Annotated in this window: 51 protein-coding genes and 2 tRNA genes (1 of these 53 running past the window's edge); 24 read left to right on the forward strand and 29 right to left on the reverse strand. The window is 50.1% G+C overall.

Annotated elements, in window-relative coordinates; genetic code table 11:
• Positions 1–100 precede the first annotated feature (100 nt).
• From MMG03_RS13325 to MMG03_RS13340, 4 genes are all read right to left on the reverse strand, one after another.
• The gene (locus MMG03_RS13325) at positions 101–757 is read right to left on the reverse strand and encodes a hypothetical protein (RefSeq protein ID WP_249506493.1); all 657 of its coding nucleotides are present in this window, start codon (positions 755–757) and stop codon (positions 101–103) included.
• 4 nt (positions 758–761) lie between these two features.
• Complete coding sequence (locus MMG03_RS13330) at positions 762–1790, reverse strand: restriction endonuclease subunit S (RefSeq protein ID WP_249506494.1); 1029 nt, start codon at positions 1788–1790, stop codon at positions 762–764.
• Between the two features lie 56 nt (positions 1791–1846).
• Complete coding sequence (locus MMG03_RS13335; RefSeq protein WP_249506495.1) at positions 1847–3415, reverse strand: class I SAM-dependent DNA methyltransferase; 1569 nt, start codon at positions 3413–3415, stop codon at positions 1847–1849.
• Positions 3416–3706: 291 nt separating this feature from the next.
• A complete protein-coding gene (locus MMG03_RS13340) occupies positions 3707–4033 on the reverse strand; it encodes a hypothetical protein (protein WP_249506496.1) in 327 nt (108 codons plus the stop codon).
• A gap of 154 nt (positions 4034–4187) precedes the next feature.
• Between MMG03_RS13340 and MMG03_RS13345 the strand changes: the two genes are divergently transcribed.
• Positions 4188–4448 (forward strand): type II toxin-antitoxin system antitoxin, RelB/DinJ family, encoded by a 261-nt coding sequence (locus MMG03_RS13345; protein WP_249506497.1) that lies wholly within the window; start codon positions 4188–4190, stop codon positions 4446–4448.
• 12 nt (positions 4449–4460) lie between these two features.
• Here the strand turns inward: MMG03_RS13345 and MMG03_RS13350 are convergent, their stop codons facing one another.
• From MMG03_RS13350 to MMG03_RS13355, 3 genes are all read right to left on the reverse strand, one after another.
• Complete coding sequence (locus tag MMG03_RS13350; protein ID WP_249506498.1) at positions 4461–4679, reverse strand: hypothetical protein; 219 nt, start codon at positions 4677–4679, stop codon at positions 4461–4463.
• A complete protein-coding gene (locus MMG03_RS16330; protein ID WP_406600065.1) occupies positions 4676–4774 on the reverse strand; it encodes a hypothetical protein in 99 nt (32 codons plus the stop codon). Before MMG03_RS16330 ends, MMG03_RS13350 begins: the two co-directional genes overlap by 4 nt.
• Positions 4775–4915: 141 nt before the next feature.
• Positions 4916–6052 carry a Fic family protein gene (locus MMG03_RS13355; protein WP_249506499.1) on the reverse strand — a complete coding sequence of 379 codons (1137 nt, stop codon included), beginning with the start codon at positions 6050–6052 and terminating at the stop codon, positions 4916–4918.
• A gap of 306 nt (positions 6053–6358) precedes the next feature.
• Here MMG03_RS13355 and MMG03_RS13360 point away from each other — a divergent pair, with 306 nt between their 5' ends.
• The 7 genes from MMG03_RS13360 to MMG03_RS13390 all read left to right on the forward strand — a co-directional run bounded on the left by MMG03_RS13360 (position 6359) and on the right by MMG03_RS13390 (position 12541).
• Positions 6359–7222: an Rpn family recombination-promoting nuclease/putative transposase gene (locus tag MMG03_RS13360; RefSeq protein WP_249506500.1), complete on the forward strand. Its 864-nt coding sequence runs from the start codon at positions 6359–6361 to the stop codon at positions 7220–7222.
• Between the two features lie 290 nt (positions 7223–7512).
• Complete coding sequence (locus tag MMG03_RS13365; protein WP_101479120.1) at positions 7513–8976, forward strand: amidophosphoribosyltransferase; 1464 nt, start codon at positions 7513–7515, stop codon at positions 8974–8976.
• 110 nt (positions 8977–9086) lie between these two features.
• A complete protein-coding gene (locus MMG03_RS13370) occupies positions 9087–9491 on the forward strand; it encodes a hypothetical protein (RefSeq protein ID WP_146741838.1) in 405 nt (134 codons plus the stop codon).
• 22 nt (positions 9492–9513) lie between these two features.
• Positions 9514–10170 carry a hypothetical protein gene (locus tag MMG03_RS13375; protein WP_073236150.1) on the forward strand — a complete coding sequence of 219 codons (657 nt, stop codon included), beginning with the start codon at positions 9514–9516 and terminating at the stop codon, positions 10168–10170.
• A gap of 52 nt (positions 10171–10222) precedes the next feature.
• Positions 10223–11911 carry a M3 family oligoendopeptidase gene (locus MMG03_RS13380; RefSeq protein ID WP_249506501.1) on the forward strand — a complete coding sequence of 563 codons (1689 nt, stop codon included), beginning with the start codon at positions 10223–10225 and terminating at the stop codon, positions 11909–11911.
• Positions 11912–12057: 146 nt separating this feature from the next.
• A tRNA-Ser gene (locus tag MMG03_RS13385) sits at positions 12058–12142 on the forward strand.
• An 84-nt stretch (positions 12143–12226) separates the two neighbouring features.
• Positions 12227–12541, forward strand: a complete 315-nt coding sequence (locus MMG03_RS13390; RefSeq protein ID WP_073161324.1) for a hypothetical protein — start codon at positions 12227–12229, stop codon at positions 12539–12541.
• 240 nt (positions 12542–12781) lie between these two features.
• On the opposite strand, the gene MMG03_RS13395 is transcribed toward MMG03_RS13390, so the two are convergent.
• The 6 genes from MMG03_RS13395 to MMG03_RS13420 form a co-directional block, all read right to left on the reverse strand.
• On the reverse strand, positions 12782–13285 hold the full coding sequence (locus MMG03_RS13395; RefSeq protein ID WP_249506502.1) for a PAS domain-containing protein: 504 nt from the start codon (positions 13283–13285) through the stop codon (positions 12782–12784).
• Positions 13282–14655 (reverse strand): LamG domain-containing protein, encoded by a 1374-nt coding sequence (locus tag MMG03_RS13400; RefSeq protein ID WP_249506520.1) that lies wholly within the window; start codon positions 14653–14655, stop codon positions 13282–13284. The genes MMG03_RS13395 and MMG03_RS13400 overlap by 4 nt, the downstream gene beginning before the upstream one ends.
• Positions 14656–14674: 19 nt before the next feature.
• Entirely contained in the window at positions 14675–15496 is an 822-nt protein-coding gene (locus MMG03_RS13405) for a TIGR02147 family protein (protein WP_073161321.1), read from the reverse strand.
• Between the two features lie 358 nt (positions 15497–15854).
• Entirely contained in the window at positions 15855–17480 is a 1626-nt protein-coding gene (locus MMG03_RS13410; RefSeq protein WP_249506503.1) for a cellulase family glycosylhydrolase, read from the reverse strand.
• A 110-nt stretch (positions 17481–17590) separates the two neighbouring features.
• Positions 17591–18433 carry a TIGR03915 family putative DNA repair protein gene (locus MMG03_RS13415; RefSeq protein WP_073161318.1) on the reverse strand — a complete coding sequence of 281 codons (843 nt, stop codon included), beginning with the start codon at positions 18431–18433 and terminating at the stop codon, positions 17591–17593.
• Between the two features lie 108 nt (positions 18434–18541).
• Entirely contained in the window at positions 18542–19813 is a 1272-nt protein-coding gene (locus tag MMG03_RS13420; RefSeq protein ID WP_088666609.1) for a putative DNA modification/repair radical SAM protein, read from the reverse strand.
• A gap of 258 nt (positions 19814–20071) precedes the next feature.
• Between MMG03_RS13420 and MMG03_RS13425 the strand changes: the two genes are divergently transcribed.
• From MMG03_RS13425 to MMG03_RS13440, 4 genes are all read left to right on the forward strand, one after another.
• Positions 20072–21631 carry a LamG domain-containing protein gene (locus MMG03_RS13425; protein WP_249506504.1) on the forward strand — a complete coding sequence of 520 codons (1560 nt, stop codon included), beginning with the start codon at positions 20072–20074 and terminating at the stop codon, positions 21629–21631.
• Positions 21632–21815: 184 nt separating this feature from the next.
• Positions 21816–23126, forward strand: a complete 1311-nt coding sequence (locus tag MMG03_RS13430) for a LuxR C-terminal-related transcriptional regulator (protein WP_249506505.1) — start codon at positions 21816–21818, stop codon at positions 23124–23126.
• Between the two features lie 314 nt (positions 23127–23440).
• Positions 23441–24484 (forward strand): family 16 glycosylhydrolase, encoded by a 1044-nt coding sequence (locus tag MMG03_RS13435; protein WP_088666611.1) that lies wholly within the window; start codon positions 23441–23443, stop codon positions 24482–24484.
• A gap of 73 nt (positions 24485–24557) precedes the next feature.
• On the forward strand, positions 24558–25946 hold the full coding sequence (locus tag MMG03_RS13440; RefSeq protein ID WP_073161313.1) for a GntR family transcriptional regulator: 1389 nt from the start codon (positions 24558–24560) through the stop codon (positions 25944–25946).
• A gap of 180 nt (positions 25947–26126) precedes the next feature.
• Here the strand turns inward: MMG03_RS13440 and MMG03_RS13445 are convergent, their stop codons facing one another.
• From MMG03_RS13445 to MMG03_RS13470, 6 genes are all read right to left on the reverse strand, one after another.
• The gene (locus tag MMG03_RS13445) at positions 26127–26861 is read right to left on the reverse strand and encodes an IMP cyclohydrolase (RefSeq protein ID WP_073161312.1); all 735 of its coding nucleotides are present in this window, start codon (positions 26859–26861) and stop codon (positions 26127–26129) included.
• A gap of 124 nt (positions 26862–26985) precedes the next feature.
• Positions 26986–27303, reverse strand: coding sequence for a hypothetical protein (locus MMG03_RS13450; RefSeq protein WP_249506506.1), 318 nt, complete (start codon positions 27301–27303; stop codon positions 26986–26988).
• A gap of 72 nt (positions 27304–27375) precedes the next feature.
• Positions 27376–28830, reverse strand: a complete 1455-nt coding sequence (gatB, locus tag MMG03_RS13455; RefSeq protein ID WP_073161310.1) for an Asp-tRNA(Asn)/Glu-tRNA(Gln) amidotransferase subunit GatB — start codon at positions 28828–28830, stop codon at positions 27376–27378.
• A 72-nt stretch (positions 28831–28902) separates the two neighbouring features.
• On the reverse strand, positions 28903–29460 hold the full coding sequence (locus tag MMG03_RS13460) for a hypothetical protein (RefSeq protein ID WP_073161309.1): 558 nt from the start codon (positions 29458–29460) through the stop codon (positions 28903–28905).
• Positions 29461–29493: 33 nt separating this feature from the next.
• Positions 29494–29946 (reverse strand): PIN domain-containing protein, encoded by a 453-nt coding sequence (locus MMG03_RS13465; RefSeq protein WP_073161308.1) that lies wholly within the window; start codon positions 29944–29946, stop codon positions 29494–29496.
• A gap of 27 nt (positions 29947–29973) precedes the next feature.
• Positions 29974–31050, reverse strand: coding sequence for a hypothetical protein (locus tag MMG03_RS13470; RefSeq protein WP_073161307.1), 1077 nt, complete (start codon positions 31048–31050; stop codon positions 29974–29976).
• Positions 31051–31191: 141 nt separating this feature from the next.
• On the opposite strand from MMG03_RS13470, the gene MMG03_RS13475 reads away from it, so the two are divergent.
• Together MMG03_RS13475 and MMG03_RS13480 are read left to right on the forward strand one after the other, a co-directional pair.
• Entirely contained in the window at positions 31192–32499 is a 1308-nt protein-coding gene (locus tag MMG03_RS13475) for a hypothetical protein (RefSeq protein WP_249506507.1), read from the forward strand.
• Complete coding sequence (locus tag MMG03_RS13480; RefSeq protein WP_249506508.1) at positions 32433–32714, forward strand: hypothetical protein; 282 nt, start codon at positions 32433–32435, stop codon at positions 32712–32714. The genes MMG03_RS13475 and MMG03_RS13480 overlap by 67 nt, the downstream gene beginning before the upstream one ends.
• Positions 32715–32865: 151 nt before the next feature.
• Here MMG03_RS13480 and MMG03_RS13485 read toward each other — a convergent pair whose 3' ends face one another.
• Positions 32866–33063 carry a hypothetical protein gene (locus tag MMG03_RS13485; RefSeq protein ID WP_073161305.1) on the reverse strand — a complete coding sequence of 66 codons (198 nt, stop codon included), beginning with the start codon at positions 33061–33063 and terminating at the stop codon, positions 32866–32868.
• Between the two features lie 138 nt (positions 33064–33201).
• Between MMG03_RS13485 and MMG03_RS13490 the strand changes: the two genes are divergently transcribed.
• A complete protein-coding gene (locus tag MMG03_RS13490) occupies positions 33202–34023 on the forward strand; it encodes a TatD family hydrolase (protein ID WP_073236193.1) in 822 nt (273 codons plus the stop codon).
• Between the two features lie 232 nt (positions 34024–34255).
• Here MMG03_RS13490 and mfd read toward each other — a convergent pair whose 3' ends face one another.
• Positions 34256–37603, reverse strand: a complete 3348-nt coding sequence (gene mfd, locus MMG03_RS13495; protein WP_249506509.1) for a transcription-repair coupling factor — start codon at positions 37601–37603, stop codon at positions 34256–34258.
• A 29-nt stretch (positions 37604–37632) separates the two neighbouring features.
• Positions 37633–38967, reverse strand: coding sequence for an MATE family efflux transporter (locus MMG03_RS13500; protein ID WP_249506510.1), 1335 nt, complete (start codon positions 38965–38967; stop codon positions 37633–37635).
• A gap of 166 nt (positions 38968–39133) precedes the next feature.
• Here MMG03_RS13500 and lexA point away from each other — a divergent pair, with 166 nt between their 5' ends.
• On the forward strand, positions 39134–39808 hold the full coding sequence (gene lexA / locus MMG03_RS13505) for a transcriptional repressor LexA (protein ID WP_199173986.1): 675 nt from the start codon (positions 39134–39136) through the stop codon (positions 39806–39808).
• A gap of 126 nt (positions 39809–39934) precedes the next feature.
• Here lexA and MMG03_RS13510 read toward each other — a convergent pair whose 3' ends face one another.
• Positions 39935–40951 (reverse strand): hypothetical protein, encoded by a 1017-nt coding sequence (locus MMG03_RS13510; protein WP_073161303.1) that lies wholly within the window; start codon positions 40949–40951, stop codon positions 39935–39937.
• A 3-nt stretch (positions 40952–40954) separates the two neighbouring features.
• Positions 40955–41443 (reverse strand): peptidylprolyl isomerase, encoded by a 489-nt coding sequence (locus MMG03_RS13515; RefSeq protein ID WP_263859330.1) that lies wholly within the window; start codon positions 41441–41443, stop codon positions 40955–40957.
• Positions 41444–41674: 231 nt separating this feature from the next.
• Here MMG03_RS13515 and lepA point away from each other — a divergent pair, with 231 nt between their 5' ends.
• Together lepA and lepB are read left to right on the forward strand one after the other, a co-directional pair.
• Entirely contained in the window at positions 41675–43498 is a 1824-nt protein-coding gene (gene lepA, locus MMG03_RS13520) for a translation elongation factor 4 (protein ID WP_073161302.1), read from the forward strand.
• Positions 43499–43546: 48 nt separating this feature from the next.
• A complete protein-coding gene (lepB, locus tag MMG03_RS13525; protein ID WP_158535504.1) occupies positions 43547–44770 on the forward strand; it encodes a signal peptidase I in 1224 nt (407 codons plus the stop codon).
• 143 nt (positions 44771–44913) lie between these two features.
• On the opposite strand, the gene MMG03_RS13530 is transcribed toward lepB, so the two are convergent.
• Positions 44914–46767, reverse strand: a complete 1854-nt coding sequence (locus MMG03_RS13530) for a DUF1015 family protein (RefSeq protein ID WP_249506511.1) — start codon at positions 46765–46767, stop codon at positions 44914–44916.
• Positions 46768–46806: 39 nt separating this feature from the next.
• On the opposite strand from MMG03_RS13530, the gene greA reads away from it, so the two are divergent.
• Both greA and MMG03_RS13540 read left to right on the forward strand, forming a co-directional pair.
• The gene (gene greA, locus MMG03_RS13535) at positions 46807–47274 is read left to right on the forward strand and encodes a transcription elongation factor GreA (RefSeq protein ID WP_073161331.1); all 468 of its coding nucleotides are present in this window, start codon (positions 46807–46809) and stop codon (positions 47272–47274) included.
• 121 nt (positions 47275–47395) lie between these two features.
• Positions 47396–48286, forward strand: a complete 891-nt coding sequence (locus tag MMG03_RS13540; RefSeq protein ID WP_073161299.1) for a TatD family hydrolase — start codon at positions 47396–47398, stop codon at positions 48284–48286.
• 9 nt (positions 48287–48295) lie between these two features.
• Here MMG03_RS13540 and MMG03_RS13545 read toward each other — a convergent pair whose 3' ends face one another.
• The 3 genes from MMG03_RS13545 to MMG03_RS13555 form a co-directional block, all read right to left on the reverse strand.
• Positions 48296–50263 (reverse strand): bifunctional diguanylate cyclase/phosphodiesterase, encoded by a 1968-nt coding sequence (locus MMG03_RS13545; RefSeq protein ID WP_073161298.1) that lies wholly within the window; start codon positions 50261–50263, stop codon positions 48296–48298.
• 179 nt (positions 50264–50442) lie between these two features.
• Positions 50443–50515: transfer RNA gene (locus MMG03_RS13550), tRNA-Glu, on the reverse strand.
• Positions 50516–50597: 82 nt separating this feature from the next.
• Positions 50598–52526, reverse strand: coding sequence for a peptidylprolyl isomerase (locus tag MMG03_RS13555; protein WP_249506512.1), 1929 nt, complete (start codon positions 52524–52526; stop codon positions 50598–50600).
• Between the two features lie 148 nt (positions 52527–52674).
• On the opposite strand from MMG03_RS13555, the gene nadB reads away from it, so the two are divergent.
• The 3 genes from nadB to MMG03_RS13570 all read left to right on the forward strand — a co-directional run bounded on the left by nadB (position 52675) and on the right by MMG03_RS13570 (position 56153).
• Positions 52675–54258: an L-aspartate oxidase gene (gene nadB, locus MMG03_RS13560; RefSeq protein ID WP_073236396.1), complete on the forward strand. Its 1584-nt coding sequence runs from the start codon at positions 52675–52677 to the stop codon at positions 54256–54258.
• A gap of 138 nt (positions 54259–54396) precedes the next feature.
• Positions 54397–55461, forward strand: coding sequence for a serine/threonine-protein kinase (locus MMG03_RS13565; RefSeq protein ID WP_073285844.1), 1065 nt, complete (start codon positions 54397–54399; stop codon positions 55459–55461).
• Positions 55462–55484: 23 nt separating this feature from the next.
• The gene (locus MMG03_RS13570) at positions 55485–56153 is read left to right on the forward strand and encodes a CvpA family protein (protein WP_073285847.1); all 669 of its coding nucleotides are present in this window, start codon (positions 55485–55487) and stop codon (positions 56151–56153) included.
• A gap of 27 nt (positions 56154–56180) precedes the next feature.
• Here MMG03_RS13570 and MMG03_RS13575 read toward each other — a convergent pair whose 3' ends face one another.
• The gene (locus MMG03_RS13575) at positions 56181–57431 is read right to left on the reverse strand and encodes an amidohydrolase (RefSeq protein ID WP_073236403.1); all 1251 of its coding nucleotides are present in this window, start codon (positions 57429–57431) and stop codon (positions 56181–56183) included.
• 123 nt (positions 57432–57554) lie between these two features.
• On the opposite strand from MMG03_RS13575, the gene MMG03_RS13580 reads away from it, so the two are divergent.
• Positions 57555–57671, forward strand: partial view of a GGDEF domain-containing protein gene (locus MMG03_RS13580; protein ID WP_073161292.1) — the 5' portion only. The gene runs 879 nt beyond the window's last position; 117 of the gene's 996 nt are visible here — the first part of the coding sequence; it begins with the start codon at positions 57555–57557; the stop codon falls past the right edge of the window.

Below are 57671 nucleotides of genomic sequence, written 5' to 3' on the forward strand. Positions count from 1 at the left end.
ACAGCCGTTGACATTGAAGATGGATTTGTATAATTTTGACATGGGCTTTTTCTTCTGTTTTTTTTGGCGATTAAATTTTAGAAAATAGCCCATTTTTTGTTTAATTTAGGCGAAAGTCAACAAAAAAGGGTGGCGAAGCCACCCACACATGTTGATGAAGAGCCAATTTTGCAACAATAATTGTTGCTCTTGAAAAAAGAACTTGATCATCATAATTCAAACAACCAACACCATTAGGAGCATTCAACGTGTGAGACATTTTTGACTTTTTAAACGCCTCAGCGACATTAGTTAACATAGAATACGCGGTTTTAAGACGACTATTTTCTTCTCCTGAATGAATAAAGTCATTTCTCAATAAACGATAGTACTCACAAATATTAATAGCGTCCTTTTCAAGAGAATCAGGATCATTTTTCATTTCACGAACAATCCATTTCAAATGTCCCATATCATCTCTATTGTTGTATGTTTTTCCGTACACTTCTGATCCAACCAGTTTCTCATAGCTCTTTAAAAAATCTTGAAAACAAGAATGTATCATAGTTAGATAACAAAAGAAAACATTTTGAAATACATCACTAGTATAACTTGTTATTGAAAGCCCATTTCCACGAGCAATCACCTTTAACAATTCAGCATTATCAAGCCCTATTGAACAAGATTTTTGAATTAATCGCATTGATAGTTCTACATATTGATTGGTATTACACACAAGTCCCAATTCTTTTTCAAAAACATTCAAAATATTTTTCATTTTTTTAAGCACCCATTTTGGAGAAGAGAAGGGTTTGCATTTGAACTAAAGTTTGATTTTCTTTAGATTTTAAACCGATAAGATTAATCAAGTTTCGTCCTTCAAACGAATATTTTTCCATAGACGATTCATTGGGAACAACGATTCCTAAATTTGAAATCATATCAGAACTAACATTAGGGAACGTAGACCCTGTAGCAGAAGCAAGGATTTCTTGCATGTATTGCTCAAGAACAATCTTAACACTCCAATCATAATAATCGTTCTTTGCCCTAATAGCAGCCAAGCCTCGACCAATCGCATATATTTGATTCGCGAAGTTCATTCGTCCCGTTGTTGACCCACGTACACAAAAAAGGACGTCTCCTTCCTTGCATAATTTTTTAGGCGTAATCGTCCATTGAACCGGTGTTGGTGAAAATAAACCAAACTCAGTAGGACCATTCAACAAAGGTTCGCCTTCACCCTGTCTATTTACAAAATCACCTTCTGGAGATTGGCCCATAACAATAGTTGCTATGTCAGAAAATAAACAACTACGTGAATGTTCTAAAGTCAGTTTTTGAAAAAGGGCCTGGGCGGTTTGTTCAAGGGTGGCGATGAGTTTCTTGTTGGTTTCGATGCGGGTGGCGAGGGTGTTGTATTCGGCTACGATTTCGCGCTGTTTTTCTATTGAGGGGATGGGTAATCTCATATCGCAGAAATCATTCCATTCAAGACTTCCGCGGACTCCTCCGACTGCATAAAAGCTAGCTTCTCGGTCAAATTCAGATCGGGAGAACCACATCATCAAATATTCCGGCAAAAGATCACTCGTGTTTGACACTTCAAACATCGGGTAAGCAGGAGACATTATACAAGGTTCACCCTTGAACATCGCAATAGGCATTTTACCATCGCGACTAACCTGCATCAAACTACATGCGAATTGATTTTCGGAAATAACCTTATAATTAGACAAATCCGTCCCGATTGTATTCGCAACGGATGGAATAAAGGCTTTATCAATCGTTAAGCCAACAAGCTTAGTCACTCTCAAATCCCTGTTCCTCACATCCACAGGGCGTATGTAATCACCTAGGCGTTTCATCATAGTTCAAATCCCAGGTTCTTAAAGATTTTTGCCAGTTCCTTTTCGGATTCCTTTTCCTTTTTCAAGAGTTCGCGCATTTCGGCTTGGAGCCCGCGCATTTTCTCGTCAAAGTCCACCTGTTCATCGCGGTTCTTGAATTCAATGTACTTGCTGGGCACAAGGGACCAGTTCTTGGATTCGATTTCCTTGAGGGTTGCGGTTGCGCAGTATTCCGGTTCGTCCTTGATTTTCTGGACTTGCCACTTGTGATAGGTTCCGCTGATTTTTTCGATGTCAGCAGCACTGAACTGGGTGTATTTCTTTTCGAAGGGTTCGCCCATCTGGCGCAGATCCATAAAGAGCACTTCGCCTTTTCGGCTGCGGTACTTGCGCAATTCCTCGCCCACCTTTACTTCGTGGACAGTCTTGTTGTTGTTCAGGATCCAAAGTGTTACGCTGATGTCCGTAGAGTAGAACATGTTGCGGGGCAAAATAAGGATTGCTTCCACCTTGTCGTTCTGCAAAAGTTCCTTACGGATCTGGAGTTCGTCACCTTCCCCACTGAGGGCACCGTTAGAAAGCAGGAACCCGGCCACGCCATTGTCGGAGAGCTTGGAGAGAATGTTCAGGATCCAGCCGTAGTTTGCATTGCTGGTGGGCGGCACGGTGTAGCCCTTCCAGCGGGGGTCATCGAGGAGTTCGTTTTCGGCGCGCCAGGACTTCTGATTGAATGGCGGGTTTGCCATGATGAAGTCGGCCTTCAAATCCTTGTGCTGGTCTTCGGCAAAGGTGTCGGCAGGCTTTTCGCCCAGGTTTCCGGTAATGCCACGGATGGCAAGGTTCATCTTGGCAAGCTTATAGGTTGTGCCGGTGTATTCCTGACCGTACACAGAAACTTCGCGCTTGTTGCCGTTATGGGCCTCGATAAACTTCATACTCTGCACAAACATACCGCCCGAACCGCAGCAGGGGTCGTAAATCTTGCCTCGGTAGGGTTCAATCATCTCGGCGATAAGGCCAACGATTGTTTTCGGGGTATAGAATTCGCCCTTTCCCTTGCCTTCGGCAATGGCGAACTTTCCAAGGAAGTATTCGTACACGCGGCCAACGACATCCTGTTCCTTGTCTTTGATGGTGTCTATGCCATCGATGTCGCTAATCAGGGCGGCAAGCTTTGCCACATCCAGCTGGAGGCGGGAGAAATAGTTGTCAGGGAGTGCGCCACGGAGGCTCTTGTTCTTCTTTTCGATATTGGAAAGAGCCGTGTCGATAAGCAAGGCAATGTCGGCCTGGCGGGCGTGTTCTACGATAAAGTTCCAGCGGGAAGTTTCTTCCAGGTAGAACACATTGTCCTTGTTGTAAAACTCGGGCATTTCAAGGTATTTTTCGCGGCCAGCTTCCTTAAGCTTCGCCCGCTGTTCCTCGAACTTGTCGCTTGCGAACTTCAAGAAGATCAGGGAAAGAACCACATGCTTGTATTCAGCCGGTTCAACGCTTCCGCGCAACTTGTTAGCCGATTCCCAGAGGGAAGCCTCTACAGACTTTTCAACAACAGCCTTCTTAGCCGTTTTCGCCACTTTTGCCATGTATGTACCTTAAAATGAAAACCCTAACCCGCTAGATGATTTATATAAGGAAATATAAGATAAATTACGCCTTGTCTGGCATTTCAAAAGCCACATTTGGCAGTTTCTTTAACATTCTTATTTCCTTAACCCATTCTTTGTCGTTACATGGGGAGATAATCTTGTAGATGCCGCAGACTTGATCCATATATAAACCTCTTATCAAATCTACCCTAAAAAATTGTCATTTTTATGTCAAAATCAAAAAAAGAGCCCCAGGAATTCCATCCCGGGGTTCTCACACAACACAAACTATTGTCCCTTCAGTTTCTTGTGTATGGGGTGATTCCCGACAAAGTTCTTTTCAGCGTAGGCGATGCGCTGTTCCAGGGGAATCCTGGTATTCGCCAAGAGATAGCGGCAGAAACGGTCCACATAGTCGTAGGGGGCCCACTTGCCCATGTGCGCGCAGATAAAGTCCAGGAATCGTTCAACGTCCATGTCGTCGGCCTTGCAGCAAATGGCTTCCGACATCCAGGCGAATCCGGCGTCGTTGTCGTAACCCGGGGAATTGGGTTTGTAAGGGCACTCCACCTCCCCCTTGTAGTAAAGACAGAATTGCAGGTTTTGGGCTTCCATCTGGGCCTCCTCATGAACATAAAGATAACCTTTCGGGTAGGTCGCAAGGTCGCCTATTGGGCGACAATTACATATGTTTTAAACCAAAACAACACCATTATGATACCATTTAGGTTTCATTTTTATATATTAACGCCTCAAACAGGAGCCGATTATGCCGCAAGTAGCCTTTAGCGTTAGAATGGATAGTGATCTTCGCGAAGGGCGCATTCCCTTTGAAGTTTCTTCTCACAAAACGGCTCCTATGATGGTGGCTGATGTGCAAGGATCCTACAACGCCTCCCCCAAGCGTTCCGCCAGCCAGATGCTTCGAATTATGCAAGCTCTTTCTTCAGAAGCGCAAGAAGCGGGCGTCGCCGACATGAGTCTAGATGAAATCAACGCCGAAATTGACGCCGCAAGAAAGGGAAAATAAACGTTCCTAGAGTCACTGATTTTCAATATATTCCTGATAAAGCGCCACCGGGCCGAGGTGCCACATCTTGGTATATTCCTGTTCTAGCTCGCTGTAGGTTTTCGAAAGATAGAGTTTTTTGAGAGCTTCTACAGGTTCAATGTTTGAATCTTCCGCAAGCATTTCAGCCATCCAGGAGAGTTTGGAAGGCAGGAGCAAATAAAGATTTTCCTGGTTTACTTCCAAATTCATTTTACCCCTCCCTGGCGAACTGCAATAAACTCATCGATTTCTTCCACAAGCCATGTAGCACTTTGTGTATGCAAAACTTCAAAGTGTTCCTGCAAATATTACTTGTCTAAATGCTGCATAGCTTCGGCTCCAGAAATTTGCTTCGCATTCTTATATTGCTCAATGCAAAACGAAATGAAATAAGAAATGTTTGACGTTTTTTCTTTCATACTATTTTCTATCCGACTATTTCGTTTTCATTCCATAAAACGGAACTTTCCCTTGCCGTGGCCCACAACAGGTTCTATCAAATCGAGGGCTTGCAATTTTTTTAAGGCAGCCGACGCCGATGAGGCTCCGCAGGCGACGATTTCCCTTACTCTAGAAACACCAAAAATTTCGTCTAGCTCTACGCCACGAACAAATTTCAGCAAATTTTCCTTAGCGGTCTTATTAAACGAGGATTCTTCCACAGCTAGTTCAATCTTTGCTTTTTTCGTTTCAATCGTTGGTTTTTCATCACCAATCGTTGGTTTTTGAGTGTTAATCGTTGGTTTTTGAACTCTGAAGTTCAAATGCATGAACCGATTTTTCAGTTCATTGTGTTCGCCCATGAGCATGTTACGGAAGAATTTTTCCAAGAATTCAGGATTTTTATCGATTCCTTTCTGGAGATTCTTGTAGTTGGCGCGGACCAAGGCGTTTCTGAAATACCAGGAATTCTTCGCAAAAATGTCGTTAGAAACCTTAAAGCCCATGGAACGCAAGTACTTGATGGTAAACACGGCGGTCGTTCTCGTATTGCCTTCGCCAAAGGCATGGATTTGCCACAGTCTCGAAACAAAGTAGGCCAGGTGTTCCACAATTTGGTCCATGGATAAGCCTCCATAGATAAAATTGCGTTCCTGCTCAAAGTCGTAATCCAGGGCCATCTTCAGTTCAAAGGCTGCCCCATACATTACGGATGCCCCGTTCAGAACCCATTCCTTTTTAGAAATGTCGTAGTCTCGGATTTTTCCGGCAAACTTATAGATTCCCTGGAACAGTTTCCCGTGAATCGCAATCAGGTACGAGGGCGAGAAATTGAAAGACTTTTCGCTGAGAATTTTTGCGATGCGCGCGGAAACCTTGTCAGCCTCTTCGGCGTCATCTTCATCGTCATTCCGCTCGGTCTTAGACTCGTAATAACTGTTGATCAGTTTCTGAGCTTCGTCAATGGTAATGTCGCCATCGATGTTACGTCGGGCAGTCTCAAAAAGGTACTTGGAAGGAGTTAGCCCATCGACCTGCTGCAAGCCAATTGCCGTGGACCAGGCAGAAGACATTTCATGCCGACTTGGTTCCGTATGACGAATGTATTCGTCAAAGTCTAGTTCAAACTTTTTCTTTTCCATTGCTCGTATGAACGATATGCGTACCTTGATTGTTTATATGAGGGAAATATAAGTAAATAAAAAACTCCTTACAAACCGTTCACGATAACGTCCACCATAATTTCCTTTTCTTCGGGCCTGGAGTGGTATGTGCAAATTTTTAGACAACCGCTTCCACCCACGAAAGTCTTGGCAACTGAATTTACAGTTCTTTTACATTTTTACCCTTTACAAAAAATACACATAAACTATTATTCCTCCCGAGCGTTACGAACAGTCTCCTGAACACTTGAGTTAATCAAGTGTTTTTTTCTTATAGGAGATAATATGCCCACACAAAAAACAACAAACATCATCGGCAACAACGAATCCCCCAAAACGGAAATCGCGTCTCTATTGGCGGATTGCGCCTTCAAGTACGTGTACACCCGAGACAATCCCAAATCCCGTGAAAACTTGCGGCAGCTGATGTCTACGCTCATTGGCAAAAAGCTGAAAAAGGCGGAGCCTCTAGCTACAGAAATTTTCGCGTCCGCACAGCCCAATACCGAAAAGACATCCCGCTTTGACGTGCGCGTGGTCATGGACGATGGCGACGAGGCCGATGTAGAAGTCCAGCTATGGACCGAAAAGGACGATTACGCCAAGCGGCTTTCGTATTACGGAGCCAAGCTCTATGCCTCCCAGGCGATCAAGGGCGCAAAATATAAGGAACTAAATAAATGTTACCAGATCATCATTTCGCAGGATTGCATTTTCCCGCATACCTCCTGGCTCCTGAACTTGGATATTTCCGCGCAGGAAAATCGCATGTTCAAATTCGACACCATGCACTGGTGCATTATTCAGCTGAATTACTTGGAGCAGGCAATCCGCGAGGATGCGGGGCACGGTAACAAGTACTTGCAAAACCTTCTGGAATTGTGTAAATTTATCGCGGAACCCACCCGGGTTGAACCTTTTGAAGACGTGTACGAGGATCTTATGGCATTCAGCGCAGAGCAAATTGAAGCCTACCGCAAGGAAATGGAGGAGCGTCGTAGACTGGACGCGATTTCTACCCGCAAGTACACCGAAGAGCTGATCAAACAGCAGGAAGAGGAAATTGCGGCTAACAGGCAGGAGCTAGAAGCCGAAAAAGCCCGCGCCGACAAATATGCCGCAATCCTCAGACAACACGGCCTGCTGTAAAAGTCAATAAAGCACCCCGCTCACTTGAACGGGGTTTTTCTTTTCGTAACGAAAAACACGAAAGCAAATTTTTTTTGAACGGCTTTCATCGTCTTGTAGATACTGCTTAAAATTTCTGCGAGCATTTTCCCCAATTGTGAAAATTGCTTGATTTTTTGGGGAAGCGGTCTTGATTATTCATTTTTTGTAAAGGTTCAAATATATTTTTTCATATTCTTGCAGTACAAATAATGAAAAGTTTTATAAGATTTCTATCTTTTCGGTGTAAAATTCCCGACTAAGGAGTCATTATGGGCGGCTTTTGTGGCGTTATTTCCAAGAACGATTGCGTAACGGATCTGTTCTTCGGTACTGACTATCACTCTCATCTCGGTACTCATCGCGGCGGTTTGGCCGTCTTGAAGGCCGATGGTAATTTCCATCGTTCCATCCACAACATCCAGAACACCCCGTTCCGCAGCAAGTTCGAAAACGACTTGGCCAAGTTCGCCGGCAACGTGGGCCTGGGCGTTATTTCCGATACCGACCCCCAGCCCCTGGTCATGACCTGCAAGCATGGCACTTTCGCCCTGGTCACCGTAGGTCTCATTTCCAACATCGAAGATCTTAAGAACGAGCTGTTCCAGAACAACTGCATGCAGCTCCAGTATTCTACCACCAGCGGTATGGTTGGCCCTACCGAAGTGGTTTCCGCATTGATCGCCACCCAGGATTCCATTGTTGCAGGTCTCAACTACGTACAGCAGAAGATCAAGGGTAGCTGCTCCGTTCTCGTCATGGACAGCAACGGCAAGTTCTACGCCTCCCGCGACAAGTGGGGCCGTACACCCATCATCGTGGGCAAGAAGGATGGTTCCGTCATCGCCGTGCAGGAAAGCTGCGCCCTGCCCAACTTGGGCTACGACCACCTCCGCGACCTGGGTCCGGGCGAAATCGCCGAGCTCACCCCCGATGGAATCAACACCCTGGTTGAACCGGGCAAGAAGATGGCCATCTGCTCCTTCCTGTGGGTTTACTACGGCTATCCGGCATCCGCCTACGAAGGCCGCAATGTGGAAATGACCCGCTACCGTTGCGGTTCAGCACTTGCAAAGCGCACTCCCACAGAAGCCGACGCCGCCTGCGGTATTCCCGACTCCGGTACTTCCCACGCCCTGGGTTACGCTCACGAAGCTGGCATCAAGTTCGCCCGCCCGTTTGTGAAGTACACCCCGACCTGGGCACGTTCCTTTATGCCTCAGGACCAGCGCCAGCGCGAACATGTGGCATCCATGAAGCTGATTCCCATTCCGGGCCTCATCGACAACAAGCGCCTGGTGTTCTGCGACGACTCCATCGTCCGCGGTACCCAGCTGGGCAAGCAGGCCGAAAAGCTTTACTCCATGGGCTGTAAGGAAACCCACATGCGTATTGCATGCCCTCCCCTGGTTTACCCCTGTAAGTTCATCAACTTCTCCCGTTCCAAGAGCGTGTACGACCTGATTACCCGCCGCTACATCCGCGAAAAGGAAGGCGAGAACGCCGATCTGGACAAGTACACCAATCCGGATTCCCAGGAATACAAGGACATGGTGGACTACATCCGTCGCAACCTGAACCTGACCACCCTCGCCTTCCAGCGTATCGACGACCTGATCCAGGCTATCGGCCTGCCGGAAGATCAGCTGTGCACCTTCTGCTGGACCGGCAAGGACTACGCAGAAACGGGCGACTGCTACCACTGCCCCTGCCACGCTGAAGAAGAAAAGAAGTAATTCAGAATCCTTCGGCGAGCTTAGGCTGCCTAAAGAAATTGTCCGGACCTTTTGCGGTTCGGACTTTTTTATATTGACAACAAGTTCATTTGATACGATATAGGGATGGTATGGTTTCACGTTTTATTAAAAAATATGCGGTACCCGTTACGATAACCCTTATGGGCCTCTCCTTTTTGTGGGGTTGCTCCGGCAATGGTTCCACCGATTCGGGCGAACAGGCGGAATATCCCTTCACCATCACCCTTGAAAATCAGACCAAGGGTACGGCCTTTATTGTCTACATGGTAGATGAGGATTCCGATACCACGTATACTTATTCCAACCCGGCCAAGGATGGCAAGGTGGATTACAACATCCAGAAAAACACTTTCGAAAAGGATGTGAAGCAGGTGGTGTTCACATCGGGCATCCAGTTCACGGTGTACGCCAAATACGACAAACTGATCAACCACTCCACCACCCTGATTATCCAGAACGACGACGGCGATGGATACGTTGTCACCAAGAAGTAGGGTTTTGTATATTTGGGGCCGTATGAAATTCAGATTTTCCTTAACCATTTCGTTGGCCGCCCTGGTGGTTCTGTCATTGTTCGGCTGCGCCGTGACCCGCAAGATCAGCGCCGCCGACATTCTTTCCAAGACCAAGCTGGAATTTAACGCCCTGACCCTGGATTCCGTAAGCATCAACAAGGATCTGTTCCCCAAGCAGGGGCTGTTTAACGGCTTTTTGCCCAACCCCCAGGTGGTGGCGCTCGTTCAGGATTTCGCCAAGGGCAAGCTGGAAAAGGAACTGGGAACTCTGGGACTTTCCGCCGAAGTGATTGCCAAGAATCAAGGTACCGATACTTTGTGGATTCGGGATTTACAAGCTACCCTGAAACTGGATACGCTAATGGAACTGCCTATTTCGCTGAAGGATTCCATCAAGATGGTTCCCGGCAGCAATAATTTGACGGTGACCACCACCATGCCCATCGACCGACGGATTTTCTGGCTGAAGGATGTTTCCCTGATCAACATGAAGGGCGTTCTGACAGTGGCCCTGGATGTAGACGGGGAATCGGTCCCCCTGGAATTTGATATTGACCGCCCGGTCTCCCAGGAAGAAAAGACCGCCCTTATGGATAACGTCAGGAACACCATATTGAACAACGTGGTGAACAACTGGATGGGGGCCATCCAGAAATGATCGCACACAACGAGGTGCTAATTTTTATAGAAAATAAGGATTGATGTAGAATATGAAACGCGAATTTGTTCCCGAAAATTTTAATGTAGACAACACCAAGGAAGTGGAAGCTTTGTTCCAGCAGCTGCTGGACGAGAACGTCGCCAGCTCCGCCGACGCCCTGCGCGCCTGGATCATGAAGTGGAGCGAACTGGGTTCCGTCCTTCAGGAAGTGAGCTGCCGCCGCTATGTGGCCATGACCGTAAACACCAAGGACGAAGAGGCCGCCAAGGCTTACGAAAGCTTCGTGGAGAACGTGGACCCCATCGCCAACGAGTTTGACGACAAGCTGAACAAGAAGCTGATGGCCCATCCGGCTAAGGACTTGCTGAAGGATGAATTCGGCGTATGGTTCAAGAGCGTCCAGCTTTCCCTGGATTTGTTCAGCCCCGAGAATATTCCCCTGGAAACGGAAGAGGTCAAGGCCGTTCAGGCATACCAGAAGATTACCGGCGGCATGAGCGTGGAATTCGATGGCAAGGTCCAGACCATGCAGCAGTTGGGAACCTATCTGGAACGTACCGACCGCGATATCCGCGAAAAGGCCTGGCGCACCACCTGGGAACGCCGCATGCAGGACAAGGAGGCCCTGGACAAGTCCTTCGACGAACTGTTCTCCATCCGCAACAAGATTGCAAAGAACGCCCACTGCAAGGACTACATTGACTTTATCTACATGGCCAAGCGCCGCGATTACACCCCCAAGCATTGCAAGGACTTCCACGAAAGCGTAGAGAAGCTGGTGCTGCCCCTGCTGAAGGAAATCTACAAGAAGCGCGCCGCCAAGATGGGCCTTGAAAAGCTCCGCCCCTGGGACCTGGCTGTAGACCCGCTGAATCGCGAACCTCTGAAGCCTTATAAGACCGGCGATGAGCTGATCGAGAAGGTTGACCAGATTTTTGAAAGCATCCACCCGCAGGCCGGCAAGTGGGCCCGCCAGATGCAGGCCCAGAAGCTGATCGACCCGGATTCCCGTCTGGGCAAGGCTCCGGGCGGCTACCAGATCGGTTTTGACGAATCCCGTCTGCCCTTCATCTTTATGAATTCCGCAGGTACGGACCGCGACATTTATACGCTGCTCCATGAATCGGGCCATTCCTTCCATCAGTTCGGCCTGGCAGGCCAGCCTATCCTCGCCTACCGCGACGTTCCTTCGGAATTTGCGGAAGTGGCCAGCATGAGTATGGAACTGATCGGCATGTCCAACTTGAAGCCCTTCTATGGCGACGACGCAGAATCCATGGCCCGCAGCATCGAGGGCGAACTGGAAGACGTGATTTGGCTGTTCCCCTGGGTGGCCAGCATCGATAGCTTCCAGCATGAACTGTACAGCAGGCCCAATCATACGGCCGCCGACCGCGAAGCCATCTGGGCAGGCATCATGGACCGCTATGACGCCGGCGTCGACTATACCGGCCTGGAAAAGTTCCGCAATAACATGTGGCAGAAGCAGCTGCACCTGTTCGAATGCCCCTTCTACTACATCGAATATGGTATCGCCCAGCTGGGCGCCCTGCAGGTGTGGGCCAACTTCAAGAAGGACCCGCAAAAGGCCATCGACGACCTGTTCAAGGCGGAAAGTCTGGGCTACAGCGTAACCGTGCCCGAAATGTTCAAGGCTGCAAACATCAATTTCGACTTTACAGCCAAGACAATCGAGCCTTTGATGAAGGTGGTCTGGGACGAACTGAGCAAGTTCTAGACGGGATTAGAACGATTTTTTGTCGAAAAAGTGTGATTTGGAGAGTTTATCTAAAAAAAATTCAACTTTTTTCAAAAAAATCAAAAAAAATGCGCCAACACCCTTGACAAGTGTCAAAAATAAATGTATAATTGGCGCACATCCTTGGAGGGATGGCCGAGTGGTTGAAGGCGCACGCTTGGAAAGCGTGTTTACCTCGCGGTAACGAGGGTTCGAATCCCTCTCCCTCTTCTAAAAACAAAACTTCTCAAATGTTTTGGAAAAAGCATTTGAGAATTTTTTGTAGGAACACAAACCTTAACTTGAGGTACTAAGATGGCTGACGATCAGAGAGTTTATCTTGACGATATTTACGCAAGTGAAGAATGTCAGGGTTCTGTCTTCCGCGCTGTTGTGATGATGGCTCAGGAAGCACGCTTCATCAACAAGCAGGCTGGCCAGGGTTACATTCAGTTGACCAAGAAGCCGACCACCATCGCCATGTACAAGTTCAAGGAAGGCAAGCTCACCATTTCTGAAAAGAAGGCCGCACAGGCCGAAGCTGAAGTGGAAGCCGCAGAAGAAATCGAAATGACCGCAGAAAACACCGCACAGGTGAGCGCTGCAGCAGACGACGCCTTCGGCGAATAATTTGAGCCAACAGCTTAAGTTCCTAGAAAAATTAAAAAGAACGATTCGAAAGAATCGTTCTTTTTTTGCTCTTTTTATTGTCCCTTATCCGTTTAACGGACCCGCCCGACGAACCCCCATAAAAAGTTCACAAAAAAAAGCGACCGATCGGACACCCCCAAATGGATCCGACCGGTCACCCCTACGCAAAACCTCCTATCCCCTTTCCTTCCTAACCAGTCCTCCTAACCGGTCCTCCTATCACACCTGGGCACAGCGGATTGCGTAAGCTTCTGGATATTCGCGAGCAGCGCACTGGTCGCATACTCGACGGAAACGAACCTCGTTAGCAGACTCCACGCGGATCTGACTACCGCAGTGAGCACATCTAGCAAGGAACACACGACTTTCAACAAAGGCGGCAGGGGCAGCAACCACGGGCGAAGTCGCAGAAACACGATGGACAGAAACATCGTATCGCAGTTCGCCGTCACCATCCTGGCGCAGATGAGTAAAGAGTTTGCAGCAGAAGCTGCGCCCCTTACGGTTTTTCATGCGCAAGACAGTGCTGGGCAGCATCTGGGAATTGACATAGTTATCCCAGTCTTTGGCATTGCGGCACAGATCCGTTACGTAATGCCATTCGATTTCGCCCTCTTCAAAGCCAAACATGCGGCAAAAGCGCTTGTTGGCCTTGATGAGCCTGCCATGACGATTGGCCTCGAAATAGGCCTGCTCCACCGAACCTTTTCTTTCGTCAATCATAATTGTCCTCCTAACCTTTTATAATACCTGTAAAGTACTTCTGCAGATGATATTTCCTTAAACCCAAAACGTACATCATCCATTTCGAAGTCCAGCCCGTCACCGCCAATATAGAGCGGCTTGGAAATGTTTTCCATCCAACGGAGGCCCGTGTCAATACGACCCGTCAACACCCCATTCTGATAAATCTTCGCAATGCCTCGCCTCCAGGTGAGCACCACATAAATCCATTCGCCAGCCGGCACAGCACGCTGAGAGACCGCCATGTACTCGCAGGTGGGATTATTGACATTCACCGAGTAGAACGCCAGCCTAGGCTCAACTGCACCGCATTTTCCGCTAATTAGGGAAACACCGATCATTTCTTCAATGTAATCGTCGCTCCGCTTGCTCAAGATATTCTTCTGGAACTCACCTACCGCAAAAGCCTCAGGATTGTTGAACTTGAAGAAGCCTTCAATAGACAGTTCCGTCAGGGAATCCACATCCAGGAAGCCGCTGGTATCTACAGCAGCATAATCAGAAGCCACGAAGCGGATTGCCTTGCCATCGACACCTTCGGTAAATTCAGGCTCATACAGGAAGACCGTCTCGGTCTCGTGCCCCATATCATCCAGAAGGTAGTAGCCGGTTCCGGAATCAGAAGGCAACGCAAGCACAGAATCCATAGTCCACACATACTGAATCTTATAGTCCACATCGATCATGGGGAGCGTAATTTCAGAAACGCCATTATAAGACACGCCTTTAGAATTTACGGACACATCAACCGGCTCGGAGTGAACGATACCCCTGGGGAGCGGACCGTTCAGCCAGTAGGAATCACCTTCCAGCACAAGGGTGTATTCCGCATCATCAAAGCGTTCACGATCCGGCGAAGAAACGGTCAAATTATAGGTTCCCAACGGCAGATTGCTCAAGACAAAGTACCCGGTAGGCTTCACAGAAGAAACCCAATCCGTGCCCGGAATTCCGACCTTGGCGTCCTCCGGACTGGAAACACCATCCAAAACCAGATTGCCCTGAATCGTCTTGACCGTGGTCATCTTGGAACTCATTTTCAGATCCGAACCGGTGTACACAAAAGTCTCGTATATGGCCTGTCCAGCCTTATGAGAAGACAGGACGTACTCTCCATATTCCTTGATGCTAAAGCCAAAAGCGCCATTTTCATCAGTCGTATCAACAAACAGCTGGTCAGACTTAGCACTGTGACGGGCGTGAATAACGACATTTCTTGCAAAATTTCCATCAGCGGCGACGAGGACTCCAGAAACGGAATTGGTTTCTTCACTGACACCGCCGGCTGTTTCAACCGGGCTGCATCCGCAAAGGAGCATCACAAGCGAAAATAAGAAAATCAAAAACATCTTCACAAAGCTACCCCTCCTATTTAGCAGGCTTCGTAAGCGGAAACAACTGCAAGTTAAGGCGGTAGATTCGATCATCATCGTCATCTTCCATGACAATGGCGGCGATGCGTCTACGGAAATCGGCAATTTCATTCTTGATACGGAAAAAGCCTTCCTTGGATATACCGATTGTCATGCCAGACACATCTCGTTCGTCCATCGAAACCTGATCCAGGGACTTTACAGCAAGATCGCCCATTTGACGATGCATTTCTCGGATCGCCATGCTTTCCCCGTCACGGATTCCCGTGGTAACGGACTTCGACGACTTCTGATACTCACCTTTTTCATCTTTCTGGAGCAAACCGGTCTTCACAAGAAGATCCAGGGACTGCTTCACACTCTGGGCATCCGCAGGAAACACGCACTGTCCCGCCATCTTGGTGGGGGAAGCGCCGTGCATCCTGGGTGCCATCTCACGAAGGACCGGATTCAGCCAGTCTTCGTAGTAAACGTAAGCCTCCTCCCCCATAACTTCCATGGAGTTGTCCTTTGCGAGGGCACGCATGGAGTTATAAAGACTACGTTTGATCAGAGAATCCTTGGTCTGGTCAAAATTGACCATCAGACGGAAGTACTGCAGTTCGACACCGGCAAGGCCGATAGCGGCAGCAACTCGTTCCGTCCCCACATCACTAAGGTTAGCTTTACCGTCGCACACCAACTTAAGGAACACGGGCGACGAATATCCGGCAGCCTTAGCAAAGTCACGCCAGGTAAAACCAGAACGCGCCTTGCGTTCCTGGTAATAATCGCGCAGATAATCGCGATAGCTGACGTATTCCAAGACCTGTTTCATGTTATGATGAATATAGTTTTGTATCAAAAGGATTCAAATATTTATGATACAAAATTAGCTTATTTTTTTCGTATTACAAGAACCAATCTAAGGTTTTCATACATTTCAAGTATTTTCATGATACAAACATTGCAAAAATACGTGATAAACAGCACAATGTTAAAACTTCAGAACCAATTAGGCAAAATCGCGATAGAAAAACCTATGATACAAAAGCGAAAATACAATGCTAACGGTACAATGCAAACAATACAATGCAGACAATACAACGCAAACAATACAACGCTAACGCAACAAGAAATCCCGCCAGCACACGCCGACGGGATCCGCATTCAAAATTTCCTAGTATCAGGAATCGCTATCCGAGCTTAACTTCCTTGACCACAAGGATGCCACCTCGTTCGGTCTTAGGATACTGACGCATACCTTCGCCACCCTTGCCACGGTCCAGAACTTCAAGAAGTTCACCCTTGGTAGAGTACAGGTGCAGTTCCCAAGGAACGTTGGGAGAATTGAAATAGCCGGAATTTTTCTGCACATTGCGCTGGAATGATCGATTTAGACGATCCGCCACGCTACGAGCCTGAACTAGGCTGATATCAGCAAGGCTCCAGGAAGTGGGAACGCCACCCATATCGAAAATCAGCAGTGCTTCGGGGTCAGACTCTTCCTTCATGGTAAACTTCCAGCTAAAGTTCTGCCAGCTGGTACTCAAGTCCAAAATACGTCCATTTGCATAGGGCGTATATTCGTCAGAGTCCTTCTTGATATTCACATGGAGAGTACGGGGCTTGTCGGCCTTGGCTCGCATGCTAAAAACATAGGTAACGCCATGACGCATAGACAGGCGCTGCTTGAACTGCAGATTCCAGGATTCCTTGCCAGCCTTCTTGATTACGAAGTTTGCGGCACCATCCTTTACAGAAACCTCGGCCTTACCGCCCCAGAAGTCCGTCACCCAGCCAGACAAAGCCTCTTCAGAAGAAAACTCACCATTCTGGATCAAGTTCGTCCCCACAGAAAGGGAGCCAGTCACATAATCCTTGTTCTGGATAAAATTGGGAATAATGCTGGTATTCTGGATACCGTTGGGGCTATCCAGACAGATTTCCTTACCCCAGCCAACCAGGGTATTTACAGAACCATGGATCGTCATATCCATTTCGGGGCTATCGAAGTTACCGGGGCCCCAGCTCCATGCCAACCAGCCAATGTCCAGGCGTTCCGCTTCCGACATAATCAGCTTATAGGGAATCTCCTTGGCGCCACCTACGGCAACAGGAGCAAATTCACCCACAACCAAGGGCAACTTCTTGTCGACAGAAGACTTAAGGACTCCACGGACGCGGTCTTCGACGGTTGCATACCCTGTAGTTTCTGGATTATGAAGTTCCGAAGGCCACCACATATGGATCGAGAATAGCAAATTATGTTCAGGATCAGCCTGTAAAAGCCTCGGCCCCACTTCCAGCAAGTTCTTTTCGCTCTGGCCCCACATATCAGCATCAATCATGATGGGAATGCGGATACCGGCAGCACGCATCTTGGTAACGATGGTGTTGTACGCCAGGAAGAAGTCTTCGGCAGGCACAACCTCATCACCAGGTTCATTACCAACATTGATAATCAGGTACTGCTGGTGGTTGGCGATCACCTGCATCATTTCTTCGCTGAGCCAGTAATCCAAAGCTTCGGGGAGTTTTTCCCAGTTACCGGTGGTATCATGAATTTCGGGAATGGGAATCATACCGTTGGCAATGCAGAGACCAATGATATTATCCAAATCACTCACTCGGCCACGGGTGTTCCAGACAATGCGCACACAATTGGCACCGGTCTTCGCGATTTCAGGAATGGTCTTTCCTTCGCGATCAGTCCAGATGAACATGTGGTTTACGCCACGTAAGATAGTCTTTTCGTTGTCTTTGCTGTAAAGGTAGCGATCCTGTACAAAAAATCCCGGTTTTGCAGACGCCATAGTCATTACGCATTTTCTCCATTAATTCTTATCCAAAAGAAAGATACAATTATTTGACTGAAATAGGCTTCTGTGTTAAAAATTATACCATTATCCGGAGAAATTCGCTCAACAAATCAAAAACTAGCCAGACGCGCCAGGGAATTCGCCTTGGCCACGTTCGACGGCAACGAAACCTGCGGTGGAGAATGAGCCGAAAGTTGATTGGCAAAATCCCTTTCGGGCATATGCTTCCAATAATGCACCGGTAGGCACCGCCGCAACAACCGCGGATTCTCGCGTTCCTTGATAGATATGGCGTTATAATAGTCCTTCCACAATTGGGTTATGGCATCAGGCGGCAAGCCCGCCTTCAGGGCCTTCAAATTGGGAATGGTAACCTCCTGAGGAGAACGCCCATCGTAATAGACACCATAATTTCGCCTTGAATCGTAAATTGCCCAGCGCTCGTTCACAAAACGCCGCAGAAAATGGTCCGTCAACAACGTCACGATATCGTACTTCGGCTCAATTTCCGCAAAGTAACAGCCGTCGTCCGTTTTAGAAAAACGGACCATGCCGCGCATGTCGCCGATTTCTCGGCGGACGGCCTGGGCAATCTTGTACAGCGGGAGCATTTCAGCCGACGCAATATTCTTACCATAATTCGGATCAAGGCCCGCAAACAGCTTACGCAGGTAGGAGAGCATCTGCATTTCAACGCCCTCCACCTCGGAACGGAACACCACATCCAACATCCACAGCACATCTTCGCTGGCGGCATTCACAATGGCCCGTTTCAGACGTCGGGCAGAATCTTCGGACGTTTCCACCCAGAAAGGCTGCATAAACAAGTCCGCATCCTCCCCCGCCCTACGGTCAGGCGTAATGTTCCCCACCACCAGGCGCTGGCGGTAGATTTCGAACACAACACTAAGGAATCCATCAAAAGTCGAATCGTAAGAAATATTAAGAGACATTATATCTAGCCACTAAAAGTTAAAGGTTCATAAAACAGATTTTCCAAGACAGTCCCATCGAAACTTGCTTACTGAGGCAGGCTTACAGAGACAAACTCAGAGATAAGCTTACGCATGAGCTGGCAGCATCGCTGGCCTAGAGTCCAGGGCGTCGAACATATTCAATTGCAGAGGCTGCGACGGCCCCACCAACAACGGGCGCACCATCTCAGGGTAAAGCCGGCGTAAACTGGCAGGCGTATCCGGATGGTAGATGAAGTACTTGGCCCGCTTCATGACCACCCCCATCTTCTTCAGCTGTTCCAGACGGATTTTACAGAACCTCCGGCCATTGGCAATAAGGTTTGCGGATTTAACTCCGATACCCGGCACCCGCAAAAGCATTTCGTAGTCCGCAGTCTGAATGTCGATAGGGAACATTTCCGGATGTCGCAAGGCCCAGGCCACCTTCGGATCTAGGTCCAGATCAAGATTGGGATGTGCCTCATCGAGAATCTCGTTATACTGAAACTTGTAGAAACGCATAAGCCAGTCAGCCTGGTACAGACGATGTTCACGGACCAGAGGCGGCTTGGTGGTTATAACGGGCAACCTCTTATCGGCATTGATAGGAACGTAGCCCGAAAAATAAACGCGTTTCATCTGCTGTTGCATATAGAAACCGTTAGACAAAGTCAGTATCTGAAAATCCGTTTCGCCAGACGCCCCCACAATCATCTGGGTCGTCTGCCCCGCAGGCAGGAACTTCGGGCTATAACGGGACACGCCCTTCCCTGGATTGTATTCCAGTTTGCGCTCTGCCAGATAGTTCATGGGGCGATACACCGACGCATGATTCTTTTCGGGCGCCAGGTACTGCAGGGCCTTATCCGACGGAATCTCAATATTCACGCTACTTCGGTCAGCATAGAGTCCCGCTTCGTGCAGTAACACTTCGGAAGCCCCCGGGATGGATTTTAGATGGATGTAACCGCCAAAACGATGGACAGTCCTCAGTTCCTTTGCCACCTTGATGAGCATTTCCATGGTAGCGTCAGGGCTCCCCACCACGGCGGAACTGAGGAACAAGCCCTCGATATAGTTACGTTTGTAGAATTCCAGCGTCAGGTCGATCAATTCCTTAGGCGTAAAAGTCGCCCTGGGAATATCATTGGAACGACGGTTGACGCAATAGGCGCAATCATACTTGCAGGCATTACTCATTAACACCTTCAAAAGGGAAATGCAACGGCCGTCCGCCGCCCATGTATGGCAAATACCCGCCTGGCAGGCATTCCCCATCCCGCCCTTGGGAGTGTTCCTATTGGAACCGCTAGACGAACACGAAACATCGTATTTCGCCGCATCCGCCAAAATGTTCAACTTTTCCCTTACGTCCATTATAATTGCCCGCAAAAAACAAATGCACTTTTGTACACCATTTAATATAATAACTAGTGCTCAAAAAAGCAAGTCGTAGTTTTCAATTCAATTCATAAAAAATCAAATATTTCCGTGATTAATGTCATCATATTTCAGCACGTAGCCCTTTTAACACTTTCCACCCTTTTTTTAGAGTGTAAGTTTTATGTATATTTTACGGCGGATGACATGAATTTCCCAACAGGACAACAGAACTCATTTGGATTGGAGTAAAGAATGAAGAAGTTCCTAGTACCGGTCGCCGCAGCATTGAGCCTTATGGCCTGCTCCGACGTAAACGATTCTATCGCCAACAATAGTCAACCCAGCCAAACATTCGTCGCAACTCCCAGCGCCCTCTGGAAACAGTTGGAAACGGATGGTGTCAGCGAATATTTTGAAAGCAATGGTGTACTCCATACCGGTGAAACATCCATCCAGACTAATTTAAATTGCAAGAACAGCCTCCACATCGACGAATACACTCTGCTTCTCGATGAAATGGAAGGCATTTATAGAGAAGGAACCCTTGTAGACGGCGTCTGCGGCAAGGGCGTCGCCCTCGCATCCGGTGAAGTCGCTCCCCTCACCATTAACATGGTCGACGAAATGTCCAAGGGCACCATCGAATTCTGGTTCAAGCCAGCAGAAGATTTCTTCAACCTGGACAGAACCCTCCTGGGTAACGACGAAGCACGCATCCACTTCTTCGTCATGAACAACCTGCTCGTATTCCAGAAAAATCACGCCGACAAGCATTATTACGTCATGGGTCCCGCCAAATTCAAGAAAGGCTGGAACAAGATCGCCGGCCAGTGGGGTGACGGCTACCTGAGCGTCTGGATGAACGACGAGCTGGTGGCAAAGATTGCCCATACAGAAGGCTACAAGCCCTCTAACCGCGGTAAGCCTTTCGGCAACTTGCTAGTCGCCGGTTACAAGAGTTCCTGCTGCATGGAAGGACCCGGTATGTATAGCCCCCTGACAACCAGCGGCGCATACGACCAGATTCGCATTTCCATCATCCCCCGCTACAAGAACGAAGGTTCCATAGAAGACAAGGATGAAGAAATTTCCTCCAGCAGCGAAGAAGTGATTATCGAAGAATCTTCCAGCAGCGAAGAAGTGATCGTCGAGGATTCCTCTAGCAGTGAAGAAGTGATCATCGAGGAATCCTCCAGCAGTGAAGATGTAATCGTCGAAGAATCCTCCAACAGCGAAAATTCCGATGACGACATCATCTTCTTTGAAGACTTCGACAGCGGAAAGAACTACGGAGTCACACTCATTGAAGGCGAAAGCGGTATGGCAGCAAGCCTGGAATACGGGCAAAAAATCGTATTGGCGGCCTTAGACGAAAAAATTCCCCGGGGTACTTTTGAATTTTCATTCAAGCCCGGCGAACAGTTCGAATCCATGTACAAGGCAGCCCTGGTCGGAACCGACGAAAGCCGAATGACCATCCTGAAAGTCAACGATCAGTTGGTATTCTACAAGAATTTGCCTGACAGCTATATCAAGGTTAGCGGTAAGTACACCTTCAAGGAAGGCTGGAACAAGATAGCCGCCCAGTGGGACGGCACCTCCATTTCCCTGTATGTCAATGGGGAACTGATTGGCGAAACCGCCACCACCACGGTCTACACACCCTCTACAAGAGGAACATACTATGCCGCCTATGGCAATTCAATCCTGGTGGGCTATAAGAGTTACTGCTGTACTTCTGACGGAGAAGGCAGTGCCTACACTTCTGGAAGTTTCGACAACATCCTCGTAACCTCCAAGTTGCTCTACTAACCGCACAAAAAAAATTTTAACGCCTGCGCAATATTCAACGCAGGCGTTTTTCGTTTTTAGGGAGCATCCCTCCCAAATTTCAAAATATTTATGTTTTTTTTGTAACATTCCCGAAAAAATTCAATTTTTATGTCAACGATAGACTAAATTTGGCACGATGTCCGAGAGGTGTAAAGTACAGGGATTGACTAACCGGCAGCTCGAAGTTCTCGACCTGCTGCGCAAGGGGTTGACAAACGCCGAGATTTGTCGTGCCTTGAATATTTCAGAAAACACCGTCAAAATCCACCTGGCCAACATCTACAAGACGCTAGAAGTTTCAAACCGTACGGAAGCAGTAGCCGCAGTCGCAGAAACGGCCGAAAACTGGGTTAATTCCGATGAAGTCCGCATTCGCGTCATCCACGACAGCGACATAAAGGACCATCCCCTTGTCTATGAACTGTTCCACGGCATCGTAGAAAACTTCCAGGAATACCGCCTGTTCCTAATCAATACCGGATTGTCAGACGAAATTGTACAGGATTCAACCTATCAAATTAAAATTTCGGCTTCCCAAGACGGCAACCAGGCATTTATTTCACTGCTCCAGGGCAACAACAAGGCTATAATCTGGTCACAGAACCTTAAACTGGATGACGCAAGCGCAATTGATCTTTACGCAGACCAGTATTCAATCGTGCTGTTCCGCAACATGATCATTTCTGCAGCCAAGGTTCTCGAACAAAACTCCAATGCCTCCCCCGCCTGGTGGTACGCCACGTCATACTCCATCATAAAGAGTGAAAACCGCAGCAGGGACTGTTTCGAAAAGTGCATGTCGATGCTTCAGTCCCTCACGGTGGAAGGAGACATCAGAAACTACGTCCTGTGCAGTCAGGCATCAATCTACTACCTGGGAATTTCCGAAAACTGGGTAAACGGAGAGGAATACGTCAAGAAAATTGGGGAACTGGCTTGCGATACCATGCGCAACAACCCCTCATCGGCCTATTCCATGTTCACCATGGCCCTTTACAATATCCTGTTGGGCAAGAAGAACGAAGCTATCGTCTACTTCGAGGGCATCCTGCTGTCCAACCCGCTGAACGTCATGTGCCGCCGCCTGCTGGTCCAGCTGTATATGCTCATGGGCCGCGAAGAAGACGCCTTAAAGCAGCTTGATGAAATTGCCCGCCTTGTCCCCAACGGTATGGACCAGCCATTCCAATTCGTAGCCAAGGCCATGATCTATTTCCTCCAGGGGAATTACGATTTCTGCGAAAAAGTTTCTAGGCAAGTACTGATGTTCCACCCCGAAATCCCCTTTGCAAGGCTTTTTGTAATTGCCTGCAACAACAAGAATGGGAATTTGGACGAAGTAAAGAAACAGGTGAAGATATTCTACGAATACCATCCAAACTTTACAAGAAATGACTTGGAGCGTTTTATCGGAGGAGTATCTCCCACCCTCAAGCAGATTCTCCTAGAGGCGATCCAAAACATTTTTGACTAAAATCACGAAAAAACGGCAGTTTACCCTGCCTTTTTTCATTTATATAGCCCATATGGGCTATGGCTTTAATCATACCAACTTATTATTTTATGAATACCTGAGAAGGAGAAACGCTCTCTGTCCGACACCTCTTATAGGAGAGCATTATCACTTGGGGGACAAAGAGAGGTAGCCTTCCAATTGGGAGAAGGCTACCTTTTTTTGTTGCCAGACAACCCATCAATCGATACAGTGCTGAGAAATTAACACTCGTTAAACTTGTTATAAAGTTAGACAGTTTATATGTTTGATTCCGGTGTAGAAAAGGAGTCAAAATGAACCTGAAAAAATCTATCTCTCTCTTGGCAATGGCTGCAGCAGCAGTTTCCGCACAAACCAACGACAGGGACTACTCTGGCGCCGAACTTTACACTAGGGACACCTACGAATACGGTCGTTTCGAAGCCCGTATGCAGATGGCAGCCGGTTCCGGCACCGTCAGTTCCATGTTCCTCTACCACAACGATTCTTACATTGGCTGCGACGAACCCTGGGTCGAAGTGGATATCGAAATTCTGGGCAAGAACCCCAATGAATTCCAGTCCAACATCATTACCGGTTACGGTCCTGCCGATGGCTGCGCCGACAGAAAACAGTACAGCGAAAAGCTTCATCCCATGAGCCCCGCCGTGAACACCGCCTTCCATACCTACGTCATGGAATGGACTCCGGACTACGTGGCCTGGATTATTGATGGTGTCGAAGTCCGCAGAACCAAGGCTGGCGAACTGAACAGCAAGGGTGCAGATCAGGTCGTAGACCTGAAGAAGAAGCCCCAGGGTCTCCGTTTCAACCTCTGGTCCCATACCGATGCAGGTTGGGTTGGCCCGTGGGACGATTCCATCCTCCCCGTTTACCAGTTCATCAACTGGGTCAAGGTTTACAAGTACACTCCGGGTCAGGGCGAAAACGGTTCCGACTTCACTCTGGACTGGGTTGATAACTTCGATTCTTTCGACTCTTCCCGCTGGCTCAAGGGTAACTGGACCTTTGACGGCAACCGAGTCTACATCAGCTCCAAGAACATTTACGCACAGGACGGCATGATGATCCTCGCCCTCACCAAGAAGGGTCAGGAAAGCTTCAACGGCGTGGTTCCCCAGGATACAGAACCCAGCCCCGTTACAAGCTCTGCAAGCCAGGATCCTTCCTCTAGCGCTTCCGCCGATCCGGCTTCTAGCGCTTCTGAAGATCCGTCTTCCATCAAGAAGCTCACTCCTGCAGCAAAGCTCCAGAATTCTCGCGGCACCTTCAACGCCAAGGGCGAAATGGTGAACAAGGCTAACGCAGCCCGCTACCGCGTAGACTTCAAGCTCTAAAAAAGACTCCAACCCCAAACAACAAAGCCTGTACAGTAGCAATATTGTACAGACTTTTTTTATTTTGTAGTCCGTGAAGAACCGGATTAAGCAAATTTTATTGGATACTCCCCATAAAGATGGAGACCGCCTCCCTTCTATCAGAGATGTGATGAAGCATTATAACACGTCTTCGGGTACGGTACAGTCCGCCCTGAAAGAACTGACGGAAGAAGGAAAAATCTGCAAAATTCAAGGAAAGGGGTGCTTCTGGGGAAAGGAACTGATCAGCCAGAATATACCCATGGTTCACGAAACTGTGGCCGAACGTCTGGCAAAAGCTTTTGACCGCGATTTCGAGCGCGGACTCCTCAAGCCGTCTAAGTCCCTCCCCCAGTCCAAGGAACTGGCCCTGCGTTACAACGTAGCCCAGAACACCTTGCGCAAATTCCTGGATGGAAAGGTTTCCCAGGGAGTCCTGAACAAGTCCGGCAGACAATATTTCTTTGCCCAAAACAGGGTTGTAAACGAAACTTCCCCCCTCAGCGAAGTGATTTTTGTAACTCGATGCAACAGTTGGGGCGGTTTTACGCCAGAAAGTGAACGCGAACTGGATTTTTTGCGTCTAGTATATAGAAAGGCCGGCGCAGAACGGTACAAGCTATCTTTATTAGGCATTAATGATGAAACAGGCAAGATCGTAGACCGTAGCGGAAAGGAACGCAGACTTTCAGACTATCCCAACGCTGTGGGAGCCGTCCTGTCCACTCTGCTGGTGCAGCGATTCCAGCCCCTGTTAAACTTTTTTGCCGACGCCAAGTATCCCGTGGCCGTCTGGTGGGAGCATCCCGAAGAAGCAGTCCCCAAAACATTCTTGCGAAAGTTGAACTGGACCTTCTTCAACTCCACCTTCGGAGAAAATCCCGGTCAGGAAACAGGCCGCTACCTGATGAGCCAGGGCGTCAAGGAAATCAACTACTTTTCGCCCTACCATAATAGTTCCTGGTCCAAGGATCGCCTTATGGGGCTGTTGACTTCGGGCCTGCAGGTACACCCCTACGCAGACGATGAATTTGCAAGTCCCTGGGACTATAAGGAAATTGCCAGAAAGAATGTGGAAAAGCATTCTGTCGAAACATACGCCCGCAACCTGGAAAAGGATAAACTGAAGTCTATGGCCCAGCGCGCAATCGCTGACCGCCAAGGCAAGCCGAACATTCCCTGGGTTTGCGTCAACGACGAAGTGGCCGGCATCTTTATCGAAATGAATGACGATGGCGACATCAAATTGGAACAGCCGGAATACGGTCCCGTTTTGGTGGGGTTCGACAATTCCATCGAAAGCTACCTATTGCGACTCCCCTCTTATGACTTCAATACCGAAGCGTTGGTAGAGCAGATTTTCTACAGCATCAGCAATCCGTCGGAATATTACGACAAAAAGAAAATCCACCACATTTTAGGAAATGTTGTTGAAAAATAGCGAAACAATTCCACAAAAACAAAGGCCCCCAAAAGGGGCCTTCATTTTTCAACAACATTTCCAATTACGAATTATTAAGTACGAACTACGAGAATAATAGTCGCGGAGAAGCCGCCTAACTAAGTCTCATAATTCATACATCGTAATTCATAATTGACTTTGATCTAGACAAAAACAAGTTTACTTGTTTTTGTTGACGATCAAAGTCTTAGCCTTGAAGGTCTTGCGGTCGATGACCTTGACCATCAGGGAAACCTTGTTGTCCTTGTCCAGGGCGTTCCAGTACTTCTTCAGGTTTTCTTCGGCGGTGTCGAAGATGGGCATCAGCTTCGGGGAACCTTCGAAGGAAGGAATGGGCTTGCCGTCAGTCACGTAGGTGCTGATGAAGTGGCCGAGACCCGGGAGAGCCTTTTCGAATTCGAAAGTAGCGCGTTCGCAGCCAGCGTCTTCGCAGTTGTTGCGAGACTTCAGGATGGAAAGCTTGTAGAGAGCCGGCTGGGCATTCTTGTAATGAATACCGGAGATACGCGGAGTGAAGTTGGGAGCGTCGTCTTCGTACTGACGGGTAGCCAGAGCGCTTTCGAAAGTGCCGCCCAGCTTGATGGCGTCATAGATAGTATCAGTCTGGTCACCGTTGGTGATGATCTGAACATCAGCAGTGTGGCGAGCCGGATAGTAGATGATGAGGTGCGGGTCGGTGAGCTTGGATTCATCGAAAGCCTTGGTCTTCATGAAGCCGGTCTTAGCTTCCATTTCGAAAACGCGGTTACGGCTGTTGACGCTGCGGCCCATGATCCAGTAAACCTGAACGAAGGACTTGCCATCGGGGCTGGTGCCGAGAACGATACCACGACCGGGATACGGATTCTTGGTGAGAGCCTTGAAGTTTTCTTTTGCTTCATCTGTATAAGACATATTGTACCTCAAATAAGGTTATAGGTTAAAGATTATAGTTTAAAGATTATAGCTACACGGCTTCGCCGTTCTTAATTATGCGCGAAGCGCCTAACCTCGCCTTTATCCTTTCTCCTATAACCTTTCATCTTTTAGGATTATAATTGTTCATCAGCACCATGGCGATGGTTACACACAACATAACAACACTACCAACTATGACCTGCTGTTTATGGTCGTACTCGCGTTTGACATAGCTAGGGTTCTCTTCGTTCAGTTCCTGCAAGGTCGGACCTTCCGCCAGCTTTGTACTATCAATACCATAGAGTTCGGCAATTTCAGCATCCGTCATATTTAGGGTATTGACATAGGCGGAATCATACTGGTCCAGCTTGTCGGCGGCAGACGAAACCGCCGGCGTCAGTGCGACGCAGGCGATTGCAAATGCGAATATTGCAAACACACGATTCAATGCCATAGCAACTTGCGAAGCAGAGCCTGCCCTGAGCATAGCGAAGGGTGGCGATTAGGCCGATTATTCCTGAGCCAGCTTGTCGAGAATTTCGTTCACCATGCCCGGGTTGGCCTTACCGCCGGACTTACGCATGGTCATACCCACCAGGAAGCCCTTCAGAGCCACCTTACCGGCCTTGAATTCTGCGAACTGGGCAGCGTTGGCAGCGCAAACTTCGCGAACAATAGCTTCGATAGCGCCAGTGTCAGCCACCTGGACCAGACCCTTTTCCTTAACGATGTCTGCAGGATCCTTGCCAGTTTCGAACATGTCGGCAAAGACGGTCTTTGCAATCTTACCGTTGATGGTCTTGTCTTCGATCAGGTTCACCAGAGCGCAGAGCTGTTCCGGCTTGATCTTCAGGTCAGCGAGGCCACCTTCCAGATCCTTCATCTTTGCCAGGAGTTCGGTAATGACCCAGTTAGCGAGAACCTTGCCGTTCTTGCAGTTCTTGGAAGCGGTATCGAACCAGTCGCTGATGTCGCGGTCGTCGGTCAAAACCTGTGCATCGTATTCAGACACGCCAAGATCATTCATGAAGCGGGCGCGACGTGCATCCGGCAGTTCCGGAAGGGTGCGGCGGATTTCTTCCACGAAGGCAGGATCGGTCACGAGACGGACCATATCCGGTTCCGGGAAGTACTTATAGTCGTGAGCGTCTTCCTTTGAGCGGATGACGATGGTCTTGTCGGCGTTGGGGTCGTAACGCTTGGTGCACTGTTCCACTTCCTTGCCTGCGTCGAGCGTTGCGGACTGCAAGTAGTATTCGGCGTTCAGAGCCTTTTCAAGGTTAGTGAAGCTGTTCAAATTCTTGATTTCTGCACGGGTGCCGAAAGGAGCGTCTTCGGAAGCGCGGAGGGAAATGTTACCGTCGCAGCGCATGTTGCCGTTTTCCATGTTAGCATTGGAAACGCGGGTGTATTCCAAAGTCTGCTTGATCTTCTTGAGAACGAGAACGGCTTCTTCCGGGCTACGGATGTCCGGTTCAGTCACGATTTCGCAAAGCGGAGTACCGCAGCGGTTTGCGTCGAAGTGAGAGTCGGTGGGGCTCATGTCATGGATCAGCTTACCGGCATCTTCTTCCATATGGATACGGGTAATGCCCACGCGCTTCTTGGTACCGTCGGCCTTGATGATTTCCAGCCAGCCGTTCTTGCAAATCGGGTGGTCGTACACCGGAAGACCACCAGTCTGGGTAATCTGATAGCCCTTAGGAAGGTCCGGATAGAAGTAGTTCTTACGAGTCCACATAGCGTTCAGGTCGATTTCGCAGTTGAGAGCGAGACCCAAGCGGATAGCGTATTCCACAGCCTGCTTGTTGGGAACCGGCATGGCACCGGGCATACCCAGGCAAACCGGGCAAACGTGCTTATTAGGAGTAGTGTTCACTTCAATTTCGCAACCGCAGAACATCTTCGTCTTGGTAGCGAGCTGGCAATGGATTTCGAGACCGATAACGGTAGAGTAGTTAGGCATATTAACTCCAGTAAATTTACAAGAGAAAATGTAGAAAAAAGCCACACTAACAAAGTGCGGCTCAATTCAAAATTACTCAATGGTGAAGTATGTATCGTAGTAGATAAAGGGGCGCTTCTTCTTTTTCTTGAACTTGCCCTTTCCACCGCCTTCCAATTCAGAGACCAGATCCTGGAGGCCGCCCATTTCAACCTTGTTGGGATCGTCTTCTTCTTCGGCTTCCTTGACCTTGAAGTAAGGGATTACCAGGTCGAAGTCATCCTTGTCTGCATCCTTTTCGAAGTTGAAGGAATATTCCGTTTCGGTGTTGCCATCCTTAACGCGCTTGGTAGAGATGTTGATGCTCATCAGGCGGGCATTGAGAGTCACTGCATCAAACTGAACAGTCATGTCCAGGGCGTATTCTTCCAGAGGCAAGGTGGTCTTAGAAAAGCAGAAGTCACCAACGCTGTTGAAAGCACCATCAATTTCGACACCGTACTTGATCAGGTCGCGGAGCATGCCGTGGGTTGCGCCGTATTCCATAGCCTTGAGGGTGAACTTAGACTTCACCATAAGCTGCTGCAGCTTCAGGGAATACTTGTCCAGACGAGACGTCAGGTTCATTTGCATCTTATATTCATTTGCCATATCGAGTCCTTCTTTTGTCGGGCGCAAATATAATTATAAAACTTCTTCCAGCGTTACCACGGGTATATCCGTAGAGTTCGCAAAGTTCACATTCTCGGTAAGGATGCAATCCGCTCCGTTCACGAATGCCGTGGCCAGTCGCAGGGAATCTTCTTCGGAAAGCTTGTGGTTTGTACGATTGGCAGATGCAAAAAGTTCTGCAGCCTTCACCGCGATTTCGCCATTCACGTCACAGAGTTTAACGTTCTGGGAATGTTCAAAGAACTCACGGTACTGGCGGGCAAGAACGCCCTCCCCTGCCACACAGGCCTTGCGGGAAAGTTCGAACAGGGTGACGCTAGAAGTCAGAATCGTGATGTTCTTTTCGTAAGCATAGTCCAGCACCGACGAAACGACAGGATAGAAGTCCGGATGCATCTGGAGCAGGCGGACAACTGCGCTTGTATCCAGAAATAGAATGCGGGACTGTTCTATAACCTTGTTCATAAAGTTAGAGTGTCTGACCTGCTGTAATTACTCGTAGATTTCCATCTGGGCGATGTCTTCACGCATGCCGGCACGAACCATCCTGAATCGTTCAGCCTTGGGGTAGAAGTACCAGATCCACCATTCACCGCTAATATCGGTGCGCTTGGTCTTGATGGCCACGGGCTTTTCACCCTTGAAGTAGTCGCGCTTGTGGGGAATCACGTGTTCGAAGGGACGATAGGTATGGACTTCTTCGCCAGCCTTACGTTCGATAAAGCCGTTGCCGCCCTTACTCCAGGTGATGGTCACCTTTCCGTTTTCATCCTTTTCTTCCTTGCAGGAATCAAAGCCGCTGTCGCACCACTTGAAGTACTTGTAGGTGAAAGCCTGTTCGGGCATGTTGAAGGTTTCGACCACGCGACGGATGCCCCTGAAGTCGTTGTATTCGCCTTCGAGAGTGTAGTTGCCCACGTTGTATTCGGAGCAGCCACGCTGAGCCACCTTCACTCGACGGTTGGCGATTGCCAGGTCAACGGTGCAGCCTTCTTCGCTATAGGTCATGCGACCCTGGCCGCCGGCTTCGCGCATTTCCACATTGCTGGCTTCCAGTTCGGCACGACCAGATTCGGGGCCATTCTGGATGATAAAGGTAAACTGTCTGGGGTTCGTAGGAGACTTCTTGAGGACAACGCGACCGGTTGCGGAGGCGTACTCGCCACTCAGGTCCTGGGCTGCCTGCTGGAAACGGGCCAGGTCGGCGCGCTTGACCCAGAGGGCACCATACTTACAATCGATGGGAACGAAACGGGGCGGTTCAGAGGGAGTTACCTTTTCATAATAGACCACCTTCTTCTTGACGGTCTTCATCTTGGGGCGTCCCTTCTTGTCTTTCTTGACATTGCCCTTCTTGTCCTTGACTTCCACCTTTTCCTTGACAATCTTGGTCTTTTTTACGGAATCCTGGGGAATGGGCAGTTCCTTGATCCAGTCATTAAGCTGGAGGGTTGCTGCGGGGGTACTTTCGTCTACGGTACCGCCAACCTTTTTATAAACGGACAGAGTTTCTTGTGAAAAACCGAATGCAACGGCAAAAAACAATGCAAAAATGATAGATCTCTTCAAAATTCACCTCTTTTGAAGCGTAAAGTTAGCCATTTTAAATGATAAATGAAAGTAAAAACCCCTAAGGAAAGTTTTTTTTACCATACTGCCAAAATTTTTTACTAAAATTTGAACGTGGAATTAGTGAAAGGAGTTCCCTCTATGAAGAAAATGTTTTTAGCCTCTTGCATCATGGCTGCAGCTGTCTTTGCTGCACCTGAAGCATCTGCACCCGCTGCAGCACCTGCTGCCGCTCCCGCCGCCGCAGCTCCCGCTGCCCAGCCTGCTGCCCCCGCTGCCGAAAAGGCCGCTCCTGCTGCTACTGAAGCAGCTGCTCCTGCCGCTGCTCCCGCCGCCGAAAAGGCAGCACCTGCAGCCGAAGTCGCCGCCCCTGCCGAAGCAGCTCCTGCTGAAGCCGCTGCTGCCCCCGCTGAAGAAGTGAAGGCTGCCGAAGCTCCCGCCGAAGCCGCTGCCGAACAGGCACCCGCCGCCGAAGCCGCTGCCGCTGAAGCACCCGCAGCAGAAGCTGTTGCCGCAGAAGAAGCCAAGGCCGAAGAAGTAAAGGCCGCCGAAGCTCCTGCCGCAGAACCTGCCGTCGAAGCAGCACCTGCAGCCGAAGTTGCAGCCGCTCCCGCTGCAGAACAGGCTCAGCCCAAGAAGAAGAAGCGTAAAAAGAAAAAGATGATCGAAAACGCAGTGATGTCTGTTAACCAGATCAACTTCGACATCAACGCTGACTTCGAATTGGAAGCAGGCAAGGTATTCTGGTCTTCCGAAAACGACAAGTATAGCGACAACCTGGAAACCTGGAACGGAGAAGCTAACTTTGCAGTCCTCGCTGAAACCGAAGACTTCAAGGGCAAGATCGGCCTCGCATTCTACCCCGGCGACCTGAAGTCCTCCGACGACAACATCGACAAGAAGGTCAAGAAGGAACAGATCCGTAACAGCTCCGCAGAAACTGCAGCAGCCGACTACTTCTCCCTGGACGAAGCATGGGCAATGCAGGGCACCGACTACTTCACCTTCAAGGTGGGTCGTTGGGACAACACTGACAAGAGCGGTGACTACTTCGGTGGCTACATCGATGGTTACGTAAACGGCTTCCTCTCCACTCAGGCTTCCGAAAACCAGTTGCAGTTCGGCTTCACCCCGACCGACAACATGGACCTGTACCTGTCTCTCATCAGCAAGTCTGAAAATCTAGACAGAGGCGACATCCGTGCTGCATTCAACTTCCACGGCCTCGAAGGTCTTGAAAAGCTGAAGGTTCAGCTGGCTTACCGCAGCACCTCTTCGACGCCATCTACGACGCCGATGCAGACATCAAGCACAACGTTTCCGCCAAGTTCAACCTGCCGGTTGTCTCCAACACCATGGACATCTTCGCTGAAGGCGCCCTCATGGACGTTTCCGACGACCTGGTTATCCCGGTTACCGGCGGTGTTACCTTCTACACCAAGGTTGTAGACCGCATCATCGTCGAAGCCGAATACGTTGCTGACCGTAACGAACACAAGGAATTCGGTGTTAGCGACAAGCAGAAGCATGTGAAGGACGTTCTCGGTGCAATCTACCTGGAAAAGGCATTCACCGACCGCTTCAGCCTCTCTGCTGGTTTCCACAGCTACGGTTCTACCAAGGACTACATGCTGTCTGGCAACCTGGTTGGCCGCATCAACTAATCACATTAGAGAATTTCTCTGAAAAAGTGTCTGGTTTAGCGCCAGGCACTTTTTTTATTCCCAAGGTTAAACGTTCCTTCCCACATATAAACCCAAACAAAAAAACGCCCGGCTTAAGCCGAGCGCTCGCAAAAAAAAATTTGACTTTAAATTAGAGACCCTTGCGATCCAGATCCATCATGAGAGACTGGAGGGAATCTTCGACGCTGGTGCGGAAGTCAGCAACACCCAGGCTGCAGCTAGCAACAACTTCGCTACCCTTGGCAATGCGAATGATAGTGAAACCACCTTCATTAGAAAAAGAAACAGACAGACCCTTATTCAGTGCCTTTTCCAGCAAATCACGCATTAGAAACTCCTTTTTTGAGGATTGATAAAACTTATAGCCCTAAATTAGGCTTTTTCGTTTGGAAAAACAACCCTTTTTTACAGAATTTGAGCAAAAAAAAAGGCATTTTTTAGACCTAGCAAGTCTATATTTTGACACATGTTCGATTTTCACCTCCATTTGTCACGACTCCCCCACTCCGCCGATGTGGCCAAAGCCCTCTTACAAGCCGATTGCGGATTCAACAACGTGGCTTGCGAGCCCTGGGAATGGGAAAAATCGATGGAACTGATGAAAATCACTGACGTTCAGCACGCCCAGTCCGCAACGAAATGGACACAAGCCTTCGGTGTACACCCCATGGCCGCCGCCCAAGTGAGCGAATCAGAAATGAACCGCCTAGAACAGATTCTCCGTAGCGGCGATTATGCCGTTGGCGAATGCGGGCTAGACAAGCGCTTTGAAGGATATGAGTCCGCAGGAGTTCAAGAGCTAATTTTTAAAAGACAGGTAAAGTGGGCGCAGGAATTAAACCGCCCCATTCAGGTTCACTGCGTCGGAGATTACAGCAGGATATTGAAAATGATCGCAGACGTGGAATGCTGCCAACGGGAAACCGCCCCGGTCCCTCAGGTCATTTTCCACCGCTTCGGCGGGGACGCTGGCATTATCAAGGCGACACTGCAACAGCTGGGTACACGGGCCCTCTTTTCGCTGCACGCCGACTCCTTCCGCAAAAAATCAACGGCAGCCGCAATGGGTCTAATCCCTCGGGAACAAGTCCGCTTTGAAACCGACGCCGACGAAAGTTTCTCACCGAACGACGCAAACACTCCAAACGGCGCAGACGTGCCACCCCGAAATGGCACAGACACCCCCAAAGGCGAATCAGCGTCGGATTGTTCCACCTCAGCCGCCGTTGCCTCCCGAATTCAGGAGTGCTTGGAGCGAATTCATGGGCTGTTTTCGCAGGTTTACTAACCAAACGGGTGCCAAATGGCCAATTAGGCAGTAAAATTTTAATTTGTATGTATCTTTTTTATGGGTAGCGAGTCTTGATTACGGACCAAACTCCTTTAAAATAGAGATTTAGTTAGTAAAATAAAACACAAATTATCCCGGAACGGATTTTTTTATGAAAAACTACTAACCAATTACACCAAAAAACGGAGTTTGGTTAGTAAAAATCGCAATTTCGGGGGCTCTCACGCCGTTAAACCGAAATTTTATCAAAAGCCTTGAACTGCTTCAAGGCGTTTTCCGCCAGCTCCGACGCCTTGCCGCGGCCAAGTTCAATCACCACCTGCAAGGGTGAACCGCCCATAATACGCATGGGGAACAACGCGTTGGCGTACATCTCGCTCAACACGCGGGGGCCAACCGGGGGCGATTCCACGAAGGTGGCCGCAAGCAGCCCCTTCTTCTGTTGCAAGCCCTGGATCTTCAGGCGGCCCGCATGCAGGCCAATTTCAGACACAAGCAAAAGCATCTTGGCCGCTTCGGGAACAGGGCCAAAACGGTCGTTCAGTTCCTGGCCAATGGCTTCCAGGTCGCTGGGCTTTGCCGCACGGGAAATCCTCTGGTACAGCGAAATTCGGGTAAGGCCATCCTGAATGTAGTCTTCGGGCAGGTAGGCGTCCACACCCAATTCCACGCGAGTCTGGATGGGCTTTTCCAGCGGACCGCCGCGGAGCATTTCTACCGCTTCCTTCACCAGGCGCACATAAGTTTCAAAGCCAACTTCGGCAATAAAGCCGTGCTGTTCCTGGCCAAGCAAGTTGCCCGCACCGCGGATTTCAAGGTCGCGCATAGCCAGCTGGTAGCCGCTGCCCAAGTCCGTAAACTGTTCCAGAGCCTTCAGGCGGCGCATGGATTCCGGAGAAATTTCATGTTTGGCGGGAATCACCAGCAAGGCCTTTGCAAGAACGCTACTGCGGCCCACTCGCCCACGCATCTGGTACAGCTGACTGATGCCAAAATGATGGGCGTTCATAATGATAATCGTATTGGCGTTAGGAACGTCCAGGCCCGACTCGATAATGCTTGTGCTTACGAGAACGTCAAACTTTCGAGACAGGAACGCGTCCATGGAATTTTCCAGATCGCGATCGTCCATCTGACCGTGAGCCACACCGATTACCGCATTAGGAACCAGTTCCTGAATTTCGTCGGCCAAATCGTAAATGTTCTGCACGCGGTCATTCACGATAAACACCTGACCGCCACGGGCCAGTTCGTCTGCAATGGCGTTCTTGATGACTTCATCGTCACGCTTCAGCAACTTGGTTTCAACAGGCAGGCGATTTACCGGCGGCGTATTGATCAAGGAAATATCGCGGACGCCGGTCATGCTCAAATGCAGGGAACGGGGAATGGGCGTGGCACTCATGCTCAAGGTGTCCACCGCCAGACGCATCTCGCGGAGTTTTTCCTTCTGCTTTACGCCAAACTTCTGTTCTTCGTCAATAATCAAAAGTCCCAAGTCGTGGAACTGATTCTTTTCAGAAAGCAAGGCGTGTGTTCCGATCAGAATATCCACCTTCCCTTCGGCCACCTGCTTGAAAATTTCCTTCTTTTCCTTGGTGGTCTTGTAGCGGTTCACCAAGGCGATGTTGGCGCCGAAACCCGCAAAACGATCCATGAAATTTTCATAATGCTGGGCCGCCAAAATGGTGGTGGGAACAAGAACGGCAACCTGCTTCTTGCTGGCGATACTCTTGCAGGCGGCGCGCATGGCCACCTCAGTTTTTCCAAAGCCAACGTCACCGCAAATCAGGCGGTCCATAGGCTTATGGCTTTCCATATCCCTCTTGATATCGGCGGTTGCCTTCACCTGGTCGGGTGTGGGATCGTATTCAAAGGCGTCTTCAAATTCACGCTGCAGACTATCATCAGGCGGGAACTCAAAACCATCGATCAGTTCGCGCTTGGCGTAAAGTTCCACCAGTTCGCGGGCAATCTGGATGACCTTCTGCTTGACACGCTTCTTGACATTTTCCCAGCTCTTGCCGCCCAGCTTATCTAGCTTCGGTTCGTTTTCGCCGTTATCGAGACGTTCAATTTTTTGAAGGTCCGCCACAGGGAATTTCAGCTTGTCGCCGCCGGCATATTCCAGCAAGGCGCAGTCCACCATGCCGCCGTTCACTTCTACACGGACAAGGCCCAAATAACGGCCAACCCCATGATCTTCGTGGGCTACGAAATCCCCGCGGTTCAGGGATTCCACCATTAACGCACCCGAAACAGAGCCAGCGATTTTCCTTTTGCGGACCTTATTGGAATGACGATTGAAAATTCGAGTTTCCGTCAAGAAGGCGACCTTGTCTTCTTCAAGCCAGAAACCTTCGGTCATATTGCCCAGGATATATTCTTCGATGGGGTAATTGCCAAAAACAAGACGCAAACGGTTTAGGCCCCCCTGGGTGGGGGCCACAACATAAACGGTGCCGCCCGCCGCAGTGAATTCCTCAATTTCACGTTCCACCTGTTCGGTTCCGTGAGATGAAAAATCCTGAGGCTTACAATGAAGATCGAACCAGTTGCCGTCATCCACCTTGACGCGGGTCATGTCCATGGAGGCGCGCCCCACAAAGCCGCGGGAAAGTTCGCCGATTTTGTAAATCAAATCGCTGGGAGCGCAGGCTTCTTCATCCACCAGACGCACTTCATGGTAGGCTGCCTCGTAAGCATAATAAGTCTTGGATGCCTGTTCCGAAAGCAGGGAAAGTTCCTCGAAAACCAGGGAGGCTCCCGGCAAGTAATCCAGCAGACTTCTTTCCAGACGTTCATAGCGACCGCGGTGCCACCAGAGCCCTTCCTGTTCGCCATTATAGCGAGACAGTTCCTTTTCGGGAACGGTAAATTCGCCCATGGGGTACAGCTGAACTTGTTTCATCTGCTCCACAGAACGCTGGCTGAAAATATCAAAACTTCTAATGGATTCGATTTCGTCGCCAAAGAATTCAATTCGGATCGGGTGCGGGTAAAGCAGGCAGTTTACGTCAACGATACAACCGCGAACCGAGAACTCCCCAACCCCGCTAACCACAGGCTGTTCCACAAAACCGTGGTCCATGAACCAGGGGCGAAGCGTAGACGGTTCAAGAACGTCACCCACCTTCAAATTCAGGCAGTTCTTCATCACGGCACCCGGACTGGGCAGGCGCATGATAAAGGAATCCAGGGGGCAAACCGTAATAAAGGGCGCCTCCCCATGATTGGAATTGTACTTATCTACGTCTCGAAAAAACTTTAGACGTTCTTCTAGGACACCCTCAAAAGGAACCTTCTTTTCGTAAGGCTTCAGGCCCACCGAAGGGAAGAATCGCACGAACTGCTCCCCCACCAGGCTTTCCAGATTTTCAACCCATGCCTCGGCACTTCGGTAATCCCTAGCCACCACAATAATGGGCTCCGGATTCTTCAAGTAACGAGTCGCCACCATCATGGCCGCAAGCGGAATCGTCGCTCCGTTTACGTGGATGGCCTCTCCCTTGACCTTGTGAAAAACGTTAAGGGTTTGCGAGTGGGCGAAGGTTAAAAATTCTGATAAGGATTCCATAATTCGGTGTAAAGATAGCTTTTTTAGCTTTACACCACAGCCTTGGATTTCCAGCGGCCGCTGCGCCAACGCCAAAGGTTTGCTATGGAACGGTAGAATTCATCGCAGGCAATGCCGAGCCATAAACCCACCAGCCCAAGGTCCAGAACAAAAGCCAGGAACAGTGCAGTCGGAGCCGCCAGGCCCCACATCATGCCGCTTCCCACAATGGCCGGGAACTTGGAATCACCGGAAGCCCGCAAGGACGTGGTTACGATAAAGTTCACCGCCTTGAAAGGCTGCACCGCCACATCGCACCAAAGGCAAAGGCATCCAAGCTTAATGACGTCGGGATTATCCGTAAAGAATCCGATTAGACGCTCCCCCATCAGGGCCATGCAAATGGACAGCACCAGACCGCTGACCACGCCAATGGCAAGGGTCTGATAGACCCTCTTGTTGGCCTTTTCAAAATCGTGGGCCCCCACCAGATGGGCTACCAGAATCTGGTTTCCGTGGCCAAGGCCACTGCCAAGAATCACAGAAAGGGCTGCGAAGTTTCCCGCAAAGACGCGGGCCGTCATGGCCGTCGTTCCCACATACACAACCATGGCGGTAATAAAAACCTGGAACAGCTGAAAGCTGATGGGTTCCGCAGCGGCAGGCAATCCAATTCGGATCCAGTCCGGCAAAATGGCGCGGGAACGTTTCAGGTCGCGACGGTGAGTCTGATGTTCCACCTTATACCGCAAAACGCACCACAAGATTCCAGAAGAAATCAACCAGGAAAGCGCGGTGGCCAGGGCGACGCCATACACGCCCATCTTCGGCAAGCCAAAACAACCTTCCAGGAAAATGTAGTTCATGACCGCATTGGAAATAATGGTCACTAAATTGCCTAGCAAATTCCAAATTGTCAACCCGTGGGTAGCAATAAGGGCCGTCAACGTCGACTGCGCAGACCTGAAAGCAAAACCGGCAGCCACCACAGAAAGGAACTGCTTGGCAAACTGGGCGGGAGCCTCTTCCAACCCCATCCACTTGGGAATGTACCCCGAAATGGGCCAAATGATCAAGCTGAGGGCAAATCCAAGAATCAGACTGCCCACCAACACCATGGACTGCGTCGAACGGGCGTGACTTTTCTGATTGGCCCCGATAAACTGCGATGCGATACTGGCACCGGATTGGGCCAGGGCATTGAGGGCCGTAAAAAGGGCGGCAAGAACAGGCATCATGGCGCCGACCCCAGCCGCAGCCGTTTCCGACGTTCGGGAAAGGAACCAGCTATCCATCAGGGGCTGGAGCATCCCAATGGCAAAAGTCAAAATGAGAGGCCACGAGAGGCTTATAAGGGAACGATCCTTGACTTCAACCTTTTTCATGGCGCGGATTTTAGAAATAAAGACGGCCAAAAACTAGATGGACATCAAATTAAATTGGTTCTACCAGTATACAGGAAAAAAACTCACTTTTGTGCAGTGTTCATATTGACAATTATCCATTTGAACACTATATTTATAAATGTAAAGTTCAAAAGCGAGGTTTATAATGGAAATGAACGATTCTATGCAGGGTAACGAAAGTTCCCGCAAGGAACTGACTTCCCGTCAGGAAGAAATCCTGGAATACATCAAGAAGTACTCCAAGGAAAACAAGATGCCGCCCACCGTGCGCGAAATCGGCAACCATTTTGAGATTTCTTCTACCAATGGCGTGCGTTCCATTCTCGCAGCCCTCATCAAGAAGGGTTACATCAGCCGTTCTCCCCGCCTGAGCCGCGGTATCGAAATCATCGGTTCCAACGATGACGAAAATAAGGAACTGGCACCCAGCAACACCATCGAAATTCCTATCGTGGGTCGAGTTGCAGCAGGTACCCCCATTCTCGCAGTGCAGAACCTGGAAGGTACTGTTACCATCGACCGCGATTTTCTGGCTTGCCGTACCGACGTCTTTGCACTCCGCGTCAAGGGCGATTCCATGATCAACGCAGGAATCTTTGATGGCGATTTGATCTTTGCACGTCAGCAGAAAACCGCAGACCGCGGCGAAATCATCGTAGCCCAGGTCGATAACGAAGCTACCGTCAAATATTACCACCCCAACGCAGACCACGTCGAGCTGCGCCCTGCAAACCCCAGCTACCGTCCCATCATCGTAAAGAAAGACAAGGACTTTGCCATTGCAGGCCGCGTCATCGGCGTTATGCGCAAGATTAGCTAACCTGCGATTTTTCAAACTCGCTTGCATTTATACAAAAAAAGGCGGACAAAAGTCCGTCTTTTTTTATACCCACACTTTTATAGCCATAAAGAAAGAACCACCGACGAAAGCCGGTGGATTCATTCATTAATCATCAAGATCGGCGAGATCGTCTTCGGCAGCCTTCAGATCGTCTGCGTCCGGTCCCATGATATCTTCATCTTCTTCATCAAGGGAGTCGCCCATGCCGCCCAGCTGGTATTCCACCTTGCGGGCTTCCTTGGACTGACCAAGCTTGAGGATGAATGCACATTCTTCGCAGTAACCGAGATGCTTATCGACCCAGAATTCCGGAGACACCAGGTTGCGGTTGCAACGGGTACACATCTGGGATGCAGCTTCGCGTTCGAAAGCCAGGTTCTGTTCTTCCAGTTCCTTAAGGATACGTTCAGTCAGTTCTTCCTGAGTTTCTTCAGCAAGAGAAGCCTTGTGACGGATAGCTGCAGTGGGCTTCATTTCGAGACTCTTCATTTCAGAAGACATCTTCTTCTTGTTGGAACGGTCTTCCTGTTCATCAATTTCGACGAACATGACAGACTTAGACAACTTCTTGACGCCTTCCAGCAAGACAGCATAGTCGTACTTGGAGTCAACCTTGGATTCAGCCTTGGGCTCAACCTTCACTTCCACTTTTTCTTCCTTGACTTCAACCTTTGCAGTCTTTGCATGAGCCTTTTCTTCGGCCTTGGGAGCTTCCTTCACGGCGGCCTTTGCAGTCTTTGCAGGAGCCTTTTCAGCAACCTTTTCTTCGGCCTTCGGAGTTTCCTTCGCTGCAGCCTTAGAAGCCTTGGTTTCCTTGGCACTTGCCTTGGAAGCCTTTGCAGGAGCGGATTCAGCAGCCTTGGCTGCGGCCTTTGCCTTGGCGGGAGCAGCCTTTTCGACCTTTTCAACCTTTTCGGCAGCCTTGGCAGCCGGTTTGGCAGCAGACTTAGAAGCAGTCTTGGAGGCAGTTTCCTTGGCAGCAGACTTTGCGGCCTTGGGAACTTCCTTTTCTACAGGCTTAGTTGCCGGTTTCTTGGCTGCACTGGCAGTGGCAGTCTTTTTTGCAGCCGGTTTCTTTTCGGCGGCCTTGGTTTCCTTCGTTGCAACTTTCTTAGAACTCATAGATTACTTCTTTTCTTCGATTTTAATGTTTAAAATTGGGTCGTTCGGTTCAATGCGGCAAACAATATCTTGCCCCTGAAGAACGCGGCCAAACACAGTATGCTTGCCATCCAGGTGGTGCTGCGGTGTCTGAGTAATAAAGAACTGAGATCCGTTGGTGTTGGGGCCACGGTTCGCCATAGAAATCACACCGGCATCATGAACCAGGCTGCTGATTTCATCGTCAATGGTATATCCAGGACCGCCGGTGCCATTTCCCTTAGGATCGCCACCCTGAATCATAAAACCGTTAATCACACGATGGAACAGAAGTCCATTGTAAAAACCGCTATTGGAAAGTTCAACAAAGTTTGCCACCGTATTCGGAGCAGCCTTAAAATCCAGTTCCACGACAATAGGACCTTCATGAGTAGAAATGGTCGCTACAATGGACTTGATTCCAGTATAATCCTTATTGAAGACCTTCCCTTTTTCGCCATCAGCAAATGTCAAGGAAAAAAGTCCACACAGACCAACACAAAAAACACATGCAAGTGCTAATTTCTTGAACAGTTTCATAGATTCCATCATGTAATCGTATACGAACGAGTTTTTGTCAATAAAAACTAATTGCCTGTAGAATATAGAATATATCGGTTCGGGGGAGGCTGAGCATTTTCTATATTTGGGCGAAATTAAGACGCTTTTAACGAAGTTCTCAACAACTGGAACCAATAGCTCACTATGGCTCATAACGACAATATCAGAAACTTCAGTATTATCGCCCACATCGACCACGGTAAATCCACCCTGGCCGACCGAATGATCGAACTGACCAAGACCGTTTCCAAGAACGAAATGATGAACCAGCTCCTGGACGACATGGACCTGGAACGCGAACGCGGTATCACCATCAAGGCCCACGCCATCCGCATGGTCTACGAACGTGACGGCAAGGAATACATTCTGAACATGATCGACACCCCGGGTCACGTGGACTTCACCTATGAAGTGAGCCGTTCCCTAGCCGCTTGCGAAGGAGCCATCCTGGTGGTGGACGCAAGCCAGGGCATCGAAGCCCAGACCCTCTCCAACCTGTACCTGGCCATCGAGAACAACCTGGAAGTGATTCCCGTGTTGAACAAGGTTGACTTGCCGGGTGCCCAGCCCGACCACTTCGCCCAGATGATCGGCGACCTGCTAGGCTACGATCCGGATAAGATTCCCCGCATTTCTGCAAAGACCGGCCTGAACGTAGAACAGGTCCTGGACAAGATCGTCGATGAAATTCCCGCCCCCACTGGCGAAAGCGATAAGCCCCTGAAGGCATTGATCTTTGACTCCGTGTACGATTCCTACCGCGGCGTGATCAACTACATCCGTATTGTAGAAGGCACCCTGAAGCCCGGCATGAAGATCCGCATGATGAAAACCGGCGGCGAATACATGGTGACCGAAGTAGGTACCTTCAGCATGCGTCGCGACCCCAAGCCGGAACTGACTGCAGGCATGGTAGGTTATGTGCTTGCCAACGTGAAGACCATTAGCGACGTGAAGATCGGCGACACCTTGACCGACGCAGCAAATCCTGCAACGGAGCCCCTGCCCGGCTACAAGGATATCCTCCCCATGATCTACTCCGGTATCTACCCCATCAATCCGGAAGATTACAAGGACCTGCGCGAAGCTCTTGAAAAGTTGCGCTTGAACGACTCCGCCCTCACCTGGGAACCGGAAACTTCCGAAGCCTTGGGCTTTGGTTTCCGCACTGGCTTCCTGGGACTCTTGCACATGGAAATCGTGCAGGAACGCCTGGACCGCGAATTCAACGTGGACATCATTACCACCGTCCCCAACGTGGAGTACCACGTTTACATGAGCGATGGCGAAATGATCAAGATCGAAAGCCCCAGCAAGCTCCCCGACGCCAGCCGCTACGACCACATCGAGGAACCTTACGTAAAGGCCCAGATCTTTACCCCCAAGGAATTCGTGGGCGCCCTCATGACCCTCTGCGACGAAAAGCGCGGCGAGTTCGAGACCATGGAATACCTGGACGAAACCAAGTGTATCTTGAAGTACAACCTGCCCCTGGCAGAAATCATGTTCGACTTCTATGACCGTCTGAAGTCCGTGAGCCGCGGTTACGCCGGCCTGGATTACGCCCCCATGGGTTACCGCCAGAACAACCTGGTGAAGCTGGACATCCTCCTGAACGGTGATCCGGTGGACGCCTTCTCCGTGATTATCCATCGCGACAAGGCCCACACTTACGCCAACGCCATCTGCGTCAAGCTGAAGGACCTTATTCCCCGTCAGCAGTTCGACGTGGCTATCCAGGGTGCCATCGGCGGAAAGATCATCAGCCGCAGCACCGTGAAGGCAGTGCGTAAGGACGTGCTTGCCAAGTGCTATGGCGGTGACATTACCCGTAAGCGCAAGCTCCTTGAAAAGCAGAAGGAAGGTAAGAAGCGCATGAAGAGCATCGGCTCTGTGGAAGTACCTCAGAAGGCATTCCTCGCAGTTCTTTCCCTCTCCGACAATTCCTCCGGCGGCAGCGAAGACTAATCGAGGCGGGGTTAAGAGTTGTCTAGACTAGACCGAAAAGTTAGGCGTTTGCAGAGGCGTAACAGCCAAAGCCACGCCTTCTTTTTGTTTTTCGTCCTGATAGCCATATTCGCGGCATCCATTTTTGCCCGATACTATGTAATCGATCCGGTGCAGATTCCCGACTCTTCCATGTTCCCTAAGTTCAAGGAACGCTCGGTTGTCTGGGTATGCAAGCTCCCCCAATGCGCATCATCTGCCAAGGAGCAGGATTACGTCCTGGCAAAGTTCTATAGCAACGAGTATATGATCCGCAGGATTATCGCCATGCCGGGCGATACAATCAGCATCTCGGACAAGGGTAAAGTCATTACGCCCCACCGCCACTTCAAATGGAAAGGCGAAGACGCATTCATCCAGACCCAATCCATCTACATTCCCAAAATCGGCGACACCCTCAGATTCGAACAACTGAACGAAGTAGAACAGGATTACCTGATTTCATACCTCCATAGCCTAGGCGAAAAAGTATTCGTCAAGACCACCTTGTGGCAAGGCGAAAGAGAAATCAATATTGACCGTGTCGGTGCAACCAAAATCGCAAACAGACAGGTCAGCCTAAAGGAAATTGACTTTCTGCCCTGGCAAGACCGTTACCTGATTGAACTCCAGATTAGACGGAGTGAACCCGGTAATTCACCAATCAAGTTAAAACGCAAACTATATAGAATAAAGCAAAAGGAACTGCCTCCTACAAATATCGCGGAACAAGACTCCCTGCAAGACTCTGTAGACATCTCCTTGACCCCACCAGGCGAAGTTGCAGTCCCAGAAATTGCCAAGGTCGATACGGCAAGCGACGAACCGCAGCCACCTCCCCCACCCGAAGAGACTGCGGAACCACTAGACGAAGTAATCATTACAAAGGACTGTTACTTCCTAGCCTGCGAAAAAGGATCCAACTGCCCCGACTCCCGTGAACTAGGTTACTTCTCTGCCGACCACATTGTGGGGCTCCACCTAAAGACCCCCGACAAGATAAAGGCGAAGTTCGTAGACCCGGCCCTCACCTACGTCAAAGCAGCAGAAGTCGTAGCCAGGGACATCTGGAGGATCGTAAAGGACTCCGCAGAAAAAGCCTACAACTTCGTGGTTGAAATCTTCAAGAGCGACGAGGCTGCCGAAAGCGAAAAGGATGATGAAAGCGAAGACGCTCCCAGCAAGAAGGTCAAGAAACCTCAGCCGACTAAGCCCCGAAAGTCAGCCATCAGACGCGAAGACATGGAGCCCTAACACGAAATCCTAATCGTAGGTTCCAATCGCAAAACCAAACGCGAAACTTCAAACACTAAACTTCAAACGGAATCATTCCGATAAAAAAGAAAGGCGGCCGGTAAAACCAGCCGTCTTTCTTTATAGTCCATTCGCTTTCGGAATTAGTCCAGAGTGTGAACCAGCAGACCGTCGCGGAGCTTGGGTTCGAACCAGGTGCTCTTGGGCGGCATGATTTCGCCAGCGTCGGCGATGTTCATGAGCTGATCCAGAGTGGTCGGATACATGGCAAATGCGCAAGCGCATTCACCGCTATCGACACGCTTCACCAGTTCGCCGAGACCACGGATACCACCGACGAAGTCGATATTCTTGGAGGTACGAGGATCATCAACGTCGAAGAGGGGCTTCAGGATGAGCTTCTGGAGGAGAGCCACGTCAAGGCTATCTACGGGGCCAAGGTTCTGGAGGTATTCAGCCTTGAAGGAGCAAGCATACCACTTGCCGCCCATGTAGAAGTTGACCTGGTTCTGCTTTGCGGGGCTCTGCATTTCAGCCAGCGGAGCAATGTCAAAGACCTTTTCCATTTCAGCCATGAGCTGTTCCGGAGTACGGCCGTTCAGAGACTTGAGAACGCGGTTGTAGTCCAAGATCTTCAGCTGGGTGCTGGGGAACAGGATAGCGAGATAGCGGTTGAATTCTTCGTCACCGGTGTAGGTGCCAGCCTTCTTGGCTTCTTCGGCACGGTAGCTAGCGGCGCGAGCGCCTGCAGCACTACGGTGGTGACCGTCGGCGATGTAGCTCACGGGAACAGCTTCGAAAGCCTTGCGGATAGCGGCGATCTTGGCGTCGTCTTCGATAACCCACACAGTGTGGCCAAAGCCATCAGCTTCGGTAACGAAGTCATAGGTGGGAGCAGTCTTGATTACGTCAGCCAGCAAAGCGAACTGACCTTCGTCGCGGTAGGTCAGGAACACCGGACCAGTGTTGGCGTTGGTGCCGAGAACGTGGCGGAGACGGTCTTCTTCCTTGTCTGCGCGGGTCAGTTCGTGCTTCTTGATGGTACCATTGAAATAGTCTTCTGCAGGAACGCAGCAAACCAGACCGTACTGTTCACGGCCGTTCATGGTCTGGCGATAAATGTAAAGGCAGTCCTTCTTGTCGTGAGCGATAACGCCATCGGCAATCATCTTGTCCAGGTTTTCGCGAGCGTGGGCATAGACCTTAGGATCGTATGCATCCAGGCTGTCGTCCAGTTCCAGTTCGGAACGGGTAACGCGGAGGTAGGAGTGAGGAAGGCCCTGAGCCATTTCCTTGGCTTCAGCGCGGTTCATCACGTCGTACGGGAGAGCGGAGATGTTCTTGGCTTCGGCCGGATCAACGGGGCGCAGAGCCTTGAACGGGTAGATGTGCATCATAGGTTTCTTTCCTTTGTTGCGTGTTTCTTTGATTAAAACTTCATCTTCGGCAATCAGATTGTGAATATAGCCCGTCTTGGCAGCAAGCCACTTCTTTTTGCGGTAGCCCACCACGAAGTAGGCGATAAAGAAGAAAATAAAGCCAGTAATGGTGGCAATAATTTCGATACCCACCAGGAAGGCGAAAAGGTGACCGGAAGCGTTGTGCCACAGGTTACCCATGATCGTACCGAAATTGCTCCAGGAGACCTGTTCGAATTCCTTGAGGAAGTCAAAACTGATGGCTTCGGGCTGCACAATGGCACAGCCAAGAGCATAACCTGCCGGATAGAAAAAACCGAACTGAGTGACCGGGTTAGCCACAAAATCTGCGATGACACCGGGAACCTTGGGCAACTTGAACAAGGCGCAAGTAGCCACAGTCATAATGATGGCAACGCCAAAGGTGGGACTCACACCAATAAACACACCCACAAATACAGACCAGGCCACTTCCAGAGCATCGTGACGCCTCGGGAACATTCTATTGTAATAAATGCGGCTAAGGCGCTTATACTTGGATTCCTGACGTCTTTTGGGGATTCTATCTAAAACACTCATATGGTTTGCAAAGATAGCAATTTTTCTACATTTTCAATCATGAAACATCTGATATCGCAAGAAGGTTTTGACAAGTTCAAGGCGGAATGGGAACATTTGAAGTTCGTGGAACGCCCCGCCATGATCAACCAGGTCCAGGCAGCCGCTGCCGAAGGTGACCGTAGCGAAAATGCAGCCTACACTTATGGCCGTATGCGAGTCCGCGAAATCGACCGCCGCCTCCGCGAACTGGATCGAATCCTGGACGGTGCCCAGGTGGTTGCCGCCCCCGCCTCTGACGACGGCTCCATCAGATTCGGCGCTACCGTCAAGATGAAAGATATCAAGACCAAGCGCGAACGCATCTACAGCATCGTAGGCGAAAAGGAAATCAACCCGCTGGAAGGCAAGATCAGTATGAAGTCTCCCGTCGGCGAAGCCCTCATGGGAAAGAAGCAAGGCGAACAAGTGCAAGTACAGGCCCCCAAAGGCCTAATCACCTACGAAATCGTGGAAGTAAGTTATTAAGTATTGAGGCCGGTCGCTTCGCGCCCTCTGAGGTTCGATGCGGAAACCCCTCAAACCTCAAAGCATCCGAAGGATGCGCCCTCTCACCTCAAAGCGGCAACGCCGCGACCTCGTACCTGTTATGTTTATCGATTCTCATTGCCATTTGGATGCTTACGAGGAATATTCTGGCGAAACGCTGGATGCACTTTTTGCCCGCCTGCAGGCCGCAACGGATGCCGCACGCTTAAATTCAACCAGCACCGCCGCCTTCCCCATTCCCGACCTCAGTAGCCAAAAAAGCTGGAGCAGCTCCAAGTCCAACACGCCCGACCCTAACATACGCATGCCCGAAGCATTCATCCACGTGGCCTGCGACCCCAAGGATCTTGACAAAGGCGTCGAGCTTATCGAAAAATACAGTTTCGTATACGGCGCATTCGGAATCCACCCGGAATACGTCAGCGTCACCACTCCCGACGACGAAGCCCGCATTGCAGGCCTCCTGAAGCACCCCAAGTGCGTCGCCTGTGGCGAAATCGGCCTCGACTACCATTACGGCGCCGACAAAAAAATCGACCAGTGCAAACTTTTTGAACGTCAGCTGTCTATCGGCATAGACTCCGGCAAGCCCCTGGTATTCCACCTCCGCGAAGCCGACGAAGACGCCCTGGCCATTCTCCGTAACGCAAACCTGCACGACCGCAACATCCACGTACATTGCTTTACGGGTTCTCCCGAATTCGTCGAAGAACTTCTGTCCCTAGACGCAAACGTGTTCATCGGATTTACCGGGATCGTCACCTTCAAGAGTGCCCAGAACGTCCGTGACGCCGCCATGCTGGTCCCCTACAACCAGATCCTGCTAGAAACAGATTCCCCCTACATGGCCCCCGTGCCCCACCGCGGAAAAACCTGCCATTCCGGATTCATTCCCTACACCGCCCAGATGCTTTCGGACATCAAAAAAATACCTGTAGATGAACTCTACAGGCAATGTCGCGAAAATACTCGCCAGTGTTACGGAATCTAGGCTGAAAGTCTACGGCTTGTAGTGCTGTTCCAGATAAGCCAGGGCCTCACCCGTAGTCAAAGGTTTGCTGAAATAGAAACCTTGAATCAGGCGGCATCCCTCTTCCTTCAAGAAGTTCAGCTGTTCTTCGGTTTCGACACCTTCGGCCACCAGGTCCAAACCCAGCGACTTAGAAATACCGATTACCATTCGGGCGAACGTGGCGTCTTCCTCGTTTTCGGTCATATGATCGATAAAGGACTTATCCATCTTCAGCGTATGAATCGGATAGCGCTTTAAGTAAGAGAGGGAGCTGTAACCCGTACCAAAATCGTCAATGGAAATCTGCAACCCCATATTCGACAGGGCGCGCATGATCTCGATGGTCTTTTCGGCCTCGCACATGGCGGTATATTCGGTAATTTCCAGCTTCAGGTTACGGGGATGGAGCTGAGTCTCGATAAGCACTCGCTTGATGTCATCCACCATGTTATCAAGGGCAAACTGTTTAGCCGAGAAGTTAACAGCAACCTGAATGTCCTTGTAGCCCATGTCCACCCACTGCTTAGCCTGCTTGCAGGCCATGCGCAAAATCTGGGCGCCCATAGGAATAATCAAGCCCGTTTCTTCGGCAATGGGAATAAACTCGGCCGGCGAGACAATCCCCTTTTCTTCTTGCTGCCAGCGAACCAGAGCTTCAAAGGCCACCACCTTGTCCTTCGCACCGGTATCTACAATGGGCTGGTACATCAAGATAAATTCGCTATCCTGAATGGCACGGCGGATTTCAAATTCCAGCTTATAGAGCCTCATGGCCTTTTCGCGGATGCGGCCACTAAAGAACTGGATATCGCCGTGGTTAACGCCCTTCTTCATTTCGCGGAGGCTGGCCGTCGCATTGGCAAGAATATCTTCGACGCAATCCACGTCGCGGTTCAGGGCTACCGCCATAGACACGCTGATATAAAGTTCGCGGCCATCGATCTGAATAGGCATCTTTACCGCATTATGAATGCGGCGTACAATTGGCAGAACATCATCATCGCTATCGGTACTGCGGATGCCGTGCAAAATAAGAGCAAACACGTCGGGGCCAATGCGGGCGATGGAATCGTTGCTGCGGCACTGGGCCTTAAGACGTTCCGACATGACACGCAAGACGTTGTCGCCTACGTTAATAGAGAACGACGTATTGATCGCACCAAAACTATCGATATCCAGGAGGGCCACCGCAAAAATATAATTGGGATTCTGGTGGGCCATGTCCACGTCTACCTTGAGCTTTTCCAAGAAGAACTTGCGGTTGTAGACACCCGTCAGAGCGTCCTGGTAGACATAATAATAGTTCTGCTTTTCTGCGGCAAAACGATCCAGTTCCTCGGTCAGGGAACCGATCACACGAATGGGCCTCCCCTCTTCGTTCTTCTGCACATGTCCAGAAATCTGCAGACGGTGCTCCCTGGAAACCGCATTCTGGAGTGAAATCTTGATATTGAAGTTTTCGCAGCGTTCCAGGGCGCCATTCAAGGCTTCGCGGAAATTTTCCCAGTCGTTTTCGACAATACGGGTTCGCATCACGTCGAAGGTATCGTCCACATTGACCATTTCGGCCATGAGCAGCTTAAGAGCCTTCTGGGACCAGTAAACCTTTCCGCTAACCACGTCGAACGTCCAAAAACCGTTGGCAGAAACGTCTACCATCATCTGGAACAGTTCGTCGCGTTCCAGCAAATCTCGCTGAAGATCTCGGGTCGGGTAAGAAGTTATGGTTGGCGGCGGCACGATATTCACATCGTTGCGCATCTTCTTGCGGTTACCCACGATGGGGAACTTATAAGTGAATGCCACCAGGAACAGGAAAAAGACCGACAGCACGTAAGGTACCACCATAAACACGTTATGGATACTGCGTACCAGCTCCGGTATAAACACAGCAAAGAAAATTCCTGCAAAAATCAGCAGGAAACGAACGATCTTCTTTTCATCGAAAAGCCGCATTTAAACCAAATCCCGTTAATCCAAATACCAAAACCATATAACTGAACAAAAAATATAACTTTTCTTTTACAAAAATACATCTGACTTACAAAAAACATTCAACAAAGCCAGAATAAGGCCTCAAACAGGCCCATTATACGCAAAAAATCCGTAGCATTCCCGCTACGGATCTTTTTTTATAGTGCCAGAGGGACTCGAACCCTCGTTGCCGGCGTGAGAGGCCAGTGTCCTAGACCACTAGACGATGGCACCGAAAAATGTTTCTACTTAAGCCTTCGCAAAAGCGGTGCTAAATGTAGTAAACATTTTTGAACTTGTCATCAAAGACCGGATATTAGTCTCTGTAGTACAGGTCCAGGTTGTTCTTGACCGGAGTTGCAGCTTCCAGGTTGTTCACGAATTCGTTGAACAGGCTTGCAGCACCGTAGCTAGAAGCGTTCTGGACGTCGGACTTAACAGCGGACTTCAGAGCTTCTTCTTCAGGAGTCTTCTTGGAGGTGACCTTCAGCATCACGGCACCAATATCGGTTGCCATTGCAGCGGTCCATTCACCTTCCTTGGCGTTCTTGACAGCCTTGGCGAAGTTCACGTTGCCGTAGCCGAAGCCCGGAACGTAACCGTCAACAGAAGCGCTCTTGGTTTCTACGCGGACCTTTTCAATCTTGGTGGTAGAATCGTCGGCGTTGAAGGCCTTGACCTTGTCGGCAACAGAGTTCAGGTAAGCTTCAGCAGCGGAAGCAGCCTTGTTGCGGAGGAGAGTTGCCTTGATGTCGTTGAAGAACAGGTCGAGGCTACGTTCGCCAGCCTTGAGGTCGGCAGTCTTGATAGCGACAGCAACCCACTTGTTGTTCTTCATGACCGGAGAAACCTTGCTGGATTCTTCGGGCAGGATTTCGTTGGGCCATGCGTAGGCAGCCAGACCCTTCAGGTAACCGACACCGTCGATGTTGTCGCCACGAGAAATCCAGTTGGACTTCTGAACCATCAGGTTCTGATCCTTGGCAGCTTCTTCGAAGGACTTGCCTGCATCAACGCTAGCCTTAACCTGAGTAAGAACGTTTTCGAGGCTGTCGATAGTTTCAGAAGAAGCGTTCACGACCAGCAGGATGTGACCGACCTTGACCAGGTCAGCACCGGTAGAGTCCTTGGACTTGCCGTAAGACTTAATGATATGGTAGCCGAAGCGGGTCTTCACCGGTTCAGAGATAGCGCCGGAATCCAGGGCGAAAGCCTTGTCTTCGAATTCCTTGACATAGACACCACGACCAACGTAATCGTCGCTCAGGATGCCGCCCTTTTCTGCAGTACCCGGATCTTCGGAAGAAATGCGAGCCATGTCTTCGAAGGTGGTGGTAGAAGAGGAGTCGGTGAGCTGGTAGTAGAGAGTCATTGCATATTCGCGGATGCGTGCATCGTCACCGGCGGTAGCTTCGACCGGCAGGTAAGCATACTGGAACTGGGCCATGTCCTTCATCACGAAGAAGCTGTCCTTATGTGCATTGAAGTAACCGGCAACCATGACGCTGTCGACAGTGTTTTCGTCAACGGCAAAGTCAGAAGCAGAGGCGACTGCCACCTGCAGTTCGTAGTCAGTCATACGGCGACCGACGGTCCAGTTAGCTTCGAGAGAAGTAGCGTGGAAGGAAGCACCGACCAGAGCCTGCAGTTGGCGAACGGGGATGGTGTTGGTCTTCAGGTCTTCTTCGTACTGAAGCATGACACCCCACTTGAAGGCTTCGGGAGTCTTGAGCCAGGCGTCGTATTCATCCTTGTTGAAGGTAGAATCGGTGAGGAACTTGGGCAGACTTGCGATGTAGGCCTGAGAGCGCTGCATCAAGTCTTCCTGGGAGGTAGCCTGCTGCTGGATAGCATAGAGGCGACGCTGAGCTTCCTGCACCAGACGGCCGCGGACTGCATCCGGATTGCGGGTGAATTCAGATTCCAGTTCGGCGACCGAGGCCTGCAGTTCGGCCTTTTCGAATTCGCCATTCAGGAGAATCTGGCGAACGAAAGAGCGGAAGACTTCGGAACGGAGCTGGTTGTACTGTTCGTCTTCGAGGTGCTGACCCTGATACTGGTTCTGCACGATCATCTTGATACGGGCGTCGAATTCAGCATAGGTGATCTTGCTGTCGTTGACTTCACCAACCGGGTAGCTCTTGCCCTGGTTCGGTACACGGTCCATGGCCAGAAGGCCAACAGCGATACCTGCGGCAAAGATTACAATAATCCACTTGGCTTTTTCATTAATCCACGTTAACATAGAGTAGACTCCATTAAAATTTTGTCGGCGCAAAATGTAGTAAAAAAATCCATTTGGTTTTATTTTGTTGTCATATAATGCCGAAATACGGCTTTTTTTCTATCTATTACACATCCAAAAGTCAATAGATTCTGAACGGAGTTTGAACATGTACGATATTTTGGTCCTCGGTGCCGGCATTTCCGGATTAAGCGCAGCCCTTCATGCTGCAGAAAAAGGTCTCTCTGTAGTCATCCTCACCAAGGGAGCTAAACCGGACGGTTCATCAAACTACGCTCAGGGCGGTATCGCTACCGTTACCAAGAAGACAGACAAGTTCAAGTTCCATATTGACGATACCCTGGAAGCAGGCGCCGGCCTCTGCAAGAAGGAACCGGTAAACATCCTGACCAAGAGTGGCCCAGCCACCATCCAGCAGCTTGTAAAATGGGGCGTCCAGTTTACCCCCAATCCGGTGAACCGAGAAGAGTTCGACCTCCATCTGGAAGGCGGCCACAGCCATCACCGCATCCTCCACGCCGCAGACCTTACCGGAAAGGAAATCATGCGCGCCCTCCTCTGCGAACTTCACAAGCAGAAGAACATCGATTACCTTGAAAACTGCTACATCAAGGACCTGATCTGCCAGGGCGAAGGCAAGGAAAAGCGCTGCATCGGCGCAAAGATCATTCACCAGAAGACAGGCGAAGTCGAAAACATCTACGCCAAGTCCACAGTCCTTTCTACCGGTGGCGCCGGACGTATCTGGCAGTACACCGTATGCCCGCCCGACAGCTGCGGCGACGGCATGGCCATTGCAGCCCGTGCAGGTGCAGCACTGCAGGACATCGAATTCATGCAGTTCCACCCCACCAGTCTTTACGCCCCCAGCCTCAAGAAGCCCTTCCTCATTTCCGAAGCGGTCCGCGGCTTTGGCGGCATCCTCAAGAACGACAAGGGCGAAGAATTCATGAACCAGGTGCATCCGCTCCACTCCCTGGCACCCCGCGATATCGTGGCCCGCGCCATCCACAGCGAAATGCAGCGTCTGGGCAAGCCCCACATGTACATCGACCTGACCGGCCACACCCCCAAGGACATCCGCAGCCACTTCCCCAACATCTATGCCAAGTGCATGGAAGTGGGCGTCGACATGACCAAGGAATGGATCCCCGTCGTTCCCGCAGCACACTACATGTGCGGCGGTGTTCTGGTAGACACCTGGTCCCGTACAGAAATCAAAGGTCTCTATGCATGCGGCGAAGTCGCAGCAACAGGCGTTCACGGAGCAAACCGCCTGGCCTCCAACTCCCTCCTCGAAAGCGTCGTCTACGCCGTTCGCGCCATCGACAACATCGTGGAAAGCGGCCTCCTCAATGAAAAGATCTCCACACCTCGTTCCAACAAGAAGGAAAAGGTTTCTTACACCAAGTCCGCTTTCTGGCGCAAGCGCAAGAAGATCCTTCAGGACATGATGTGGACCCACTGCGGTATCGTACGTACCGTGGCCGGCCTGAACCAGGGCCTCAAGGTCATCGAAGGTCTAGAAAAGGAAGTGGACGCCGCAATCAAGAACAAGGAAACCGAAAACTTCTACTTCCTTGAATTCCTGAACGCCCTCCAGGTCTCCAAGATGATCCTGATCGCAGCTCTGCGCCGTAAGGAATCCCGCGGTCTCCATTACATTCTGGATTACCCCAATCCGAATCCCAAGACCAAGCACCAGAGCATTTACCTAAACGACAAGGAGTAAGGGGTTTGAGGGATGAGATATGAGATTTGGGTATAAGCGGGATTAGTCCGTCTAACTAGAAAATATGACGTATTAATCCTGCAAAAAAATCATAATTCACTCTTCACTGTTCACTATTCACTGTTTTCGGGATTTTAATTGGCAGCAGGCAAGAACGACAAACCTTCTAAGATTGGCGGTTATAGACCGGTACAGGAACTGGGTGCCGGCGCCATGGGCAAACTGTGGCTTTGCCACGACCCTTCCCTAGACCGCATGGTGGTGGTCAAGCAGATGCAAACCACCCAGGAAGACAACCCCGATGCCCTCAAGCGCTTCATGCAAGAGGGTAACATCCTAGCCCACCTGAACCACCCCGCCATTACCAGACCCTACGGCCTCTGGAAAGAAAGCGACGGCAAGCTATCGCTTTCGATGGAATTCGTTCACGGCTACACCCTGCGCAACATCCTGGACAAGTGCAAGCAGCCTCCCCTGTGGGTCGTTATGCTGGTGCTCTACGAAGTGCTGAGCGCCCTGGGCCACGCCCACCGCCAGAACGTAGTCCACCGCGACATCAAGCCCGCCAACATCATGATCGATAACGACGGTCGTGTGCGTCTGCTGGACTTCGGCATCGCCTATACCGACAACAAGCTGGACTTCAACCGATTCTTCAAGGACGAAGAGGAACGCAGCCGCATCACCCAGACCGGCGCGATTCTCGGTACAGTCACCTACATGAGCCCCGAGCAGACTCTTGGCGAAGACGCCTCCCCCGCTTCCGACCTGTTCGCCGTCGGCATCGTGGCCATCGAGATGCTCACCGGCCAGAATATATTCCGCGGGGCGAACTTCAGCGAGACCATCCAGCGCATCCAGAAACTGCGAATCACCCCCAAGGTATTCCCCAAGGAAGTCCCCATGGCCCTTCGCAAGTTCGTGCTGAAGCTGGTAGCCAAGAAGCCCAAGAACCGCCCCCTCACCGCAGCCGATGCCGCCGACCAGCTGGCCGCCATCATGAAGAACTACCCCCGCGACCTCACTCCCTATATGAGCGTCTGGTGTTCCGCCCTCAAGGAATCCAACGGTCCCCTGTCGGGATCCGATTATTCGACCCCGGCACTCTACAAGGATAGCCGCAAGAAAATGTTCCTGCTTGGACTATCAATTGGAGTAGTCATCAGCACCGCTGTGACCGTCCTCATCCATACCGCCCTGTAAAAAATTTTATTTTTGGCCTGAATATGAATACTATCGATATAGTCAGTCTCGTGTTGATGACCATCCTGATGCTCATTGGCCTCTGGCACGGACTCCTGCGTGGTATTTTCAGACTCCTGGCCTGGATTGCCGCCATTACCGACGCCTACTTCATCAACAAGTTCTTTTCCGATACCGTAGCAGGATTCGGCTTTAGCGATTTTTCCGCTTCGATTATCTGTATTTGCATAGGATTCCTGGTTCCCTTCCTCGCCCTGCTCTTTACTGGCCACATGGTCAACCATTACGTATCCGACACAGTCGTTGGAAAGGTGGACCGCATCCTTGGAGCCTTCTTTGGACTGGTGAAGGGCGCCCTGGTCATGTTCGTCATACTGACAATCCTCCATGTAATGCCCTTCGGGGGCTTTGTGCAGGAGACCCGCGACAATTCCGTTTCTTATGCCGCCTACAAGACCGTACTTGCGACTATGGGATACTCAACGGAGCCTGTAGACCTTGTAGGTGCCGCCGAACGAAAGGCCTCTGAAATCACAGAGAAGATGGCCAACAAGGCCTCCGAAAAAGTAGAAGAGGTGGCCAAGGAAACCGTAGAAAAGGCAACCGACGCCGCCAAGGAAGCAGCCAGGGAAGCCGCCGCCAAGGCCGTAAAGGAAGCCTCCGAAAAAATAGCCCCCACTTCAGAAAAGTAGGAGCCAGATCAAAAACCAGAAACGGTTTTACTGAGCAAGTCGCCGGGCTGTCAGCTCGGCTTCTTTCATTATATCCTCTTCGCCATCCACATGACGGTCCCTCATTACGAACTGGCCGTTACATATAACGTGCTTGATTGCGCTATTGTCTGCGGAATACACCCAGTTGCTAACCAGATTGTGGTTGGGGGTTAGACGTTCATTCCTGAGGTCCACCAAAAGGGCGTCAGCCAAAAGACCTTCAACAATGGCTCCGGCCGGAACGCCATAGGCAATGGCCACATTGGAAGAAGCCATTTTCAGAGCATCGGCGGCAGGCAACTTTTCGGCGCTGCTAGAAACCTTGGTCAAGAGAGAAGTCAGCTTCATCTCTTCGTGCATATCCAGGTTGTTGTTGGAGGAAGCACCGTCGGTCCCGACGCCTACCAGCATGCCGCTTTCCAGCATCTTGTGGATCTTGGGGATGCCACTACATAACTTCAAATTGGAACAGGGATTGACAATGGCCGCAGAACAGGATTCCGCCATGAGCGTCATGTCGTTTCCGCTGAGGTGGACGCAATGGGCCGCCACGAAATTTCCGCCAAGGGCGCCGAACTTGTCCATCAGTTCTACCGGCGTGCAGCCGTACTTCTTTTTGCAGTCCTTGACTTCGGTAGCAGTTTCGGCCAGATGGGTATGAAGAATATACTCCTCCTTGCGGGCCACTTCCACACAACGTTTGAAGGTCTTGTCGCTAACGGTATAGATGGCGTGGGGCATTACCGCCAGAGAAACACGGTCAGACTCCATGCGGTGTTCCTGCAGGAACTTGAAGCTGGCCTCGGTCAGTTCGGGCGTCTGGAGCGCATCGGCCACCGTCACGCCAATGGCCGCGCGAATCCCCATTTCCTTGACCGCCTTGATGGTCTCTTCGCGGTGCCAGTACATGTCGGCAAAGAACACCGTACCCGACTTGATCATCTCGAGAATGGCCAGGCGGGATCCCACCCGGATATCCTTGGGAGTAAGCTTCGCCTCGAAGGGCCAGATGTGCTGAGTCAGCCACTGCTGCAGGGGCATATCGTCGGCATAACCGCGAAGGAGGGTCATGGCCGCATGGGTATGGCCGTTATAGAACGGCGGGAGGATCGCCAGGCCGGAGCAGTCCACGATTTCGGCATTGTTGTAATCGGCTGCGGTCAGCGGGCGTTCCACCTTGGCGAACTTCTTGCCCGAAATAAGGATGTCCCTGACGGAGCCGTTAAAATAGACGGACTTCAATACCATTTTACCCATAAATGCCTCATTTTCGCGAAAAAAAGAACTTTTTTGTTCACAGAATATAGCTCTTTTTCGCCTTTTGCAACAAATTTTTAAGAAGAATCTCAACTTTCACTTAATTTATTGTATAATTAAGGTATGGCTATAAATGATCTAGAAACACTTCCTATTTCCCGTTCCGAATTTCAGCGTCTTGACATCTTCAAGAACGTCACCTTTGAAAGTTTGGCAGGATATTTGTTGAGCTGCCATACA

It is taken from the genome of Fibrobacter sp. HC4, assembly GCF_023373925.1.
Lineage (GTDB): Bacteria > Fibrobacterota > Fibrobacteria > Fibrobacterales > Fibrobacteraceae > Fibrobacter.

Excerpts from the sequence above, each read along its gene's own strand:
- MMG03_RS13325 (WP_249506493.1), bottom strand. The coding sequence starts at position 757 with ATGAAAAATATTTTGAATGTTTTTGAAAAAGAATTGGGACTTGTGTGT.
- MMG03_RS13335 (WP_249506495.1), bottom strand. The coding sequence starts at position 3,415 with ATGGCAAAAGTGGCGAAAACGGCTAAGAAGGCTGTTGTTGAAAAGTCT.
- MMG03_RS13340 (WP_249506496.1), bottom strand. The coding sequence starts at position 4,033 with ATGGAAGCCCAAAACCTGCAATTCTGTCTTTACTACAAGGGGGAGGTG.
- MMG03_RS13345 (WP_249506497.1), top strand. The coding sequence starts at position 4,188 with ATGCCGCAAGTAGCCTTTAGCGTTAGAATGGATAGTGATCTTCGCGAA.
- MMG03_RS13350 (WP_249506498.1), bottom strand. The coding sequence starts at position 4,679 with ATGAATTTGGAAGTAAACCAGGAAAATCTTTATTTGCTCCTGCCTTCC.
- MMG03_RS13355 (WP_249506499.1), bottom strand. The coding sequence starts at position 6,052 with ATGGAAAAGAAAAAGTTTGAACTAGACTTTGACGAATACATTCGTCAT.
- MMG03_RS13360 (WP_249506500.1), top strand. The coding sequence starts at position 6,359 with ATGCCCACACAAAAAACAACAAACATCATCGGCAACAACGAATCCCCC.
- MMG03_RS13365 (WP_101479120.1), top strand. The coding sequence starts at position 7,513 with ATGGGCGGCTTTTGTGGCGTTATTTCCAAGAACGATTGCGTAACGGAT.
- MMG03_RS13370 (WP_146741838.1), top strand. The coding sequence starts at position 9,087 with ATGGTTTCACGTTTTATTAAAAAATATGCGGTACCCGTTACGATAACC.
- MMG03_RS13375 (WP_073236150.1), top strand. The coding sequence starts at position 9,514 with ATGAAATTCAGATTTTCCTTAACCATTTCGTTGGCCGCCCTGGTGGTT.
- MMG03_RS13380 (WP_249506501.1), top strand. The coding sequence starts at position 10,223 with ATGAAACGCGAATTTGTTCCCGAAAATTTTAATGTAGACAACACCAAG.
- MMG03_RS13390 (WP_073161324.1), top strand. The coding sequence starts at position 12,227 with ATGGCTGACGATCAGAGAGTTTATCTTGACGATATTTACGCAAGTGAA.
- MMG03_RS13395 (WP_249506502.1), bottom strand. The coding sequence starts at position 13,285 with ATGATTGACGAAAGAAAAGGTTCGGTGGAGCAGGCCTATTTCGAGGCC.
- MMG03_RS13400 (WP_249506520.1), bottom strand. The coding sequence starts at position 14,655 with ATGTTTTTGATTTTCTTATTTTCGCTTGTGATGCTCCTTTGCGGATGC.
- MMG03_RS13405 (WP_073161321.1), bottom strand. The coding sequence starts at position 15,496 with ATGAAACAGGTCTTGGAATACGTCAGCTATCGCGATTATCTGCGCGAT.
- MMG03_RS13410 (WP_249506503.1), bottom strand. The coding sequence starts at position 17,480 with ATGACTATGGCGTCTGCAAAACCGGGATTTTTTGTACAGGATCGCTAC.
- MMG03_RS13415 (WP_073161318.1), bottom strand. The coding sequence starts at position 18,433 with ATGTCTCTTAATATTTCTTACGATTCGACTTTTGATGGATTCCTTAGT.
- MMG03_RS13420 (WP_088666609.1), bottom strand. The coding sequence starts at position 19,813 with ATGGACGTAAGGGAAAAGTTGAACATTTTGGCGGATGCGGCGAAATAC.
- MMG03_RS13425 (WP_249506504.1), top strand. The coding sequence starts at position 20,072 with ATGAAGAAGTTCCTAGTACCGGTCGCCGCAGCATTGAGCCTTATGGCC.
- MMG03_RS13435 (WP_088666611.1), top strand. The coding sequence starts at position 23,441 with ATGAACCTGAAAAAATCTATCTCTCTCTTGGCAATGGCTGCAGCAGCA.
- MMG03_RS13445 (WP_073161312.1), bottom strand. The coding sequence starts at position 26,861 with ATGTCTTATACAGATGAAGCAAAAGAAAACTTCAAGGCTCTCACCAAG.
- gatB (WP_073161310.1), bottom strand. The coding sequence starts at position 28,830 with ATGCCTAACTACTCTACCGTTATCGGTCTCGAAATCCATTGCCAGCTC.
- MMG03_RS13460 (WP_073161309.1), bottom strand. The coding sequence starts at position 29,460 with ATGGCAAATGAATATAAGATGCAAATGAACCTGACGTCTCGTCTGGAC.
- MMG03_RS13465 (WP_073161308.1), bottom strand. The coding sequence starts at position 29,946 with ATGAACAAGGTTATAGAACAGTCCCGCATTCTATTTCTGGATACAAGC.
- MMG03_RS13475 (WP_249506507.1), top strand. The coding sequence starts at position 31,192 with ATGAAGAAAATGTTTTTAGCCTCTTGCATCATGGCTGCAGCTGTCTTT.
- MMG03_RS13480 (WP_249506508.1), top strand. The coding sequence starts at position 32,433 with ATGGACGTTTCCGACGACCTGGTTATCCCGGTTACCGGCGGTGTTACC.
- MMG03_RS13485 (WP_073161305.1), bottom strand. The coding sequence starts at position 33,063 with ATGCGTGATTTGCTGGAAAAGGCACTGAATAAGGGTCTGTCTGTTTCT.
- MMG03_RS13490 (WP_073236193.1), top strand. The coding sequence starts at position 33,202 with ATGTTCGATTTTCACCTCCATTTGTCACGACTCCCCCACTCCGCCGAT.
- mfd (WP_249506509.1), bottom strand. The coding sequence starts at position 37,603 with ATGGAATCCTTATCAGAATTTTTAACCTTCGCCCACTCGCAAACCCTT.
- MMG03_RS13500 (WP_249506510.1), bottom strand. The coding sequence starts at position 38,967 with ATGAAAAAGGTTGAAGTCAAGGATCGTTCCCTTATAAGCCTCTCGTGG.
- lexA (WP_199173986.1), top strand. The coding sequence starts at position 39,134 with ATGGAAATGAACGATTCTATGCAGGGTAACGAAAGTTCCCGCAAGGAA.
- MMG03_RS13510 (WP_073161303.1), bottom strand. The coding sequence starts at position 40,951 with ATGAGTTCTAAGAAAGTTGCAACGAAGGAAACCAAGGCCGCCGAAAAG.
- lepA (WP_073161302.1), top strand. The coding sequence starts at position 41,675 with ATGGCTCATAACGACAATATCAGAAACTTCAGTATTATCGCCCACATC.
- MMG03_RS13530 (WP_249506511.1), bottom strand. The coding sequence starts at position 46,767 with ATGAGTGTTTTAGATAGAATCCCCAAAAGACGTCAGGAATCCAAGTAT.
- greA (WP_073161331.1), top strand. The coding sequence starts at position 46,807 with ATGAAACATCTGATATCGCAAGAAGGTTTTGACAAGTTCAAGGCGGAA.
- MMG03_RS13540 (WP_073161299.1), top strand. The coding sequence starts at position 47,396 with ATGTTTATCGATTCTCATTGCCATTTGGATGCTTACGAGGAATATTCT.
- MMG03_RS13545 (WP_073161298.1), bottom strand. The coding sequence starts at position 50,263 with ATGCGGCTTTTCGATGAAAAGAAGATCGTTCGTTTCCTGCTGATTTTT.
- MMG03_RS13555 (WP_249506512.1), bottom strand. The coding sequence starts at position 52,526 with ATGTTAACGTGGATTAATGAAAAAGCCAAGTGGATTATTGTAATCTTT.
- nadB (WP_073236396.1), top strand. The coding sequence starts at position 52,675 with ATGTACGATATTTTGGTCCTCGGTGCCGGCATTTCCGGATTAAGCGCA.
- MMG03_RS13570 (WP_073285847.1), top strand. The coding sequence starts at position 55,485 with ATGAATACTATCGATATAGTCAGTCTCGTGTTGATGACCATCCTGATG.
- MMG03_RS13575 (WP_073236403.1), bottom strand. The coding sequence starts at position 57,431 with ATGGGTAAAATGGTATTGAAGTCCGTCTATTTTAACGGCTCCGTCAGG.